A 55,737-nucleotide genomic window follows, 5' to 3' on the forward strand; every position below is an offset into this window, starting at 1 on the left:
CGGCGCCGAAGGAGTGCGCCGCGGCCACCAGGTCGCCGCCGAAGTCGTCGATGTCGATGCCGCCGAGCCACGGCGAGGCGCCGGGCATGCCGGCCTGCAGGAACTGCTGCCCGTTGGTCAGGGCGACGATCGGCAGCCGAGGCTCGACCTGCCGCATGCGCATGAGGGAGCCCCAGTCGAAGGACTGGATGCTGACCTGGCGGAGGAGTCGGGCCTCGCGCACCTCACGGGCGATGACCTGCACGAACTGCTCGCGCGGCGCGGTCTGCTCCGGGGCTCCGGCCTCCACCTTGGTCTCGATGTTCAGCCACACGCGGTGCGCGCGGCGCTCGTTGACCAGGTCGAGCACCTCGGACAGCAGTGGCATCCGCGCGCCCGGGACCGCCTGCTGCTCGGGGAACTGCGGCAGCGTCTGGCTGCCGCAGTCGAGCGTGCGCACCTGGGCCAGGGTGAGGTCCTTGATGTACCGGACGCCGGGTGCGTAGGGGAACTCCGGGTCGCCGGGGAAGGCCGGGGCGGTGTCCCGGCACTTGGCCGGGTTGATGTCCCGGTCGTGGGTGACGACGGCGTGCCCGTCCTCGGTGATCTGCACGTCGAGCTCAAGGGTGCTGACGCCGAGGTCGAGGGCGCGGCCGAAGGCGGCCAGGGTGCTCTCGACGGTGAGGCCGACGCCGCCGCGGTGGGCCTGGACGTCGAAGAAGCGGGTGCTCCCGCCGCCGGGGCGGTCGGCTGCGGTGGCCACCCCGGCGCCGGCCGGCAGCAGCGCGGCGGCGACGGTGGCGATCAGGAGGGTGCGGAGTCGGCGCACGAGGGACGCTCCTCAGGTCGGCGGACGCCGGCGGGCCCGGCTTCCCCACGGTTCGCAGCCCGCGTGGCGGCCGGGTGCCCGGTGCGCGAACGCGGACCGGCGGCTCCCCGACAGCCGGGTGTCCGCGAGGCGACACGCCACCCCCACCCCCCGGCAGGAGACCGCGCGCGGGCATGTATCGTTCTCCCCGGCTCGGACACACCAGACCGGGTCGGCAAGGGGCTGTGGCGCAGCTGGTAGCGCACCACACTGGCAGTGTGGGGGTCAGGGGTTCGAGTCCCCTCAGCTCCACCCCGAGACGCACGAAAGCCCGACAGCCACGGCTGTCGGGCCCTTCGTCGTCCGCGCTACGGATGCCGGAGCAGGCCGTCGCGGAATCCGTGCTCACCGACGTGCGGCAGGGTGATCCGGCTCCCGATGACGCTAATGTCGCTTACGGCGAGCAGCCGTGAGTCTCCGCCAGTCCTCGACCGCGACAGCACCGGCTTTGCCATTGCCCGCCAGCGTGACGACTGCCGGACGCACTCAGCGCGGTCAGCGCACCTATTGCTGTGGCCGGACCCGTGGACACCTGTCCCGAACAGCTGAGCCGATCGACGACCTAGTGGCTGGGCTCGTCGTCGGCCGACTCTCGCGGCCGGACGCGGTCAACCTCCTCGCAGCACCCGGCGGCGTGGACGTCGCCGCGCTCCACGAGGAAGCCAGTGCCCTGGGGACGCGACTCGGCGAGCTCCCCGACCTCTTCGCCGACGGTGCCATCACCGCCGCTCAGCTCTCGCGAGGCACCGAGCGAGCCCGCGCCCGACTAGAAGCCGTCGAGACGCAGATGGCTGACGCCGGCCGCTTCCCCGTGCTCGGCGAGCTGGTCACCGCGGATGACGTGCAGGCCGCCTGGGAAGACCTCAACCTCGACCGGCGGCGTGCCGCGATCGACACGCTCCTGACGGTCACCCTGCTGCCGCCAGGTCGAGGCGCTCGGGTCTTCGACCCCAGACGGTCCGCACGGAGTGGCGGGCGTCCCAGTCGGGCCCCACTGGGGCCTAGCGGATGTGGACGGCCTTCACGAACCAGCCGGGTGAGGCGACGCCGTGGCTGGCGGGGGTCACCGGCTCGATCATCCCTCCGACCGCCTGAGGCTCAGCATCTCGTGGGCCTATCGACTCGATGTGGACGGGGAGGCTCTGCTCTCGCCGGTCGCCACCCAGTGCTGGTGAACCGTTGCCTCGCGAGTGCGGACGGCGTCGGGGACCTGCCGCGCGGGCTGCTCCCGCGGCTGACCGACCGCGAGCGCGAGATCACCGGGCTGGCCGCGCACGGCCTGCGCAACCTGGAGATCGCCGACCGGCTGGTGGTGAGCCCGCTGACCGTGCGAACGCACGTGCACCGGGCCAGACGAAGCTGGGCGCCCGCGACCGGGCCCAGTTGGTCGTCGTCGCTTACCAGGAGGGGGCTGGTGCGGGCGCCCTGACCGGCTACCGCGCCACCGACAGCGCGACGTCCTCGCCGTCCACCGAGGTGCGCCACTGGGGGCGGGGGCCCGCCGCGCGGCGCATCCGCATCGCTCGTGCTCAGGCAGGGCAGGTGCGCCGGGTGCCGCGCTGGAACCGTTGCGCCGACGGGGCGCCGAGCTCACGGGAGAGGCCGCGGGCGGCTCCCATCAGCACGGGCACGAGCAGCCGTGGCTGCATCGTCGCTGCGTGCGCCACCGCACCGAGAGAGGCGACCACCTCGTCGTTGGCGCCGCGCACCGGGACGCCGCAGCCCATCGTCCCCGGCCTCAGCGTCCCCTCGGTGGCGGCGAACCCGGTGCGCCGGACCTCGGCCAGGAGCACCCGTAGCTCGTCCGGGTCGGTGACCGTCCTGTCGGTGTAGCGGCGCAGCGGCCGGCTGAGCACCTCGTCCTGCACGTCGGTCGGGCTGTGCGCCAGCAGCGCGAGGCCGGTGCCGGTGGTGGTGAGGCTGCGCCGCCGGCCCACCTCGCGCAGCACCGGCACCGAGTCCCGCCCGGACAACCGCGCGACGTAGACCATGTCCACCCCGTCGCGCACCGCCAGCAGCACGTTCTCCCGGGTCGCCTCGTAGACGTCCTCCAGGTAGGGCCAGGAGATCTCGCGCAGCCCCGTCCCGTGCGGTGAGGAGGCCGCGATCTCGCACAACCGGATGCCGACGTGGTAGCCGGACCTCCCGCTGCGGACCAGCGCCCCCCAGCTCGCCAGCTCGCCGACGATCCGGTGCGCGGTCGACATCGGCAGGTCGGTCTCGGCCGCGATTTCGGTCAGAGAGAGCTCCCGCCGGGCGGGGGAGAAGCAGGCCAGCACCCGCAGGGCGCGCTGGGTCGGCGAGTCGCGGCGACCGGCGATCGCCCCGACGCCGGCCCGTTCGATCGTCGGTGCGGCATCGGTCCGGCCGTCAGGCGAATGGGACATGCGGACCACGGGGCCTCCTCGGCTCGCCGGACCGGGCGACCCGGAGGAGGTCGAACCGGTTCTGCCGTCCTGTGCCGGACGAGCGTATGAGGTGGGTCACAGCGGGCACTCTGACCCTTTCCGTCGCGCGGAACGCCGGTTCTCCGTCGAGCAGCCGAGACGACGGCCTGGCCCGAATCGTCGTCGCGCAGATCCCGTGCGGTGGAACTCGCGTTCCGCCCGCGGTGTGGCTCATGCCACGTTGGCCGCCGACCGCGTCGTCTGCTCGGCCACCCGTGGCCGTCCGTGAGGAGCCAGTCCATGTCCAGCAAGCCCCCGCTCCGGGCGGCGGCCGCCGCCTGCGCCGTCGCTCTCGTGGTCACCGGCTGCGGGGGCGGAGGTGAGAACGGCTCCGCCGGTGGCACGTCCGCCGGCTGCGATCCGCGTCAGGGCGGGACGCTCACCGTGCAGCAGCCGTTCGAGATCGCCACGACGGCGAACTTCTTCGAGAGCATCGACCCGTCGCTCATGCAGATCATGTCGGGCACCGTCTACAGCAAGCTGCTGGAGGTCGACCCGGAGGCCGAGGGCTTCGCGCTCACCGGTGACCTGGCCACCGAGTGGAACGTGTCGGAGGACGGGCTGACCTACACCTTCCAGCTCCGGGACGACGTCGTCTGGCAGGACGTCGCGCCGGTCAGCGGGCGGCCCTTCACCGCCGACGACGTCGTCGCCACGTTCATGGGCCTCAAGGCCAGCAACGCGGCCCACAAGTGGATGGTCGAGCCGGTGGAGAGCGTGACCGCCGACGGCGACACCACTGTGGTGTTCCAGCTGTCGCGGCCCTACGCGCCGCTCCTGGAGTACCTGGCCCACCACTTCAACGTGGTGCTGCCGCGGGAGGGCGTCGAGGGCGCCTACGACATGGCGGAGACCTACGTCGGCACCGGGCCGTACATGGTCGCCGAGCACAACCCGGACGTGGAGTGGGTCCTCGAGCGGAACCCCGACTACTTCGGGGACGCCTACATCGATGAGATCCGGCTGCCGATCATCAGCGACACCGCGGCGGTCACGGCGGCGTTGCGCAGCGGCCGGCTCGACATCGGCACCGTCCCCTTCGACATCGCGGAGAGCTCCTTCGCCGGCAACGACGACTTCCAGGTCGTCGAGCAGCCGTCCAACCAGGTCAGCTTCTACATCAACACCACCAGGGCGCCGTTCGACGACGTCCGAGTGCGCCGGGCGATCATGATGGCCATCGACTGGCAGGGCATGGGCGAGGGCGTCCGGGGCCGGTTCATCCCGACGTCCCTGCTCCGCGCGGACGTCTCGGAGGCCGCGCTGACCGAGGACGAGCTCGCCGAGGTGCGCCCCTACGACCCAGAGCAGGCCCGCAAGCTGCTCGATGAGGCGGGCCTGCCCGAGGGCTTTGAACTCGAACTGCTGGTCCAGCAGCTCAGCGAGGAGGACGTCCGCGAGGCGGAGTGGATGACCGCCGACCTCGCTGACGTCGGCATCACCGCCCAGATCAGCGTCGTCGACCCGGCGACCGGCATCACCCGCCGGCGCGCCCACGACTTCGACATCACCAAGGCCGTGCGATCGGTGATCTTCCCGGACCAGGCGATCCAGGACTTCCAGTCGCAGTCGATCGACAACTACGCCGCCGTCGACGACCCGCAGGTCGACGCCATGATCGCCGAGAGCCGGACGATCCTGGACGACACCGAGCGGGACGAGGCCTATCGCGAGTTCCAGCGATACCTGGAGACCGAGGTCGTGCCGGGCGGCTTGCCCGTCCAGTACTTCCAGTTCTGGGTGGCCGGCAGCCGGGGGCAGAACTACCAGCAGTCGCCGATCTACCAGGGCAGCCTCTACGCCGACATGTGGGTCTGCGAATGAGCGGGGCACAGGGGGCGCGGCCGGCCGGGAGGGCCGTCGTCCTCACCGGCTCGGGCATCGGCCGGAAGGCCTTGGTCCGGTTCACCTGTGGAGGCGCGTCGACGACGACCCGCACGATGGGGCCGGCGCGGTGACGCGGGTCGCCCCTCTGCTGGAGGTGACCGACCTGCGCGTCCGCTTCCCCACCCGTCAGGGACCCGTGGAGGCGGTGAGCGACGTGTCGTTCGACGTCCACCCCGGCGAGACCGTGGCCGTCGTGGGGGAGTCGGGGTCGGGGAAGAGCGTGACCGCCCTGGCGGTCATGGGCCTGCTGGACTCCGGCCGCGTCGAGGGCGGGTCCATCCGCTACCGGGACGAGGACCTCGCCAGGGTCACGCCCCGGCGGTTGCGGGACATCCGGGGCGACGAGATAGCCATGGTCTTCCAGAACCCGATGACAGCGCTGGACCCGCTCTACACCGTCGGCAACCAGATCGTGGAAGCGATCCGGCTGCACCGCGACCTCAAGCGCAGTGAGGCGCGGCAGCGGGCCGTGGACCTGCTGCGCGAGGTCGGCCTGCCCGACCCGGAGCGGCGCGCACGCTCCTATCCGCACGAGCTCTCCGGCGGGCAGCAGCAGCGGGTCATGATCGCGATCGCGCTGGCCTGCAACCCCGCGCTGCTGATCGCCGACGAGCCCACCACCGCCCTCGACGTCACGGTGGAGGCCCAGATCCTCCGGCTGATGCGGCGGCTGCAGCGCGACCACGGCACCGCGATGCTCTTCATCACGCACGACATGGGCGTGGTGGCGGAGATGGCGGACCGCGTCGTGGTCATGTACGCCGGCAAGGTGGTCGAGCAGGGCCCGGTAGAGGACGTGCTGGCCGACCCGCAGAACCCGTACACGCGGGCACTGCTCGGCTCCATCCCCAGTCCGACGATCAGCCGGGACGTGCTCATGCCGGCGATCCGGGGGGCGGTCCCGAGTCTGCTGGAGACGCCATCGGGATGCCGTTTCCACCCCCGGTGTCCCGAGGTGTTCGACCGGTGCCCGACCGAGGAGCCGTCGCTCCTCCAGATCACGGCCGGGCGCGAGAGCCGCTGCTGGTTGCACGAGCGGACGTCCGCCGGGGCGGGCACGTCAGGAGGGCATCGTGCAGGGTGATCCGGCACTCCAGCAGCGGACCGGCGCCGCGGACGCGACGCCTCTGCTGGAGGCCCGCGACCTGGTCAAGCACTACAAGATCCGCAAGGGCCTGCTCGGCAGGCCCGTGGGCACGGTGCACGCGGTCGACGGGATCTCCTTCGCCATCCCCCGCGGCAGGACCGTGGGCCTGGTCGGCGAGTCCGGCTCCGGCAAGTCCACCGCGGCCCGGTTGGTCTCCCGGCTGATCGAACCGACGTCGGGCGCCGTCCTGTTCGACGGGCAGGAGGTGCTGTCGATGCGCGGCAAGGACGTCAAGGCCTTGCGGCGCCGCATGCAGATGGTGTTCCAGGACCCGTTCGGGTCGCTGAACCCGCGGCTGACCGTGGGGGACATCGTGGGCGAACCGCTGGAGGTGCACCGCATCTCCTCCGGGCGGCAGCGGCTCGACCGGGTGGTGGAGGTGCTGGAGACCGTCGGCCTGTCCGGCCGGGACCTGCACAAGTTCCCCCACCAGTTCTCCGGTGGGCAGGCGCAGCGGATCGGCATCGCGCGGGCGTTGGCGACCAATCCGGACCTGATCATCTGCGACGAGGCCGTGTCGGCGCTCGACGTGTCCGTGCAGGCGCAGGTGCTCAACCTGCTCAAGCGGCTGCAGCGCGAGCTGGGGCTGTCCTACCTGTTCATCGCCCACGACCTCAACGTGGTGCGCTACATGGCCGACGAGCTGTGCGTCATGTACATGGGCGAGATCGTCGAGCGGGGCGACGGCGACGCGGTCTTCGCCGATCCCCAGCACCCCTACACCCGGATGCTCATCGCGGCCATCCCGGGTCACGACCCGGTCAGCGCCCGCGCCACGGAGCGCGGTGCGGCCACCGGGGAGGTGCCCAGCGCGAGCGATCCGCCCAGCGGGTGCCGCTTCCACACCCGGTGCCCCGCAGTCCTCGACCGGTGCCGCACGGAGCACCCGCCGCTCTACGACGCCGGTCAGCCCGGCCGCGTGGCCGCGTGCCACCTCCTCGACGAGCCACGGCAGGTGCAGCGAGCATGATCCGCTACGCCCTCGGCCGCATCGTCTACGGCGTGGTGGTGCTCGCCCTCGTCACCCTCTTCGTCTTCATCGCCATCACGTTCATCCCGAGCGACGCGGTGGACGTCATGCTGGCCGACGCGGGTGCCAGCGAGGAGCAGGCCGCGCAGCTGCGCGCGGAACTGGGGCTGGACCGGCCGGTCTGGGAGCAGCTGGGCACCTTCCTCGCCAACGCCGCGCAGGGCGACTTCGGCCGCTCCTTCTACACCGGCGAGTCGGTGGTCGATCTGTTCCTCGCGCGGATCCCGATCACGCTGCAGCTGGGGGGACTGGCCCTGGTGATCGGCACGTTCATCGGTCTGGCGCTGGGCATCATCGCCGCCGTCCGGCGGGGCACGGCCACCGACGGGGCCGTCCGGGTCACCGCCGTGACGTTCCTGTCGGTGCCGAACTTCGTCCTCGGCCTGCTGCTGCTCACCGCGCTGGGGCTGTGGTTCGCGTGGTCGCCGCCGTTCGTCTACCGCGGCCCCACCGAGGACTTCGCCTCCTGGGCGCAGCACATGATGATCCCCGCGATCGCCTTGGGCACGGCGTCCATGGCGGGCATCACCCGGATGACGCGGTCCTCGCTGCTGGAGAACCTCGGCGCCCAGTTCATCCGGACGGTCCGCGCCAAGGGCGCCGGTGAGCGGCTGGTGCTCTTCAAGCACGCGATGCGGAACTCGGTGATCGCTGTGCTCACCCTCGTGGGGGTCGACCTGGCCACCGTGCTCGGTGGCACCGTGATCCTCGAGTCCATGTTCTCGCTGCCGGGCACCGGTCAGCTCGTCTACCAGGCGGTGCTCGACCGCGACTACCCGGTGGTGGTCGCCTGCACGATCTTCTACGCGGGCCTGTTCATCTCCATGATGATCATCATCGACCTGCTGTACGCCTTCATCGATCCCCGCATCCGAGCGGCCAGGGAGGCCGGCAGATGAGCAGCGACGTGGCGGGCAGCAGCCCGCTCACCCCGGTCGTCCCGGACGAACCCCGGTCCGACGAGAGCACGCCCACGACCCCGACGGCCTCGGAGGCGTCCCCCCGGCGGCGGGGTCCGGCCGCCTTCTGGGCGGGGCTCACGCGGTTCGTCCGCACCGAGAAGCTCGGGGCGATGAGCCTCGCGCTGATCACGCTCTTCGTGGTCCTGGCGGTCTTCGCGCCCCTGCTGGCTCCCTACGACCCGCTGCTGCAGAACCGGCGCAACCTCACGGAGGCGCCGTCCGGCACGTTCTGGCTCGGCACCGACGACCTCGGCCGGGACGTGCTGAGTCGGCTCATCTACGGCGCCCGCGCATCGATGATCGTCAGCGTCGTCACGACGGTCGTGAGCCTCGTGCTCGGCACGGTCATCGGGGTGGTCTCAGGATTCCTCGGCAAGCGCTGGGACCTGATCATCCAGCGGCTCATGGACGCCATCCAGTCCGTGCCGCCGTTGATCCTCCTGCTGTTCCTGGCGGTGGTCCTCACCCCGTCCATGACCAGCACGATCGTCGCGCTCACGATCGTGATCACCCCGTCGTTCAACCGGGTGGCGCGGGGCGAGACCCTGCGGATCCGCGAGGAGACCTACATCGAGGCGGCACGGGCCACCGGCTCCTCCGCGCTGCGGACCATGGTCAAGCACGTGCTGCCCAACATGGCGGCACCCATGATGACGATGGCCTCGCTGCTCTTCGCCGGCGTGATCATCGCTGAGTCGGCGCTGAGCTTCCTCGGCATCGGGACGCCGCCGCCGACCCCCTCGTGGGGCGGCATGCTGTCCAGCGGGGCGCGGTACGTGGAGCTCGCGCCGTGGCTGATCCTCGCGCCCGGCATCGTCCTGTCGATCGCGGTCTTCGCCTTCAACCTGCTCGGGGACGCGTTGCGCGACTTCTTCGACCCCCGCCTCCAGCGCTGACTGCCGGCCGGCCCGGGCTGTCGACCGGTCGATCCCCGACGGCGGTGAACCGCACGGTGCGGGTGGCCGGGTCTGCAGTCACGAGCCGGACGCGGACCCGCCGCCCGGGCCGACCGACCGTCGCAGCGGCCTCCACGGCCAGCTCGGCGAGCACCGCGGTGGACCTCTTTCCTCCGCGTCGAGCACGACGGCGTCGAAGACCTCACCGGCCGGGCCGGCCAGCACGGTGGCCTCGACCAGATCGATGACGGCGTGCTCGACCCCGCGCGTGCGTCGGTCGGAGGCGGCCATCAGCCCGGGCAGCGGCGCGGTCCCGTGCGCGTAGGGAGTGCCGCCGACCTCGTCCGTGCGGGCGCCGGCAACGAGGCCGAGCGGCTGGCGATCCTGCGCGCCACGAGGCCTCCGTGCGGTAGCAGGTGGCCGACCTCCAGGAAGCGCTCGCCGTCATCCACCACCAGGTCGACATCTACCTCGCCCACCTCGCCGCCGACACCGCAGACCCCTCTGGCTCGACGGCCCGACGTGCGAGCCGGTGCCCGACCGCTGGCCCGCCTCAGCTGCTCGTCGGGCACTGCAGGTTGACCGGGTTGCCGTCCGGGTCGAGCACGTGCGCCACGCGCATGCCCCACGCCATGTCCGTCGGGCCTCCGGTGACCGAGCCACCGTGCGAGCGCACGGCGTCCAGGAGCGCGTCGACGTCGTCAACGCCGATCCCCAGCAGGGTCCGGTTGCCGGCGGGCGGCTCGGCCTCCCGGACGAGCCCCAGCACCGAGTCGCCGATGCGCAGGCCGAGGAAGAACGGTGGGTCGCCGGCGTCTGCCGGCGGGGTCCGCTCGACCACCTCCGCGCCCAGGACGCCGACGTAGAAGTCCCGCAGGCGTTCCGGGTCGGGGGTGAGCAGCATGGGCAGGATCGTGGGCACGGGATCTCCTCCGGTTCGGTCGTCTCGCAACACCGACTCCGGACCGACGCGGAAGTCATCGCCCCGGGCTCCGGCCCGCCCGATGGGCGTCGTCACCGCGAGTTGAGCCGGGCCGCCTGGCGGGTGAGGTGGTCGCGCTCGGCCGCGTTGCCGGCCCGGGCCGCCGCCTCGGCGTAGAGCCGCGCCGCCGTCGCCGGGTCGCCGTCCCGCTCGTGCAGGTACGCGGCCACCGCGCGGTGGCGGGGGAGCGCGTCGTCCAGCTCGGCGAGCGCCGCCAGACCGGCGCGGGCGCCGTCGGCCTCGCCGACGGCAACGGCCCGGTTCAGCCGGGCCACGGGGCTGCCGGTCAGCCGGACCAGCTCGTCGTACCACTCGACGATCTGCACCCAGTCGGTCTCCGCGGCGGTCTGCGCGTCGGCGTGCAGCGCGGCGATCGTGGCCTGGGCCTGGTACTCACCCAGCCGGTCCCTGGCCAGCGCCGCCTGCAGCACCTCGACGCCCTCGGTGATCAGCGCGGCGTCCCACCGGCCCCGGTCCTGCTCGGCGAGCGGCACGAGGCTGCCGTCGGCCGCCGTGCGAGCCGCGCGCCGCGCGTGGTGCAGCAGCATCAGCGCGAGCAGCCCGGCCACCTCCGGGTGATCGACCGCGCCCGCGAGCTGCCGGGTCAGCCGGATCGCCTCCGCGGCGAGGTCGACGTCACCGGAGTAGCCCTCGTTGAACACGAGGTACAGCACTCGCAGCACCGTGACGACGTCGCCGGGGGAGTCGAACCGGACGCCGGAGACGGTGCGCTTGGCCCGGCTGATCCGCTGGGCCATCGTCGCCTCGGGCACCAGGTACGCCTGCGCGATCTGCCGGGTGGTGAGCCCGCCGACGGCGCGCAGGGTGAGCGCCACCGCCGACGCCGGCGTCAGCGACGGGTGGGCGCACAGGAAGTACAGCTGCAGCGTGTCGTCCGCCCAGGGCACCGGCCCGGACGGTGGCTCGTCGGCGACCCTCTCCTCCCGGCGCCGACGGGTGGTCTCCGCCCGGGTCGCGTCCAGGAACTTGCGCCAGGCCACGGTGACCAGCCAGCCCGTCGGGTCCCGCGGCGGGGTGGCCGGCCAGCTGCGGACCGCCTCGACCAGCGCCTCCTGGACGGCGTCCTCGGCCGCCGCGAAGTCGGCTCCGCGGCGGACGAGGACGCCGAGCACGCCCGGGACGAGACTCCGGAGCAGGACCTCGTCCACGGCCAGGGTCACTCGGTGACGGTGGGCGGCGCGCCCAGGAACGGCCGCAGCTCCAGCCACTCACGGATCGGCTCCCCGCCCGGTCCAGGGGCGGCCGACAGCTCGCCGGCCAGCTCGACGGCGCGCTCCTGGGTGTCGACGTCGATCACCATCCAGCCGGCGATGAGGTCCTTGGTCTCGGCGAACGGGCCGTCGGTGACCGGCGGGCGGCCCTCGCCGTCGTACCGCACCCACAGGCCCTCGGGAGCCAGGGCCTGCCCGTCGACGAACTCGCCGGTCTCGGTCAGCTTCGTCGCGAAGTCGCTCATGTACTGGACGTGGGCCGAGACCTCGTCCGGCGTCCACTGGTCCATCGGCGCGCAGTCGAGCGACTTCGACGTGCTCCGGTAGTGCTTGAGCAGCAGGTACTTGGCCATCGTGGTCCTCCTCGGTGTGCTGCGGCCCATCGTGGCCGCGGACACCCCGGGGACGGAACCGGCTGCGTGTTCTCGACATCGGGCGATCGCCCGAAGGCGACCGGCCGCCTGTCAAGGCCTCCGACTGATCTGTGGACAGGCTCCTGACCTGCGAATTCGTGTTGTCGGCGGCCGCTCGGACCGGTATTCTTCGTACACACGTTCGAATCGACGGGAGGTGCTCGGTGAGCGAGTTGACGTCGGCGCTGGATGCCCTCGCGGCCGAGGGCCTGCACGGTTTGACCGATGGTGAGGTGTTGGACCGGACGGGGTTGCTGGTGGCCGTGGCGAACCGGGTGGCTGCGGAGCTGACCCGCACGGTGCGGCACGCGGAGGCCACCCAGGCGGCGGAGCGCGACGGGCTGAAGAGCATGCGGTCGTGGTTGATCGGGCACGTGCGGCTGGCGCCGGTCGAGGCGTCGCGGATCGTGCGGTCTGGGCGGGCGCTGGAGCACTTCCCCGTGCTGGCCGAGGGGTTCGCGGCCGGTGTGGTGACTGCGGCGCAGGTGAACGTGCTGGCGGAGAGGGTCGGCCCTGGTGAGGTGGCGAAGGCCCACGAGCAGGGCATCGACCTCGCGGAGTTCGACCGGACCTGGGCGGTGATCGCCGCCGGTGCGCCACATGAGTCGTTGAAGGTTGCGGTGCAGCTGTTCGAGGACGCCCTGGATCCTGACGGGCCGGAGCCGGACCCGACGGAGGGTCGGCGGTTCACCATCGTCAAGCACGCCGACGGCAGCGTCACGGGTCGGTTCGAGCTGGATGCCGTGGGTGGGGAGAAGGTGCAGGCCGCGATCGAGTCCCACGTGCAGGCCGACCGGCCGAAGGGGGACACCCGGAACCGGTCCCAGCAGCAGGCTGATGCGTTCGTGCAGGTGTGTGACAACCAGCTGGCCTCGGGCAACCTGCCGACGCTGCGGACGGTGAAGCCGCACGTGGTGCTGCAACTGAACCTGGACGATGCGGTCGACCCGGCCACCGGTCCCGGCGCCGCGCAGACCGGATTCGGGGCCAGCATCTCCGCCGCCCGGGCGCGGTGGCTGGCGTGCGACGGCAGCATCTCCCGGATCGTGATGGGCCCCGACGGCACTCCACTGGACCTGGGTCGGGACCACCGGGTGGTCACCCCGGGACTGCGCAAGGCGGTGGAGCGGCGGGACAAGGGATGCGTGTTCACCGGGTGCGGTGCGCCGACCTGGTGGTGCGACGTCCACCACCTCATCCACTGGCTGCACGGTGGTGAGACGTCGTTGAACAACTCAGCCCTGCTGTGTGAACGCCACCACACCAAGGTGCACCACGGGTTCCGGGTCCAGCGACAACCCGATGGCCGATGGCGCACCTGGCGCCCCGACGGCACCGAGATCCTCATCGGACCCCTGCTCTGACCTGCTCGTCACCCGCGTCCGGACGCAGCCCCGCTGCGCCCGGACGTCGGTGTGCACGTCGGTCCCCCCTGCTGAGCCGGTCTGCCGCCGGCGGGTGAGTGGACGGTCCCGAGGCGGCCGGTGAGCCCCGGCTGGTCGCCCCGGTCGGACGCCGTCGTCAACCCTCGGCAGTCCCCTCCGACGGCGGGGACCCGTCGGACTCGTCGTACCGGGTGTAGATGGCGGCCATCGAACCGGACGGGTCCAGCCGGGCGAGGACGGCGTCGCCGATTGCGGCGAGCTGGTCGATCTGCTCCACGTCGAGGGCGTCGATGACGTGGTGCCGGACGGTGGCCGCGTGGCCGGGGGCTGCCTCCTGCACCTTCGCCCAGCCCGGGCCGGTGAGCCGGGCGTTGGTCGCCCGCCGGTCCTCCGGGCAGGGGACGCGCTCGACCAGGCGGCGGGTCTCCAGCCGGCTGACCACGTGCGAGAGCCGGGGGAGGGTGGCGTTGGTGTGCCGGGCCAGCTCGGTCATCCGCAGGCTCCGGTCGCGTGCCTCGGAGAGCACTGCCAGCACGTAGTACTCGAAGTGCGTGAGGTCGGAGTCCCGGCGCAGCTGCGCATCCAGCGCACCGGGCAGCAGCTCGAGTACGCCGATGAGGCGTACCCACGCGCGCATCTCACGCCGGTCGAGCCAGGGGGTCTCCATGGCACCATCCTCAACCCGCATGGTTGTAGAAACAAGTTCCCTCGGGCATGCTCTCACTTGTAACGACAACCAATGCTCTTGGCGCGCCTCGCGGCCGGCCTCCGCGCCAGCCCGGGTACCCGGCCGACACCTGCACCCCCAACGCCCTCGCACCGACAGGAACCTCATGACCTTCCCCGCCCCCGCCCGAGACGTCGCCCTCCTGCTGACCCGCGTCGCCGTGGGCGTGGTGTTCTTCGCCCACGGCTGGCAGAAGCTGTTCACCAACGGCATCGACGGCACCGCCGCCTTCTTTGCGGAGATCGGCGTGCCCGCCGCGACCGCCGCTGCATGGCTGGCCGCGATCGTCGAGCTCGTCGGCGGCGCCGCCCTCGTCGTCGGACTGGCCGTGCCGGTCGTCGGGCTGCTGCTCCTGGTCGACATGGTGGGTGCGTTCGCGTTCGCCCACGCCGGGTCCGGCCTTTTCGTCGACGCGGGCGGCTACGAGTTCGTCCTGGTGCTCGGCGCTGTGTCCCTCCTGCTCGCCGTCATCGGCGCGGGGCGCTACAGCATCGACCACCTGATCGCCGACCGCCGGCGGGTGGCGCAGCCCGCGGGCGCCTGACGCAGTGCTCCGGTGGGCCGGGCAGCTCGCGAAGGCTGCCCGGCCCGCTCCGACCGTCCCGGTCGCCTTCGGGCACTTCCGCCTTCGCGTCACGACCACCGAGGAGTCTCATGACCACGCTCAGCACGACCGCGACCGCCGACGCGCGCATCCCGGCCGCGCACCCGTTCGCCGCCCACCTGCGCCGGGTCGCCGCGCTGGAGGTGGAGTCGCCGCACCGGCCCTGGACGCCGGAGGACGGGCCGCTGCCCAGCTTCTACCTGTCCCACGGCGGCGGGCCCATGCCCTTCCAGAGCCCCGCGTGGCTCGACCCGCTGCACGACTGGGCTCGTGCCCTGCCCAAGCCGCGAGCGATCCTGGTGGTGTCCGCTCACTGGGAGTCCGCGCCGCTGTCGGTCAGCGCCGACCGGCCCGACGAGCTGGTCTACGACTTCGGCGGCTTCGACCCGATGTACCACGGGTTCCGCTACGACACTCCCGACGCCGGCGAGCTCGCGCGGCAAGTGGTCGGGCTGACGCCGGACACCACGCAGGTGCACCAGCACACCCGACGCGGGCTGGACCACGGCGCCTGGGTGCCGCTGAAGATCATGTACCCGACCGCCGACGTCCCGGTGCTGCAGCTGTCGCTGCCCACCGAGGACCCTGACGAGCTGCTGTCGCTGGGCGCCCGGCTGCGACCACTGCGCGAGCAGGGCGTGCTGGTCGTCGGCTCGGGCCACATGACCCACGGCCTGCCCTTCCTGACCCGGGAGATGCTCGTGGAGAACCGGGTGCCCGGGTGGTCGGCGGACTTCGACGCGTGGGCCGCCGACGCGCTGGCCCGCGGCGCGGTCGACGAGCTCGCCCGCTTCCGCACCGCGGCACCCGGCATGCCCTACGCCCATCCGACCGTGGAGCACTTCACCCCGCTGTTCGTCACCCTCGGCGCGGCCACCGACCCCACCGCACCGGTGGTCACCCGCCTGGACGGCTACGGCGTCGGCCTCTCCCGGCGGTCCTTCCAGACGGCCTGACGGCAGCGGGAGGCGTCGGCGCGGCGAGGTGGCGGTGCAGGACGTCGACCAGCCAGCGCTGCGCCGGCGTCCGGGACGCCTCGGGTCGGGCGTACAGCGCGATCTCCAGCGGTTCCAGCGGGATCGGCAGCGAGAGCAGCCGCACCGGGTGGTGGTCGGTGAACGCCCGCCCCGCGTGCGACGGCACGATCGCCACCAGGTCCGACTCCGCCACCAGGTAGGGCAGCACGGAGAACTTCGACACCTGCAGCGCGACGTGGTCGAGCAGGTCCAGCGTCTCCAGCGCCAGCTTCGGCCCCACGTGCCCGGTCGCGCTGTCGACCAGCACGTGCCGCTCCGCCCGCAGCTCCTCGACGGTGACGGCGCCGCCGGCCAGCCGCGGGTGCGCCGAGCCCACCATCGCCAGGTAGCCCTCCGCGAACAGCGGGATCCGCCGCAGCTGCGGGGAGGACAGGATCGGCGTCGCCACGAACGCGTCCAGCTGCCCCCGCGCGAGCTCTGCCGGCGACGCCACCAGGTCCAGCGGCCGCACGGTCAGCGACACCCCCGGCGCCTCTGCCTGCAGCGGGCCCACCAGCCGGGGCAGCAGCGACGCCTCGCCCAGGTCCGACAACGCGATGGTGAACCGGGCCCGGGAGGCCGCCGGGTCGAACGCCGACGACGGGTCCACCGCCGCGGAGATCCCCGCCAGCGCCTGCCGCAGCGGCTCGTACAGCCGGTCGGCCACCACCGTCGGCTCCAGCCCACCCCGCCCGCGCCGGAACAGCTCGTCGTCGAACCGTCGGCGCAGCTTCCCGAGGCTGTAGCTCACCGTCGGCTGGGTCACGTGCACCGCCTCGGCCGTGGCCGTCACGCTGCGCGTCTCGTACAGCAGCACGAACACCCGCACGAGGTTCAGGTCGAAGTCAGCCACATCGACAGTCTCTATCTGGGCATCCGCAACGCATCTATTGGATCGCTGTCGGCACCAGCGCCTACCGTGAGCGCGACCACACCGACCAGCGAGGGGGATCAGTGCTGATCCGCACCGTGGCCCACGAGTTCCTGCGCCGGCAGGGCCTGACGACGATCTTCGGCAACCCCGGCTCCAACGAGCTGCCGTTCCTCGCCGAGCTGCCCGACGAGTTCCGCTACGTGCTCGGCCTGCACGAGGGCGCCGTCATCAGCATGGCCGACGGCTACGCCCAGGCCACCGGCCGCCCCGCGCTGGTCAACCTGCACGCCGCCTCCGGCTCCGGCAACGCCATGGGCGCCCTCACCAACGCCGTCTACTCCCGGACGCCGCTGGTGCTCACCGCCGGTCAGCAGGTGCGCTCGGCCATCGGCCTGGAGGCGATGCTCTCCAACGTCGACGCCGCGCAGCTGATGCGGCCGCTGGTCGGCTGGGCCGCCGAGCCCGCCACCGCCGCCGACGTTCCGCGCTCGCTGGCCCAGGCCGTCTTTGAGGCCCAGCTGCGCCGCCGGCCCAGCTACCTCTCCATCCCGTACGACGACTGGACCGTCGAGGCCGACCCGAACGCCGCCGCGGTGCTCGACCGCGACGTCGAGCGCTCCGCGTACCCCGACCCCGCCCAGCTCGACCGGCTGGTCGCCGAGGTGCAGGCTGCCCGCAACCCCGCGCTCGTCCTCGGCGGCGACCTCGACACCGACGGCCTCTTCGACGAGGCCACCGCGCTCGCCGAGCGGATGGGCGCCGACACCTGGGCCGCCCCCAGCACCTTCCGGATGCCCTTCCCGAACCGGCACCCGCTCTTCCGCGGCGTCCTGCCCGCCGGCATCGCGCCCATCTCGGAGGCGTTCGCCGGCCACGACCTCGTGCTCGTGCTCGGCGCTCCGGTGTTCCGCTACCACCAGCACGTCCCCGGCGACCTGCTGCCCGAGGGCACCCGCCTGGTGCAGGTCACCGACGACGCCGAGGCAGCCTCCCGCGCGCCGATGGGCCGCGCCCTGGTCACCGACCCCGGCGCGGTGATCCGCGCGCTGCTCAAGGCGCTGCCCGAGCCGCCCGAGCAGACCCGCGAGTACACGACCCCCGCCACGCCGGCGCAGCCGCAGGCCGACGACGTGCTGCACCCCGAGCAGGTGTTCGCCGCGCTCCGCGACACCCAGCCCGCCGACACCCGCTACGTCGTCGAGTCGACCTCGACCAGCAGCGCCTGGTGGCGGCAGATCGACCTGCGCCGCGGCGCCTCCTGGTTCTGGCCGGCCTCCGGCGGGCTCGGCTTCGGCCTGCCCGCCGCCGTCGGTGTCGCCCTCGCCGACGCCGACCGGCCCGTCGTCGGCGTCATCGGCGACGGCTCGGCCAACTACGGCATCACCGCGCTCTGGACCGCGGCGCAGCACCAGCTTCCGATCACGTTCGTGCTGCTGCGCAACGGCACCTACGGCGCGCTGCAGTGGTTCGCCGACGTGCTCGGCACCCCCGACGCCCCCGGTACCACCATCCCCGGCATGGACTTCACCAAGATCGCCGAGGGCTACGGCGTGGCCGGCGTCCAGGCCGCCGACGGCGAGCACCTGCGTGCCCTGCTCGCCGAGCCGACGCAGACCCCGCGGCTGATCCAGGTCGACACGGAGACCACCCGGCCGCACTGACGAGCGGCCCGGCCGTGGCGCCCGCGAGGGGCGCCGCGGCCGGGCTGGTCACCAGCCGACGGCGCCGTGCCGGTCGGTGAAGGTGCCGGTCGGGCCGTCGGCCCCGATCGTCGCCATCGCGACGATCGCGTCGGTGCCCTCGGTGACGGTCTGCGGGCCGGCGTGGCCGTTGAAGTCGGTGGCCGTGTAGCCCGGGTCCACGGTGTTGATCCGCAGCTCCGGGAGGAACTGGGCGTACACGGCGGTGAGCATGTTGACCGCCGCCTTGCTCGCCGAGTACCCGACCGAGGGCACCGAGTGTTCGATCCTGGACTCGTCGGACCGCGCGGCGAACGAGCCCAGCCCGCTGGACACGTTCACGATCACCGGCGCCGCCGACTCCCGCAGCAGCGGCAGGAACGCGTGCGTCGTCCGGACGGTCCCCACCGTGTTCGTGTCGAGCACCGCCAGCAGATCCGGTCCGGTGTAGTCCTCCACCGCGCCGATCGGCCCCGGGATGCCCGCGTTGTTGACCAGCACGTCCAGCCCGCCGAAGCGCTCCCGCACCGCGGCCGCCGCGGCCGCCACCGACTCGTCGGAGGTCACGTCCAGCTGCACCCAGTCCACGCCGAGCTCCTCGGCCGCTCGGCGCCCGCGTTCCGGGTCGCGGGCGCCGATCACCACCCGGTGCCCGTGCTCCTTCAGCCGCCGGGCCGTCTCGTAGCCCAGGCTCTTGTTGCCGCCAGTGATCACTGTCGTCGTCATGCGACCGACGGTGCCCCCGTCCGGGCCACGCCGGATGGTCACGTTCGACCGGAGGAACGGCAGTACCACCCATCTCGCCGCCGCGGGGTCGATCATGGGTGCATGACCGACCGCGGGGAACTGGCCACGCTGCTGCGCGCGTGGCGGGAGCGCCTGCAACCGGCCGCCGTCGGCTTCCCGGCCGGGCAGCGCCGCACCGCGGGCCTCCGCCGGGAGGAGGTCGCCCTGCTGGCCGGCCTGTCGGTCGACTACCTCGTCCGGCTGGAGCAGGGCCGGGCCGAGCGGCCCTCGGCGCAGGTCGTCGGCTCGCTCGCCCGGGTACTGCAGGTCGGCGACTGCGAGCGCGACCAGCTGTACCTCGCCGCCGGGCTGCCCGCGCCGGCCGCGAGCGCCGTGCCGACGCACATCCCCGGCAGCGTGCAGCGGCTGATCGCCCGCCTGCCGGACGTCGCCGTCAGCGTCTGGACCGCGCACTGGACGCTGCTCACGCTCAACGCCGCCGCGGAGGCGTTGCTCGGTCGCGTCCAGCCGGGGGAGAACCTGATCGCCGCGCAGTTCGCCGGCCGGACCCCGCAAGTCGTGTGGACCCCCGCCGAGGAGGAACGGCACGAGCGCGCCCTCGTCTCCGACCTGCGCACTGCGGCGATCCGGTACCCCGACGACGTGTCGGTGCGGGCGCTGCTGGCCGAGCTGCACGGCAACGACCGGTTCGCGCGGATGTGGGCCGAGGGCACGGTCGTGGAGCACCGGTCGAAGAGCAAGACCTTCGCCCACCCGGCCGTGGGGCCGGTGACGCTCGACTGCGACATCCTCACCGCGAACTGCACGGACCTGCGCATCGTCACCTACACCGCCGAGCCGGGCACCGAGGACGCGTCCCGGTTCGACCTGATCCGCACCCTCGGGGTGGCCGGGCTCAGCAGCGCGCCGGCCTGACCGTCACGCGGCGGCGGTGGGCCCCGCTGGCGCCGGCTCGGCCGGGGTGGGCTCGATGGAGCGCTCCTCCCGGGGCATGAGCGCGACGGCCACCAGCAGCAGCACCGCCACGCCCGCCGTGGCGATGAACACGGAGTGCACCGCGCCGGTGAGCGTCTCCGGGCCGAGGGCCACCGACTCCGGCGACACCGACTCCAGCGACGCCGAGCCCAGCGTCCCGTTCACCACGGCACCGAAGGCGGCGACGCCGAGCGCGCTGCCCATGGAACGGAAGAACATGTTGGTGCCGGTGACCACGCCGCGCTGCTGCCACCCGACCGCCGACTGCGCCGCGATCAGCGTCGGTGCCGCGGTGAGCCCCATGCCCAGCCCGATCACGAAGCACGTCGCGCCCACCTGGATGACGCTGGAGGAGGCGTCCAGGAGCAGCAGCAGCGCGGCACCGGCGACCACCACCACCGAGCCGAGCAGCGCGGTGGTCCGGATGCCGATCCGCAGGTACAGCCGCCCGGACTGCGAGGCGGAGATCGGCCACCCGATGGTCAGCGCGGCCAGCGCGAACCCGGCCACCAGCGGGCCGGTGCCCAGCGCCTCCTGCACGTAGGTGGGCACGTAGGTGGTCAGCCCGAGCAGCACCGCGCCGACGGCGGCGGAGACCAGGCTGGTCGTGACGATCAGCCGGTGCCGGAACAGCGTCAGCGGGACGACGGGGTCGGCGGCCCGCCGCTCGATCAGCACGAACACCGCCAGCAGGACGGCCCCGGCGGTGAGGACCGCGACGCTCTGCGGCGAGGCCCACGCCCACGCCTGGCCGCCCTCCAGCAGCCCGAGCACCAGCAGGGTGAGGCCCACGGTGAGCACACCGGCCCCGGCGTAGTCGATCCGCGGCCGGCTGCGGGTGACCGTCTCGGTGAGCCGGCGGCCGATCATCACCGCGGCGAGCAGGCAGAACGGGACGTTGACGAAGAAGATCCACCGCCAGCTGACGTACTCGGAGAAGACCCCGCCCAGCGTCGGGCCGACCACCGAGCTGATCGCCCACACGCTGGCGATGTAGCCCTGCACCCTCGCCCGCTCGGCCAGCGAGTACAGGTCGCCGACGATCGTCATCGCCATCGGCTGGACCGCCCCGGCCCCCAGCCCCTGCAGGGCGCGGAAGGCGATCAGCGAGCCCATGCTCCAGGCGAACCCGCAGAGCACCGAGCCGAGCAGGAACAGCCCGATGCCGACCAGCATCACCGGCTTGCGGCCGAACAGGTCGGCCAGCTTGCCGTAGACCGGCACGGTGACCGCCTGGGCCAGCAGGTAGATGGAGAACAGCCAGGGGAACTCGGCGAAGCCGCCGACGTCGTCGACGATCGAGGGGACGGCGGTGGCGATGATCGTCGAGTCGATCGCCACCAGCGCCGTCGCGAGCATGACGCCGATCAGCACCGGCCCCCGCTCGGAGCGGAAGCCGACCCCCGCCGTCGCCGTCGTCGTCGTCACGCTGCTCCTCGTCCCCGGGTGGCCCGCCGCGCCTGGCAGGTGGTGAGAGCAACCAACCACACCCGCCGGACATGCCGGGCGTGGATGGGAGCCTGGCCACATGGGTCCGTGGATGCGGGTGGTCGTCGTCGGTGGGGGAGCGCTGGGGGTGTCGGCCGCGGCACAGCTGGCCGACCGGGGTGCCCGGGTCACGCTGCTGACGGACGGCGAGCTGGCCGGCGGTGCGTCGGGGCGGTCGCTGTCCTGGCTGAACTCCGCCGGCGCGTTCCCCGCCGAGTACCACCGGCTGCGGATGGCCGGGCTGGCGCGCTACCGCGCTCTCGACGTCCCGTGGGTGCGCTTCGACGGTGGCATCCGCTGGGGCGACGGCGTCCGGGAGTCCTACGCGCACCACCGGGAGATCGGCTACCCGGCCGAGTGGCTGACGCCGGCCGAGGTCACCGACCGCACCCCGGGTCTGGACGTCGCCGCGCTGCCCGACGACGGCGTCGTGCTCAACCCCGGCGAGGGCTGGGTCGACCTGCCCTCGCTCATCGCCCACCTGGCCCGCGAGCTGGTCGCCGCCGGGGGACGGGTGCGCACCTCCGCCGGCCGCTGCCAGGCCGTCGTCGAGGGCGGCCGCGTCACCGGCGTGCGCACCGGCGCCGGCGACGTCGTCCCGGCCGACGCGGTCCTGCTCGCCACCGGGGCGGAGGTGCCCGCGGCGCTCGCCGAGCTGGGTGTGGTGGTCCCGGACGCGACCTCGAACGCCCTGCTGGTGCGCACCCCGCCGGTCGGCCACGCCCTCCGCGCCGTGCTCAACACCCCGCGGGTGGCCCTCCGCCCCGCGCCCGGCGGGTCGCTGGTGATGGACGCCGCCTGGTCGGAGGAGGAGGTGGTCCGGCGGCACGACGGCAGCTTCGAGGTCCGCGACTCCACCGTCCAGGGCCTGCTCACCGAGGCGTCCCGGCTGCTGGCCGGCCATCCCGCGCTGACCGCGGAGGCGATCGGCGTGGGCCGCAAGCCGATCCCCGGCGACGGCCGTCCCGTGCTGGGTGCGGTGCCCGGGGTGGCCGGGCTGCACGTCGCGTTCACGCACAGCGGCGCGACGCTCGCACTGATCGCGGGCGAGCTGCTCGCCGGCGAGATCACCGATGGGGAGCCGAGCCCGCTGCTGGCCGCGTTCCGGCCCGACCGGTTCGCCTGAGCGGCGCTAGGACTCCTCGACCACCACCCCGGGTGAGCCGGCGACGATCTCGCGCTCGACGGCGGCGAAGCCGTACCGGACCGGCACCATCAGCGGCCGCCCCGTCCGGAGCTCGATCACGGCGAGCGTGTCGGAGAGCCGGCTGCGCCGTATGCGCGCGACGTCCAGCAGGGGGACGGCGCCGGCGCGCAGCGGTGTCGCCCAGTGCAGCTGGGCGCCGGTGACCTCCAGCTCCACGCAGGTCCGGACCAGGAACCACCAGGCGTTCCAGCCCAGGGCGCCCAGCCACAGCAGCAGGAAGAGCAGCGGCGGCCCCTGGCCCTGCGCGGTGGCGATGATCAGCCCCACCGCGACGACGCCGAAGACGGCGAACAGGAGCGGGATCAGCCACCGTGCGCCTCGGAACGGTCGGTAGCTCACGCGGGGGTCCTCTCGTCGATCACCCGCAGAGTGTGCCGCGCCCCCGAGGTGGATCCGGTCAGTTGATGCAGCTCGAGTCGGCTGCCGTCCGCTCGGTGGTGGCGTAGCCGCCGGGCGCGGCCGCCGGTGCGGGGGCGGTGACCGCCTCGCCGATGCCGTTGAAGTCGGTGCCGATGACCAGGCGGAGGGTGCCCGCAGGCAGGCTGTCGTCGACGGTCACCGCCACGCCGGGCAGCTGGGCGGCGACGAGCGCAGCCGCAGCCTCGTCCCCCGCGCGGTGGCTGACCGTCGTCGTCGCCGTGGCATCGGCGTTGCCGCCGTTGTCCGCCCCGAAGCCGGCGCCGACCAGCGCCTCCGCGGTGGTCGCGGCCGCACCGGAGACGCCGGAGCCGTTGAGGACGCTGACGGTCACCGACGACGGCGACACCGACGGGGCGGCGCTCGTCGGCGCCGGCGACGGCGGCTCCTCCGCCGGTGCGGCGTTCAGCGAGGCGAAGAACTCGTTGAGCACCTCCTGGCTCGGCGGCTCGAGCACGTCGGCGCCGTCGATCCGGGCGTCGTCCAGCCCGGGGATGGTCTGGAAGGTGATGTTCCCCGGCTGCACGTTCTGCATCTGGGCGGCCAGGTCGAAGACGTCCAGCCCCTGGTCGAAGGTGACGCTGCTGCCCACCTGCTCCACGATCGCCTTCTGCTTGCCCGGGTTGAACAGCAGGTCGGAGGAGAGGATGTTGCGCAGCATGCCGGCGATGTAGACCTGCTGGCGGACGACCCGGTCGAGGTCGGACCGTGGCAGCCCGTGGCGCTGGCGGACGAACTTCAGCGCGTCCGCCCCGCTGATCGACTGGACGCCGGCCGGGAAGTCCGCGCCGGACAGCGGGTCGCTGGTGGCCTGGCACAGGGCCCTTGCGGGAGTCCATCCCGACCAGCAGCAGGTTCATCTCGGCACCGGCGTGCTCGTCGCCGTTGACGTCGACGTTGCCGGTCGCCGGGATGGCGTCGGTGCGGCTCACGCTCGCCTCCGCGACGCGCACCAGGTACCAGCCCCAGCCGCTGCCGGCCAGCACCAGCGCGCTGAGCACCGCGGCGATCGAGCGGGCCACCACCGTGGCCCGCGCCGAGTTCCACGACCTGCCGCCGGCTGACCCGCCGCCCCGGGACGGCGCCCGACCCGCGCGGGGGTCGAGGTGCCCGGGCAGCCGACGCTGCTCGTCCCGGGTCACTGCCCGTCCTCGCCCCGCCCGGCGATCGGAGCGCACGCCGCCCGCCCCAGTCGCCCGTCGAACGCACTGCCTGTCAGTTCCGCCACCACCGACTCCACCCTGCCACCGCGATGGCGGTGACCGGGGGCCTGCCCCGCCGAACCAGCGGGTGCGACCCGGTGAACCGCCTCACGTGCTCCAGTCGATGCGGTCGGCCAGCCGGCGCGCCCGCGCGCCGAACGCCGGGTCGATCGACGCCGCCCACGCCACCCGGCCCAGCACGTGGTCGCGGAACGTCGCCGGGTCCCGGTCGCGCACCTGCGACCGCCAGCCGCGCACCGCGCAGTTGTGCAGCAGTGCCCGCAGCGCGTCCCGCTCGGGCCGCGGCAGCGTCGGGTGCACGTTCACCACCGCACCCAGCACCGACTGCCGCCCCGCCGCTGCCGTCGACCGGGTCTTGGCCGCGTTCAGCCGGAAGCCCTCCTCGGCCACGACCTCCCCGGCCAGCGCCTCGAACCGGCCTCGGTCCAGGCCGCGGTCGCCGCTGAACGTCAGGTCGTCGACGTACCGGGTGTACTCGGCGCCGAACGACGCGGCCAGCCCCGCCAGCCGCCGGTCCAGCCGGAACGCGACCAGGTTCGCCAGCGCCGGCGAGGTCGGCGCCCCCTGCGGCAGGTGCGGCACCGCCAGCCGCCGGCCGACCCGGAAGTGCCGGTCGACATCGGCCGGCACGGGCACCGTCGCCCACACCGACCGCGGCACGACCGTCGTCACCAGCCCCGTCACCGCGTGCGCCACCGGCTCGGGCAGCCCGCCGACCGTGCGCAGCAGCGCGTGCACCCGCTCCGCCGGGATGCTCGGGAAGAACGCCTCCAGGTCCAGCTGCAGCACCACGGCCGCTCCCGCGTGCGGCGCCACCGCCGTCCGCACCGACCGCCCCGGCACGCACCCGTGTGCCGCCCCGTGCACCCGCAGCGGGCCCACCACGTGCCGCAGCAGCCGGCGCTGGGCCTCCTTCAGCCGCGGCTTCGGCGCGGCCACCAGCCGGGTCCGGTCCGGTGAGGAGAGCGCGGTCCACCGGTAGTGCCGCAGCGGCTCCCGCACCGTGCGCTCCAGCCGGTGCGCATCGGCGAACCAGGCCAGCTCGCCGGCGTCCAGGTCCAGCAGCCGGGCCAGCGCCGCCAGGTCCGGCAGCTCCGTCACCCCGTACCGGCGGAACGCGACGTCGGTGGTCGTCGGCTGCCAGCGCACCACCCGGGGCTGCGGCACCACCGTCCAGCCGCGCCGCCAGCCCTCCGTCGTCCGGACGAACGCCGCGAGCTCCCGCGGCCGGTCCACCGGGGCGTCGCGGTAGGCGGCCAGCACCTCACCGACCAGCGTGCCCACCCACCGCGGCGCCCGGGGCAACCCGAGCGCGACCGCCGTCCGCCGGACCATCTCCCGCCGCCGCCAGCGGCCGCCCAGCAGCGCCACGGCGACGCCGGAGGCGGTGATCGCCGCCCGCCGCCCGGTCGGCGCCGTCACCGGCGAGGTGTGCGACGGGGCGGCCAGCCAGCCCCTGATCGAGGCGCCAGCAGGTGCGCGGAGCGCACGGCCGGGCGGGTGACGAGATGCTCAGCAACGACACGACCCCCGGGGTTGCCCCGGGGTGACCGGACCACGCCGGTCGTCCTGCCCGCCCCGCCGCACACCCGGCCCACCGTAACGGCCCGAGGCTGTGACGGAAGTGCACGCTGAGCCGCAGATCCCGGCCGTCACCCGGCCAGGGCGGCGATCGTGTGGTGGACTCGCCGACGTGACCGCGGCCATCGTCCTGGCGCTGCTGTCGGCGTGTGCCTTCGCCACCTCCACCGTGGTGCAGCACCGGTGCGCGACGTCGGCGGGGGAGTCCCTGCCCGACGGCGCCGTGCTCCGGCTGGTCGGCCGGCTGGTCCGGCACCGCGGCTGGCTGCTCGGCCAGCTCGCCGCCCTGGTCGGCTTCCTGCTGCACGCCGCCGCGCTGACGTTCGGCCCGGTCGTCATCGTCCAGCCGCTGCTGTCCGGCGGGCTCGTGCTCTCCCTGGCCCTCGGTGCGCTGATCGACCGGCGGCACCCCGGCCGCACCCTGCCCGACCGCGGGCAGTGGGTCGCCGCGGCGCTGGTGGTGCTCGCGCTCGCCGTCTTCGTCGTGTCCGCGAGGCCCGACCACGGGTCGCGGTTCGCCGACCCGCCCCCGCTGCTCGCCTGCCTCGGCGCCGGTGCCGCGATCATGGTGCTCGCCGCCCTGTGGGCGCTGCGCCCGTCGTCGCCGCACAAGGCGCTCGCCCTCGGCATCGCCGCCGGTTTCGGCTTCGGCATGACCGGGCTGCTGCTCAAGGACGTCGTCGCGCACCCGCCCGCCGAGCTGCTGACCTCCTGGACCACGTACGCGCTGCTGGCCAGCGGCGCCGCGTCGATCGTCTTCGCCCAGTGGGCGTACCAGTCCGGCGCGCTGATCGAGATGCTCCCGGCCATGGCCGTGCTCGAGCCGCTGGTCGCCGTCGGCCTGGCCACCCTGGTCTACGACGAGCGCCTGCAGCCGGGCCTGCTCGCCACCGCCGGCCAGGTGTTCGGCGTGGTCGCGCTGGTCGTCGGGGTGGCGGTGCTGGCCCGGCGGTCGGCGGCCCAGGAGGAGTCGGAGGTGCCGCTCGTGCTGCCGCCGCCGGCGTCCTTCGCCGTTCCGCACTCCATCGAGCAGCACGAGCACACGCCGGGCCGGGGCGTCAGTCGCTGATCGGCGTCGCGGGGTCGTCCGGGACCAGGTCGGGCACCCGGTTGGGGCCCGCCTCGGAGGGCCGCGGCCGGTCCTGCGGGTGCAGCCGCACGGCCACCAGGGCGACGTCGTCGTCCGGCTTGCCCTCGACCAGCCGCTCGATCAGCTCGTCGCAGAGCTCCTGCAGCGGCCGGTCGGCGAGCTCGCCCAGCGCGGTGCGCAGCCGGTCCAGCCCGGTGTCCAGGTCGGCATCGCGGCGCTCGATCAGCCCGTCGGTGTAGAGCAGCACCGTCGCGCCCCGGTCCAGGGTGACCACCGAGTCGGTGCGCACCGCCCCCGAGTCGACGCCGAGCAGCAGGTCGGCCTTCCAGTCGGCGAGCACCGCCACGCTGCCGTCGGGGTTGAGCGCCAGCGGCGGCAGGTGCCCGGCGTTGGCCCAGATCATCCGGGTCACCCCGCGCTCGCGTTCGTCGGCGGTCTGCTCGAACCGGGCGACGGCGGCGGTGGCGATCGTGTCCAGCTGCAGCACCGCCATCGCCGCGTCCAGCCCGCGCAGCACCTCCGCCGGCGGCGCGTCGCTGTAGGCGGCGATGCCCCGCAGCAGGCTGCGCACCTGGCCCATCGCGGCGGCGGCCGCGGTGTCGTGGCCGACCACGTCGCCGATGACCAGCATCGTCGACCCGTTGGGCTGCAGGAAGGCGTCGTACCAGTCACCGCCCACCCGGGCGGCCTCGGCCGCGGGCAGGTAGCGCACCACGATCTCGGCGTGGTCGGGCTCGGGCGGCTCGGTGAGCAGGCTGCGCTGCAGGCCCTCGGCCATCTGCTGCTGCTGGCTGAACAGTCGTGCGTTGTCCAGCGCCAGCCCGGCCCGGTCGGCGACGTCCTGGGCGACGGAGACGTCCTCGTCGGTGGGCTCGTGCCCGTCGGCGTAGAACAGGGTGAGCAGGCCGAGCGTGCGACCGCGGGCGCGCAGCGGCAGGGCGACCTCGCTGCCCGGGGCGAGCACCGAGATCAGCTCCCGGGCGGGGCCGACGGGCAGCAGCACAGCCACGTCGTCGCCGCGGAAGGACACCGGCTCGTCGGAGTACAGCGCCCGCGCCACCGGCGCGGTCACCGGCATCGCGTCCAGCCGGACGTCGGCGTAGCGCTCCAGCAGGGCGCGACTGGCCGGGTTCACGTGCCAGCTGCCGACGTCGCGGGGCTGCCCGTCGTCGTCGATCACCGTGACGATGCAGAAGTCCGCCAGCGCCGGGACGACGATCCGCGGCAGCCGCGCCGTGGCCGCCTGCACGTCCAGGGTGCCGGCCAGCTCGGCGCTCACCTGGGCGAGCAGGGCCAGCCGCCGGGCGGCGCGCTCGGCGCGCTCCTGGGCCTCCCGGCGCTCGGTGACCTCCAGGAAGAAGACCGACAGACCCTCCGGGGTCGGCCAGGCCCGCAGCTCGTACCAGCCGTTGAGCGGCGCCGGGTAGTGCGCGTCGAACGCGATCGGCTTCCCCGTGGTCACCGCCTCGTGGAACCGGTCCTCGAACAGGCTGTTGACCGCAGCGGGGAAGGCCTCCCACACGACCCGGCCGAGCAGTTCCTCGCGGGAGTGCTGCAGCAGGCGCTCGGCCTCGGCGTTGACGTGGGTGAACCGCCACTCGGGGTCCAGCGAGTAGAAGCCGGCCGGCATCGCCTCCAGCACCCGGGTCACCCGCGCCTCGCCGTCGAGGGCGGCGGTGACGTCGGAGGCCACGCCGATGAGCCGGGCGGCAGCGCCGTCGGCACCGGGCAGCGCCTTGCCCCGGGCGGAGACCCAGCGGGATCCCGCCCCCGGCACGACGATGCGGTAGACCGCGTCGAACTCACCGCACTCGGCGACCGCCGTCTGCAGCGCCTCGGTCACCCGGGGCAGGTCGTCGGGGTGCACCCGGTCGTTGAACGCCTCGATCGTCTGCTCGAAGGTGGCGGCGCCGTACCCGAACAGCTCGATCAGCCGCTCGTCCCAGACCAGGCGCTTGCTGGTCAGGTCCCAGTCGAACGTGCCGATGGCGGCCGCCGCGATCGCCAGCTGGGCGCGCAGCTGCGCGGCCTCCTGGTCGGCGCCCGACGCCCCGCCGACTCCGGTCGGCTCAGTCACAGTCACCATCCACGTCGATGCCCCGGCGCGCGCCGAAGAGTCACGGCTCGCTGTTGAGCACCTGACACCGAGTTATGTCACGCGCGACCGGGCGACGCAACCACCCTGGACGAACATCACGTCCGTGCCGGGAGGAGAGAGGCGGGACGGGCCACCTGGCTGGCCGTGGCGTGACTCGCTGTGCGATAACCGTCGCATGCAACCGATGGCGACCCCGGCGTGAGCACCTCGTCCCCGGCGGGCGGACAGCTGGCGCCGCCGCGGATCGAGGGGCAGGCGGTCGACGGGCAGGCCAAGGACAAGGGCCTCAAGCGCGGCGCGCTGGGCCTGGCGTCCTCCGTCGTGCTGGGCGTCTCCTCGACCGCGCCCGCCTACGCGCTGGCCGCGACGCTGGGCTTCGTCGTCATCGCCGTCGGGGTCAAGGCGCCGGCGATCATGCTGCTGGCGTTCGTGCCGATGTGGCTGATCGCGGTCGCCTACTCCGAGCTCAACAAGCGGGAACCCGACTGCGGCACCACCTTCACCTGGGCGGCGCGGGCCTTCGGTCCGCGCACCGGGTGGATGGGCGGCTGGGGGATCATCGCCGCCGACGTCATCGTGATGGCCAACCTGGCCCAGATCGCCGGCTCCTACGGCTACCGCCTCGTCGGGCTCGACGGGCTGGCCGACAGCACGTTGTGGACGACGGTGGCCGGGGTCGGCTGGATCGCCCTGATGACCTGGATCTGCTACCGCGGGATCGAACCGACCGCGCGGCTGCAGAAGGTGCTGCTGACCATCGAGGTCGTCGTCCTGGTCGCCTTCGCCGGTTACGCGCTGGTCAAGGTCTACGGCGGCGGCGCCCCCGCGGGATCGCTGACGCCCTCGCTGTCGTGGCTGTGGCCCTCGGGGGTGAGCTGGCCGGCGCTGACCGAGGCCGCGCTGCTGGCGATCTTCATCTACTGGGGCTGGGACTCCGCGCTGGCGGTGAACGAGGAGACCGCCGACCCGACCCGCTCCCCGGGACGGGCGGCGATCATCTCCACGGTGCTGCTGGTGGGCATCTACGTCGTGGTCTCGGTGGCCACCGTCGCCTTCGCCGGCGTCGGGTCCGAGGGCATCGGGCTGGGCAACGAGGCCAACGCCGAGGACGTCTTCGCCGCCCTCGGCGCGACGGTCTTCGGCGACGACCCCGCGGGCCGGGCGTTCGAGGCGCTGCTGATCATCTCGGTGCTCAGCTCGGCCGCCGCCTGCACGCAGACGACGATCCTGCCCACCGCGCGCGGGACGCTGTCCATGGCCGCCTACGGCGCGCTGCCCCGGTCCTTCGCCCGGATCCACCCGCGGTACCTGACGCCCACGGTGTCGACGGTCTGGATGGGCGTCGTCTCGATCGCCTTCTACGTCGGGCTCACCCTGGTCAGCGAGAACGTGCTGATCGACTCGATCACCGCGACCGGCATGCTCATCGCCTTCTACTACGGGCTGACCGGCTTCGCCGCCGCCTGGGGGTTCCGCCGCTCGCTGCGGTCGGCGCGCGACGTGCTCATGCGCCTCGTCCTGCCGCTGCTCGGCGGGCTGTTCATGCTGCTGGTCTTCGTGCTCGCCTGCGTCGAGTACGCCCACCCCGACTACGGCTACACGGTGATCGGCGGGGTGGGCGGCGTCTTCGTCGTCGGCGTCGGCTCGCTGGTGCTCGGCCTGGTGCTGATGGCCGTCTGGAACCTCGTCGCCCCGGCGTTCTTCCGCGGTCGGACGATGGCGCGCGGCACCGGCGACCTGCTGCTCGGGCCGGCCGTCCCGACCCTCGCGCTGCCGGACAGCACCGAGGCCACGGTGGTCGCCCCCGACCTGTCCAACCTGCCGCCCGGCCGGGAGCCCTTCGACCCGCGCGCCTGACGAACGGCCCCCTTCCTCCCCACCCCTCGCACACTCGGGGCGGGGCCCTGGAAGGGGGCCGTTCCAGCGCGTCACCTGGGCCGTTCCAGCACGTCACCGAGCGGCGACGAGCAGCTGCTCCGTGTCGGTGGCCCGGTGCTGGGCGGGCAGGAAGGCCAGGACGACGACCGCGCCGACGGCGCTCGCGGCGGCGCACACCCAGGAGCCCGCGGTGACGCCGTCGAGGAAGGCCTGCTGGACGGCGGTCACGGCCGGGCCGGGGAGCCGCTCGGCCACCGCGAGCCCGGCGAAGACCGAGTCGGCCGCGGTTCCGGCCGCCTGGTCCGGGGCGCCCGCCGCGGTGAGCCCGTCGACCACCGCCGGGCCGTACACGGTGCTCATGACCGAACCGACCACCGCGACGCCCAGGGTGCCGCCCACCTCGCGCACCGTGTCGTTGACCGCCGATCCCGCGCCGGCCTGGTCGCCGCGCAGCGCGCCCATCACCGCCTCGGTGGCCGGGCTGGTGACCAGGCCGAGTCCGGCGGCCATGAGCACCATCGAGAGCACGATGCGGCCCCAGTAGTCGGACTCCAGGTTCGTGCCGGCCGCGAGGGTGAAACCGGCCGCCATGGTCAGCAGCCCGGCGGCCACCACCAGCTTGGTGCCGACCGCCCGCATCGCCACGATCGCCAGCGGCGCGGTGACGGCGATGACGGTGGCGAAGGGGAGGGTGGCCACACCGGCGGTCAGGGTGCTGTAGCCGCGCACCGACTGGAAGTACTGGGTGATCACGAAGATGAACCCGAACAGGCTGAAGAAGGCCAGCGCGATCGCCCCGCTGCCGACCGACACCCGCGGGTCGCGGAACAGTCGGACGTCCAGCAGCGGCTCCCGGGCGCGCAGCTCGCGGACGACGAACCCGGCGACCGCCAGTGCCGCGAGCGCGTAGCCGCCGAGGGTGGTCGTCGAGCCCCAGCCGTGCCCGGGTGCCTCGATCGTCGTCCGGACCAGCAGGCCGATGCCGACCACCGAGGCGGCGGCCCCCGCCAGGTCGAAGCGGTGGGCCCGCGACCCGCGGGACTCGGGGACCAGCAGCCGGCCGGCGACCAGGGCGACGGCCGCGACCGGCAGGTTGACCAGGAAGACCGACCCCCAGGAGAAGTGCTCGAGCAGCAGCCCGCCGGTGACCGGGCCGATCGCCACCGACAGGCCGGTGACCGCGGACCAGATGCCCAGGGCGGTGGCCCGCTCGCGCCGGTCGGTGAACGTGGTGACCAGCAGGGCCAGGGTCGCCGGGTAGATCGCGGCGGCGGCCACGCCCATCGCGGCGCGGCCGGCGACCAGCTGGCCGGTGCTGGTCGAGAGCGAGGCCAGCGCCGAGGTGAGGGCGAAGGCGACCAGCCCGGACTGGAGCACGCGTCGCCGGCCGAACCGGTCACCGAGCGCGCCGCCGAGCAGTAGCAGCGCGGCGAAGGGCAGCGTGTAGCCGTCGACCACCCACTGCAGGTCGCGGGTGCTCGCCGACAGCTCCCGGCTGAGGGTCGGCAGCGCGACGTTGACGACCGTGTTGTCGATGCTGACCAGCAGCACGGACAGGCAGAGCACGGCGAGCACCCACCACCGGCGGGTGGCAGGTGCGGGCGGGGGAGTGGTCATCGCGGCCTCCGGTTGTAGGACGGTGTTCCAGAACCGTAGAACGGCGTTCCACACACGGGCAAGCGTGATCGGTGCAGGAGGATGAGGTCGTGACAGATGTCAGGCCCGGTGCGGGGCGAACCCCCAGCCGAGCGGTCGAGCAGGCGCTGGTCGACGCCGCCGAGCGAGTGCTGGTGCGGGAAGGGTTGGGCGCGGTGACCGTGCGGGCCGTCGCCACCGAGGCGGGGGTGGCGCCGATGGGCGTCTACAACCGCTTCGGCAGCAAGGACGGACTGATCGCCGCAGTGCTGGTGCGCGGCTTCGACGGACTGCGCGACGCGGTCACCGAGGACACCGACCCCGACCCCGTCGCCCGGCTGCTGGCCAGCGGGCGCAACTACCGGCGGTTCGCGCTGGCTCAGCCGCAGCACTACGGGGCGATGTTCGGTGGTCGGCCGTTGCCCACCGAGGGAACCGGCGAGCTGGTCGCGCACGCGTCCGCGGCCTTCGAGGCGCTGGTCGAGCACGTCCGGTACGCGATGGCGCGCGGTGCGCTCCGCGACGGGGATCCGGTCGAGGCCGCCCAGCTGATCTGGAGCTCGGTGCACGGGGCGGTGAGCCTGGAGCTCGGCGGAGCGGTGCTCACGCCCGACCCGGCCGCCACCTACGACGCGTTGCTGCGGATGCTGCTCACCGGTCTGGCCTGACCCCTTCGGGGGCTCCGGCCGCCCGATCGGGCGGCCGGAGCTCAAGCTCGGGCCGCGAGTGCCGACCTCTCCTGGGACGGAAGGGGTCGATGACGATGATGGTGTTGGCGTGCAACGCGGTGGGACAGGCGGCGCTGGCTGCGGGGGTGGCGTCGCTGGACGACGCGGTGCCCGAGCAGCTGCTCTACGTGGCCGGGTGGATCAGCACCGCCACCGACCTGACCCAGCAGGCGATGCTGATGTCCGAGGTGGGCTCCACCTTCGACGTGTTCATCTGAAGAAGGGCGCGCCCTTCCTCCCCACCCCTCGCGCGCTCGGGGCGGGCCCCTGGAAGGGGGCCGGTCCAGCACGTCACGTGCTGGGCAGGGCGCTGCGGCCGCCGCCGAGGTCGGCCTCGTCGGCGGCCCGCCGCCCGGCGTCCCAGCCGGCCGGGTCGACCATCGGCCCCTGACGCCGCCGGACACGGGGGAACAGCTCCTCGACCGCGCGGTCGACCGCGTCCTCCCGGTCGGCCAGCAACGGCACGAGCGCGCCGCCGTAGGTGGCCCGCGCCTCGGCGCGCGCCGCGTCGCGCGCCTGGGTGAGCCGTTCGGCGACGCGGGCGGCGTAGGCCAGCCAGAAGCCCCGTCGCCACGCCGTCGAGCGGGTGCGGGCGCCGCCCTCGCGTGACTCGAGGTCGAGCGCGCGGCCCGCCTGCACCAGCAGCGAAGTGACCAGCAGCTCGACCAGGTCCAGGTCGGCGGAGAAGCCGACCAGCGTGGCGATGCCGAACGACGGCATCAGCACCACCCGCACGCCGTTGGCCGCGGCCACGCCCTGCAGCACCGCCGCCTTCGCCTCCACGTGCGGGTCGTCGAGGTGGAACCGGCGAGCGGTGACCCCGCCCGCACCGGGCCCGGGGGTCGCACCGCCCATCGCGGCGTCGATGGCGTAGCGGGCCATCAGCTCCTGGGCCTTGGCGGTCAGCGCCTCGGCCTCCGCGGCGAACTCGGTGGACTCCGCCTTGGCCAGCAGCCCGCGGATGCGGCCGAGCACCCGCTCGTCGGTGACGACGGCCGGGTCGGGAGCGGCCCCTGCCGACCACCGGGACGGCGGCGGCACCAGCTCCTCGACGCGGGGGAGGGCGCGCAGCACGCCGATCACCCGGAGCACCTCACGCCAGGCCGCCGACGCGGCGACGCCCTCGGCGCGCCACCACTCCAGCACGGTGCCCCCGCGGGCGTCCAGCGCGGCCAGCTGGGCCGACCAGGCAGCCGGCGCGGCCCCGCCGCCGGGCGGGGCGGACCCGGCGATCACCGTGGCCACCAGCCGCGCGGCGCGCTGGGTGGCCCTGCGGCGCACCACGTGCACGACGTCCGCCGGCTGCCAGCCTGCCTCCCACAGGTGGGGGAGCAGGTCGCTGAGCACCCGCTGGGCCTGGCCGTCGGTGTCCACCCCGGGGTCCCGGCTGGTCAGCCGGACGACCACCCGGTCCAGGTCGGCGACCCGGACCCCGGGTTCGGCCGCCAGCCGACCGCCAGCCAGCAGCAGTCGCAGCACGTCGTCGGCGGTCGTCGCCTGCACGGGACCTCCTGGTCGATCGGGTGTCCCAGCATGGGGGAGCGGCGTCGTCGGTGGGCGCCGGCCACGTCACCGGTGGACGGGCACACCGCCTGGGGACGACGGTGCGCCCGGCCGGGCTCGGCCGCCTACCCTGCCAGCGGCCTCGCCGGCCACGAGCAGGGCCCTCCGCCCGTCGACGGCCCGACGGCCGAGGGTGGCTCAGTCGTCCTCGCCGCCGCCCTCGCCGTCCTCCTGCTCGCCGCCGTCCTCCTGCTCGCCGCCGTCCTCGACGACGCTGCTCTCGCCGTCCTCGCCCTGCACGCCGCCGCACGCGGCCGTGCTGAACGAGGCGGCCGCGATCGCGACACCGGCCGCGGCGGCGCGCCAGCGGGACCGGTGACCGGGGAGGGTGGCTCGGCTCATCGTCGTCAGCTCCTGTGGTGTGGGTCGCCGGGCTCCCCGGCGGACGTGCCCGCTCTCTGCCCTGTCGGCCGCCGTCGCACACCCGGACGGACCGCTGTGCGGCACGGTCGCCCGGTGACCGCCGCGCCACCCGGGCCCGCGCGCTCCTGGAGCTGCGCACCGCACCGAGGCCCTCCTCCAGTGCGCCGCCCGACGCTTTGTTACTGGCGAGTAGTACCGTCGGTCGGGTCGACGCCGACGACCCGAGAGAGGCCCCGCGTGACCACCGACCTGCTGCTGCCCGCCGACTTCTTCGCCTTCCAGTCGCTGCTCAGCGACGAGGAGCAGAAGGAGCTGCTGGCCCTCCGCGAGTTCCTGGAGTCGGAGATCAAGCCCCGGGTGAACGCGGCCTGGGCCGCCGCCGAGTTCCCGATGGACCTGATCCCGAAGTTCGCCGACGCCGACATCGTCGGGCGTTCCTACGACTGGGAGGGTCGCCCCCGCGCCTCCCGGCTCTTCACCGGCTTCCAGGCGATGGAACTGGCCCGCGTCGACGCCTCGATGGCCACCTTCCTCGGCGTGCACAACGGGCTGGCCATGGGCTCGATCATGATCCTCGGCTCGGCGGAGCAGCGGCGGCGCTGGATCCCGTCGATGATGCGGATGGAGACGATCGGCGCCTTCGCGCTGACCGAGCCCGAAGGCGGGTCCGACGTCGCCCGCGGCATGCGCACCACCGCCCGGCGGGACGGCGACGAGTGGGTGCTCGACGGTGCCAAGCGCTGGATCGGCAACGGCACCTTCGCCGACGTCGTCGTGGTGTTCGCCCGCGACGTCGCCGACGACCAGGTGAAGACCTTCGTCGTGGAGAAGGGCACCCCCGGTTTCACCGCCACGAAGATCGAGGACAAGTTCGCCCTCCGCACGGTGCAGAACGCCGACCTGACCTTCACCGGGTGCCGCATCCCCGCGGCGAACAAGCTCGAGGGCGGCAACTCCTTCCGCGACGTCAACAAGGTGCTGAAGGTGACCCGCGGCGGGGTGGCCTGGAGCGGCGTCGGCTGCCAGGTCGGTGCCTACGAGGCCGCGGTCCGCTACGCGAAGAGCCGGGAGCAGTTCGGGCGGCCGATCGGCGGCTTCCAGCTGATCCAGGACCTGCTGGCCAAGATGCTCGGCAACGTCACCGCCAGCCTCGGCATGACCGTGCGGATCTCCCAGCTGCAGGAGGTCGACGCGCTCGGCGACGACCAGGCGGCGCTGGCCAAGAGCTACGTGACCAGCCGCGGCCGGGAGACCGTCGCGATGGCCCGGGAGCTGTTCGGCGGCAACGGCATCGTCCTCGACCACGACGTCGTCCGGTACTTCAACGACGCCGAGGCGCTCTACTCCTACGAGGGCACCCGGGAGATGAACACCCTCATCGTCGGCCGCTCGATCACCGGCATGGGCGCCTTCGTCTGAGGAGCGCCGCGTCACCCGTTCGGGGCGGGTGACCTCCCGGCCCGCTGGAGATGCCCGCCCCCGATGTCGATGACTGCCCCGGACGCCCCGTGCGTCCGGGGCAGTCGCCGTCTGTGGAGGAGAGGTCGTGTCGGGTCAGTCGGTCCTCGTCGTCGAGGACACCCAGGAGATCCGCGAGCTCGTCGTCACCGTGCTGCGCCGGGCCGGCATGGACGTCCGCGAGGCCACGACGGGCGTCGAGTGCCTGGCCGAGGTGCGCCGCGAGGTCCCCGACGTCGTCGTGCTGGACCTCGGGCTGCCCGACGCCGACGGCACGGAGGTCTGCCGGCAGCTGCGCGCCGAGACCGACTGCTACGTGCTGATGCTGACCGCGCGCGCGGAGGAGGTCGACCTGCTCATCGGGCTGGCCGTCGGAGCGGACGGGTACATGTCCAAGCCGTTCTCCCCACGCGAGCTCGTCGCCCGGGTGCAGACCATGCTCCGGCGGCCGCGGACCGTGGCGGTGCCCGAGCCACGGCCGGCCCTCGAGGACTCCGTGCAGCGGCTGGCCGAGCTGGAGGTGGACCCGGACAGCCGCGAGGTGCGGGTCGACGGCGCCCCCGTGGACCTGACCCGCACCGAGTTCGACCTGCTGGCCGCGCTGGTCTCCCGGCCCGGCCGGGTGCTGCAGCGCGAGACGCTGCTGCGGGAGGTCTGGCAGACCGACTGGGAGGGCAACCTCCGGCTGGTGGAAGCGCACATGTCCAACCTGCGCCGCAAGCTCGCCGCGGCGGGGCTGAACTCGCCGGAGATCAAGACCGTCCGGGGAGTCGGCTACCGCCTCGTCGCCTGACCTGCCGGCGAGCCGTCAGGCGGCCGACCCGGCGCGGCGGGCGGCGAGCCGGCCGGCGGCGGCGTCGGCGGCGAGCGCCAGGCCGGCGCCCTGCAGGCTGACCGCGTCGGCGATCCAGGCCAGCCGGCCGCGGCGGGCGGCGGCCCGGCGGGGGACGTCGGTCAGGTCGGCCAGCTCCGCCAGCCGGCCGTGCGCCATGATCCCCCGCCGGGCGTCCGCGGCGATGGCCCGGCAGACGTCGGCGACCTCGGGGTGGCCCAGCTGACCGGAGGTGCCGGCCAGGGTGTGCGCGGCGGCGGCGACCGCGTGCGGGTCGCCCACGCTGATGCCCGTGCGGATCGCGGACAGCCGGCCGGCCAGCGCGTCGTCGTACATGAGGTGCAGCCGCTCGGTGAGCTCGGCGTCCAGGTCGGCCTCGTGCAGGTCCTCGACGTCGACCATCTCCCGGGCGACCGGTGCGGTGCCGACGGCCGGCGAGGTGCGGCGGCGGACGAGGTCCAGCAGCGGGCGGGCGTCGACCGGGGCGGCCAGGCAGGCGAGGGCACCGGCCGCGACGGCGGCCGCCCGCAGCTCCACGGTGGGCTGCTCGGCGACGACCAGGAACCGGGCGGTGCTGCCGGCGGCGCGCAGCTCGGCGAGCAGCGCCGGCCCGTCCGCGGCGCCGGGCACCTCGGCGGCGGTGACCACCAGGTCGGGGGCGACGGCGCCGGCGAGCCAGCGGGCGTCCTCGGCGTCCCCGGCCTCGTGGACCTGCCAGCCGGTGAGCTCCAGCAGGCCGGTGACCTGCCGGCGGCCGGCGGCGGAGGGGGCGATCACCAGAGCGGTCAGCATCGGAGGGTCCCTGTCCGGGCGGACTCGGCCGTCCAGCCGTAGTCGGTGGTGGTGGTGACGGTGAAGGAGTAGCCGCCCCAGTTCGTCCTGCCCATGTCGGCGGCGAAACCGGTCCGGCCGGCGGGAACGGTCCCGGCGGTGACGTTGACCAGGCCGAAGAGGGTGGTGGCCTGGACGCGGTAGCTCTCGACCCGCGGTGTGGTGCTCTTCTGCCAGCTGAGGCGCACCTCCAGCCGTCCGTCGGGGGTGCAGTAGCTGCCGGCGGTGCTGATGCCGGTCACGGGGGCCACCGTGGCGGTCGTGACCGCGGCGGTGGTGCTCGCGGAGTCGGAGAAGGCGGCCTGGGCGGGGAGGGTCAGCCCCAGCACCGTGGCCAGTGCGATGGCGCCGACGACCAGGCCGTGCCGGATCCGGTTCACTGGCCCTCCTCCTCGTCGTCGGAGTGGGTGGTCGGGGTGTCGGCGGGGCGCCAGATGGTGAGCAGCAGCCAGCCCGCCAGCAGCGCGGGAGCGCCGTAGACCAGGGCCTGGCTCACGACCGGGGTGCGCAGCGCCTCGATCACGTGACCGAGCTCGGGCACCACTGCCTGGACCTGCCAGGCGGTGTCGCCCTGGAGCGTGGCCCGCCACGGGTCGACCGCGTCGTTGGCGTCGCCCTTGGTCTCGACGGTGACCGCGCCGTTCTCGCCGTGCTCCACCGAGAGGACCCGGTGGGTGACGAGACGGTGGTCGTCGATCGGGATGTGGTAGGCGATGATCATCCCGGGCTCGACCTCGTCGACCGGCAGCGGCGTCACGATCGTGACGTCACCCGGGTCGATGACCGGCGACATGCTCCCGGTCAGCATCGTCATCGTGCGGTACCCGAAGGCGTGCGGGCCGATCGCCAGGACCGCGAAGAGCAGGACGGCGAGCGCGACCACCAGCCGCACCGTCCAGCGCGACGCCCGGGCCAGGGCCCGCTTCCCGGCGCCCGACGGGCGGGGGGCCTGGGTCAGCTGCTGCGCCGGACGCGGGTCTGCGTCCGCGGTGGGTGCGGGGGGTGCGAGCAGGGCGATGGTCATGGCGGTTCCTCCGGGAAGGTGTCAGCGGGTGGGGGGAGCGCCGGGTCAGCGCGCGGTGCCGTTGGCCTGCGTGCCGGTGAAGCTCAGCGCCAGGGTGGAGGTCTTGCCCTGGAACTCGTTGCCGGCGGCGCCGGGGAGCGACAGGGTGACCACGAGGTGGTCGGTGCCGCCGACGGCGAGGCTCTTCAGGTTGTTGATCGCGATGGGTGCGCCTGCCACGGCCCGGCCGGAGTAGAGCGACCGCGGGCTGGCGCAGGAGTAGGTCGCGGTGCTGCCGGAGATCGACTCGGTCCACGCGACCGGGCAGGAGCTGACAGTCATCTGCAGCCCGTTGGCCGGGTCGCTGTCCAGGATGCTGCTGGTCGTTGCGGTCGACTGCAGCACCAGGCCCGAGAAGGCCAGGTCGCCGGTGTTGCTCAGGTCGACCGCGCGGCTGATCGAGTCGCCGGGCACGAAGCCGGCGGCGCTCATCGGCAGGGTAGTGGTGCCGGCGCGGTTCAGGTCGATGGAGAGCGTCCCCGTGCTGACCGACGCGTTCAGCGGGGTGGTGCTGTCGGTGAAGGTGCCGAAGGTGCCGAGGCCGGCGACGGCCGCGGCGGCGCCCACGACGCCGAGCGAGCCGAGGATCTTGCGGGCGGTGCGGCCGCGGGTGGCGGAGGCGGTGGCGGTGGCGCTCATGGCGGGTCTCCCTGTCTGGTGCCGGTGTCGGCGGGGGCTCCCGGCGACAGACACGACTCTGGAGGCCCTTCCGCAGGGGTCCCGCGAGCGATCCGCAAGAAAAGCGCAAGGAACCGCAGGTTCCCCGTGGATCCGTCCGGAGGCTCGTCCCGAGCTTGCGAGGGGGAGGGGGACGGGGTCTTCAGCAGCTCAGCGGCAGGGTGAGGGTGAAGGTGGTGCCCCGCCCCTCGGCGCTGACCACGTCGAGCGTGCCGCCGTGCGCGGTGGTGATCGCCTTGGTGATGGTGAGCCCGAGACCGACCCCGGGGACGGCGTTGCGCCGAGCGGTCGAGGCGCGGAAGAAGCTGGTGAACAACCGCCCCTGCTCACCGGTCGGGATGCCGACGCCGGTGTCGCTCACCGACAGCAGGGCGACGGGACGGGCGCCGGCCGCACCCGGGTCGGTCTCCGCGCCGGTGTCGTCCTGCCAGGCCGGGCGCAGGCGCAGGGTGACCGAGCCGCCGGCGGGCGTGAACTTCACCGCGTTGGAGACCAGGTTGTCGCAGGCCTGGCCCAGCCGGAGCGCATCCCCGCGCACGACCAGGCCGTCGGCGGGCACGTCCACGGCCAGGGCGATGCCGCGTGCGGCCGCGGTGACCCGTGCGGTCTCCTCGGCGGCGCGCACCACGGCGGCGAGGTCGACGTCCTCGGGTTGCAGGGTGAACTTCCCGGCGTCCACCTGGGCGGTGAACAGCAGGTCACCGACGAGCCGCAGCAGGCGCTGGGCGTTGCGCTCGACGGTGCCCAGGTACTGGCGCTGCTCGTCGGTCAGCGGCTGGTCGGGGTCGTCGAGGACCAGCTCCAGGTAGCCGAGGATGGAGCTCAGCGGGGTGCGCAGCTCGTGGGAGATCAGGCTGACGAACTGGTCCTTGAGCCGTTCGCTGGCCCGCGCCTCGGTCATGTCCGTGGCGACGAAGTTCCAGCCGGCCTGCTCGCCGTCGTCGTCGGTGCGTGGGGTGATCGCGACGGCGACGGTGAGCCGCCGGCCGTCGGCGGTCAGGTAGGTCCAGTCCCGGACGTCGCTGCCCTGCTCCCGCGCCACCTGGACGAGCGCGGCGAAACGCGCCGCCGGGTCGGCGTCGGCGCCGGGCTGGAGTTCCTCGGGGTCGTGGAACTCGGTGATGCTGCGCTGTCGCACCACGTCTGCGCGCGGGAGGCCGAGCATCCGCTCGGCCCCCGGGTTCCACACCCGGATGACGCCGTCGCGGTCGGTGCCGATGATCGACTGCTCCGTGACGGCGTCGATGACGCTGGTCATGGTCTGTGCCCGGGCCCGCATCATCCGGGTGGCGACCTCGAGCTCCTCGGCGGTCGACTGGCCCAGGGTCACCAGTTCCCGCCGCTGCCCCTCCAGCGCCGCGGACGCGGCGAGCTGCCCGCGCAGGCGCCGGGCGAGCTCGGCCACGGCGAGGGCGGCCGTCAGCCCGGCGGCGCTGAGCAGCACCGGTGAGCCCGGCCGGGTGAGGAGCACGGCCACGGCCACGACGGCGGTGGCCGCCAGGGCCGCGGGGGCGAGCCGGGCGGCCGGGGGAGCGGCCCCGGCCGTGGTGCCGGCCGCGGCCGGCCTTGTCAGGGTGGTCACGCGGGGGTCCCCGGCGAGCAGAGCCGGCGGACCTCGGCGACCAGGCCGGCGACGGTGAACGGCTTGGGCAGGTAGGCGTCGGCGCCGGCAGCGAGCCCGCGGGCGACGTCGTCGGGCGACGCGCCGGCGGACAGCAGCAGCACCTTCGTGCCCGCGGTGGCCGGGTCGGCGCGCAGCTCGGCGCAGACCTCCAGCCCGGTGAGCTCGGGCATCGACACGTCGAGCACGGCGAGATCCGGTCGCTCGGCCCGGGTGGCGGCCAGCGCCTGGGCGCCATCGGCGAGGGAACCGAGCAGGGTGCAGCCGGCCTTGCGCACCGCGAGGGAGACGAGCAGGCGGATGTCCGCCTCGTCGTCGGCCACCAGCACGCGTGCGGCTGCATCCACGGTGTCGCGGTCCACGGCCAGCGCTCCTCTGCGGGCAGGGCCCGTCCCCGGCCGGGACGGAGTCCGTCGCCTCGGGAACGTCAGATCGGCGGCACCGCTGGAGGGGCGCCACCCGGTCTCTCACCCGTGGAGATGAGGTGGACGGGCCGGCTGCGGACGCACGTCGGGCCCCGGTGCGGCTGCACCGGGGCCCGACGGGGTGTTGCGGTCGATCAGGAGGAGGACTTCTCCTGGACCTTCTCGCGGGACTCCTGGGCCTGGCCCTTGACGTCCTGGGCGGCGTGCTGGCCCTCGTCCTTGACGTTCTTGGCGCCCTCCGCGGCGGTCGACAGGACCGACCCGGCAGCGCTCATGGCGGCCGGCTTCAGGTTGTCGCCGATCTCCTGGGCCACGTTCCGGGCCTGCTCCTTGGCCTGCTCCTTGAGCGGCTCGGAGTGGTCCTTGATCGCCGACTCGGCCTGGGAGGCGAGCTGCTTCTCCTTCTCGCTGGTGGGCAGCAGGGAGGAGGCGAGCCAGCCGACGCCGAAGGCGATCAGCCCGGCGGCGAAGGGATTGCCCTGGGCCTGGCGCTGGATGGTCTCCGGCGCGTGCTGCACCGTCTCCATGGCGCTGTGCGCGGCGTCCTGCGCGCTGCCCGCGGCGTTGTGCGCGGCGCCCTGGGCGCTGCCCTGGGCGTGCGAGGCGCGGTTGCTCACCTGGTCGCGGGCGTCGTGAGCGGTGCCGAACACCTTGTCCTTCAGGCCGGACATCGTGCTCTTCGCCCGGCCGACGCGCCGGTCCATCACCCGGGTCGGGCTGACCTTCTCGTTCAGCGCGTCGACGTCGTAGCTCAGGTTGGCGCGGGTGTCCTCGATCTGGCGCCGGATCACGTCCGGGTCACTGCTGGTCATGAGGGGGTCTCCTGTCTAACTAGCCGGGAAGAGGTCAGTGGGGCTTGAGCGCGTCGGGCACCTGCTTGAGCGTGTCCACGGTCTGCTCGGGCTTCGGGTCGACCTTCTTGAGCTGCGAGAAGTCGATCTGCTGCGAGACCTGCTTCGGGTCGACGGCCTTCAGCTTCTTGCGGCCCATGGCAGCGAGGACGGCGGCGACGATCCCCCACACGACCGCCACGATCAGCGCGGCCCAGCCGGTGGGGATGACGCTGGCCAGCGCCCACATCAGCGCGAGGCTGAGGAACAGCGCCACCATGTACCCGGCGAAGCCGGCGCCGCCGAGCATCCCGGCGCCCTTGGCGGCCTTCGTCGCCTCGCCCTTGGCGGCGTCGGTGGCGCGGGTCGCCTGTCCCTTCACCACGCCGGTGGCCTCGTTCGCCTCCTGGCGCAGCTCCGCCTTGGCCAGCTCGAGCTCCTGGCGCATCAGCGTGGACAGGTCCCGGCTGACCTCGCTCAGCAGCTGACCGACCGACGTCTGCTCGACGTCCGGGTGCCCCGCGTCGGTCATCGGCTGGGCGGTGTTGCCCGAGTGCTCGGTCGCGGTGTAGCCGGTGGCCCCACCGGTCGCGTAGCCGGTTCCTGCCTGCCCGTAGCCCTGGGTGCCGGGGGCGGTCACAGCCGGCCCTCACCGGGGGTGCGGGACGGGTCGTCCCAGCCGGCGCCGGCGGTGGGGGCGACGGTGGTGCCCTCCGGCGGCAGGGTGCCGTACGGCGGGGGCGGAACCGATCCGGTGGTGCCGGTGGTCGCGTACCCCGCGGTCTCGGTGGTGGCGTAGCCGGTCGCCGGGGTGCCGGCGACGTAGTTGCCACCCGTGGCGGGACGGTCGGAGCCGCCGCTGGGCTGGCCGGAGCCGTTCTGGTCCTTGTGCGCGGCCACCGCGCCGGTGGTCAGCCGCCCGGCGACGACGCCGGCGAGGGCCGCACCGAGCAGGAAGGCGCCCGGCTTGCGGCGGGCGAAGGACCGGACGTCCTGCAGCAGGTCACCGGGCTCCCGGTCCTGCACCCAGCTCGCCAGCTGCTCGACCTTGTCGCCGGCCTGGCGGACCAGGTCGGCGGCCGGGCCGGTGGGGGTCTCGCCGCTGCCCTCGGCCATGTTGCGCAGCTGCGTCGCGATCTCGCCGAGGCCCTGACCGGCCTTCTGCTGCCCGCTGCGGGCCTGCTCGGTGAGCTGCTGGCGGCCCTGGGCCACGAGGTCCTGCGCCTGACGGCCGGCCTCCTGGGTGACCTCCTTGGCCTGGTCGGCCGCGGTGGAGGCGACCTGGCTACCGGCCTCGGCAGCGCTGTGGCCGACGTTCTTGGCCTCGTCCTTGGTGGCGTCCTTGGTCGACGGGGTGCCCGTGCGGTTGGTCGCCCCGCTCGAAGGCGACTGTGTCGGGGTGTCGATGGAGTGCGTCATCGTTCCTCCTCGTCGTGCGTGGGGCTCGTGGTGGGTGGAGCTGGTCGTTCGGCCGGGTCCGCAGCCGGGCACGCGCCACCGCCGGCCGACGTCGGCCGGGCTGCTCGTGCCTGGTCGCGGAACGGCGCAGGGGCGCCCGGGGGCGCCCAGGTCGGTGTCGCGCGGGTGGGCCCACCGTGGTCTCGGTGGACGCCGTTCCGTTGGACTCGCGGGTACCCGAGATCGTCTACGGCGTAAACCGGTGAGATCGACTTTCCGCGCACCGCCCATCGGGGCGTGAGGGCGCTCGGCGTAGCCTCCCGTCGGTAAGGGGAGCCTGCCCTTGCCTGATCGGAGGAGATGGGATGACCGGAGCGACACAGCAGACGGTGGAGCCCCGGCCGCGGCGGCCGCGGGTGCCCCGGGTCGCGGAGGTGGTCCGCACCTCGCGGCTGACGCCGCACATGATCCGCGTCGTGCTCGGCGGTGACGGGCTGGCCGGCTTCCCCGTCGGGGAGTTCAGCGACCACTACGTGAAGCTGCTGTTCCCGCCGCCCGGTGCGCCCTACGCCGTGCCCTTCGACCCCGAGCAGATCCGCGCGGAGCTGCCCCGCGACCAGTGGCCGGTCACCCGCACGTACACGGTGCGTGCCTGGGACCCCGCGTCCGGCGAGCTCACCGTCGACTTCGTGCACCACGGCGACGAGGGCCTGGCCGGCCCGTGGGCGGCATCGGCCCGGCCCGGCGACCGGATCCAGCTGCTCGGCCCCGGCGGGGCGTACGCGCCCCGGCCGGACGCCGACTGGCACCTGCTCGTGGGTGACGAGAGCGCCCTCCCGGCGATCGCCGCCTCCCTGCCCCGGGTCACCGCCGGCGCCCCGGCGCTGGTGTTCCTGGAGGTCGCCGGCCCCGAGGAGGAGCAGGACGACGTGCCGACGCCGGCCGGCGTGGAGCTGGTCTGGGTGCACCGCGGCTCCGCCGAGCCCGGGCGGGCGCTGGTCGACGCCGTCCGCGCCGTGCAGCTGCCGGCCGGCCGGGGACACGTGTTCGTGCACGGCGAGGCGGGCCTGGTGCGGGAGCTGCGCCGGCACCTGCGCGCCGAGCGCGGCCTGGACCCGGAGTTCACCTCGATCTCCGGCTACTGGCGGGTGGGCCGCACGGAGGACCGCTGGCAGGCCGAGAAGCGCGACTGGAACGCCCAGATCGAGGCCGAGGAGCAGGTCGTCGGCTGACCGGTGCCCCTCCGGGGTGGGCGCCACCCCGGAGGGGGGGCGGCTCACATGTCGCGGTAGCGCTTCGCCGCGGCCGTGGCGGCGCGCAGCTGCTCGGCGTCCAACCGCGGCCCGTACCCGGGGGTGTCGCGCTGGATCCGCCACCCCTCGGCGAGCGGGCCGAGGTCGACGACGTCGAAGCCGAGGTCGGCGATGAGCTGCGCGACCTGCTCCTTGGCGCCGGCGTCGTCCCCGGCCACGGCCAGCGCCCGCCGGTGCGGGGTGCCGGCGGCCTGCCCCTGCTCGACGATGTCCCGGGCGCCGATGTGGTTGAACGCCTTGACCACGCGTGAGGTCGGCAGGTGGGCCTGGAGCAGCTCCGCCGTCGTCGTCGACTCGTCGTCCAGCTCGGCGATCTGCCCGTCGCGCTGCGGGTAGTAGTTGTTGGTGTCGATCACCACCTTCCCGGCCAACGGCTCGATGGGCACCTGGCCGACGTTCTTCAGCGGGATGGTGACCACCGCGAGGTCGGCCGCGGCCGCCGCTTCGGCCGCGGTGCCGGCCCGGACACTGCCGCGCCGGCCCGGCCGCTGTTCCAGCGCGGCCACCAGGTGGGTCAGGGTCTCCGGACCGCGCGAGTTGCTGAGCACGACGTCGTAGCCGGCGTCGAGCGCGGCCTGGGCGAGGGCGGTGCCGATGTTCCCGGCGCCGATGAGTCCGAGGTTCGTCATGGCCGCAGCAACCTCGCGGCCCGGGCGCCGCTTCCCTCCGCCGAGGTCGTCGACGGCGAAGGTGTCGCAACGCGCCGGGTCACCGGTCTCGAACCCGGTGGTGGACCAGCGCCGGCGCTCACCGCCGAGGTGTCCAGACCGCCGCTCTCCCGGTACCGCATCGCCGTCCGGTCTCCTCGTCCTCTGCTGCTGGGATCGCTGCCGTCGGCCCCGGGGAGCGTGCTGGCACCTGCCCCGCCGCACCTCCCGAGCGAGGGTGCGGCTGCCGCCCTAGGGTCGGGGCATGCCGTTGGAAGGTGAGTACGAGCCCAGCCCGGAGAAGTGGGTGCGCGACCAGGTGGAGCTCTACGAGCGCACCGGCGGGCGGGAGGGCAACACCCTGCCCGGCCGCACCGAGCCGGTGGTGGTCTTCACCACCCGCGGGGCGAAGAGCGGCAAGGTCCGGAAGAACCCGCTGATGCGCGTGGAGCACGACGGTGCCTACGCCATGGTCGCCTCCAAGGGCGGGGCCCCGGAGCACCCCACCTGGTACTTCAACCTCAAGGCCCACCCCGACCAGGTGACGGTGCAGGACGGCGACCAGGTGTGGGACGGCGTCGCCCGCGAGCTGACCGGCGAGGAGCGGGCGGTGTGGTGGGAGCGCGCGGTCGCCGCCTTCCCCGACTACGCGGAGTACCAGACCCGGACCGACCGGGAGATCCCGGTCTTCGTGGTCGAGCGGGCGCACTGAGCGCCCCGCCAGCGGACCAGCGACCGGTCGCCGTCGTCACCGGGGCCAGCGACGGGATCGGGGCCGCGGCGGCCCGCCGGCTGCACCGCGCCGGGCGGCGGGTGGTCGTCGGGTGGGAGCCGTCCGCCCGGCGGGTCGGCCGGTCGAGCCCGGCCGGCTGAGCCCGGCCGGCTGAGCTCAGCCGGCCGACCCGGTCTCCGGGTCGCCACCGAGCTCCGTGCGGATCCGTGCGGCGACCTGACCGGCCAGCTCGTGCTCGCCGCGCGCCCGGGCGCCGAGCAGCGCCCAGCCCAGGTCGCCGACCTGGCGGGCCCGGCGGCGCCACACGTCGGCGCCGGGCGCGGCGAACAGCTCGGCGCGCGCCGCCGTCGTCACCTCCTCCTGGGCCAGCAGCGCCTCCTGCAGGGCGTGGTCCGCGCAGGTGCCCGGCGGTGCGGCCGCGGCCGCGACGGCGAGCTGCTGGCTCGCCGTCACCGCGCCCGGCAGCCGGCGGCTGCCGGTGTGCGGGAACAGGAGCAGGCCGGCGGCGAGGGCGACGGTGATCCCGACCAGCGTCTCGGCCACCCGCACGGTGATCAGCTCGGTGCCGCTGCTGGCCGGGTTGCCCAGGTGCACCAGCAGCAGGGCCAGCGGCGTGATGCAGGCGACCGAGAGCACGTACTGGCTGGCGATCAGCAGTTCGACGGCCAGCATGAGCAGCCCCACCACGACCACGGTGGTCGCGACGGGGAGCTCCAGCCAGAACAGCAGCGCGGCCAGCCCGACGCCGGCCAGCGTCCCGGTCACCCGGTGCAGCGCGCGGGCGCGGGTGTGCCGGGCGTCGGTGCCGAGCAGCACGGCGACGGCGGTGCTCACCGCCCAGTAGGCGCTGGGCAGCCCGGCCAGCGCGGCGATCGCTCCGGCGGTGGTGGCCCCCAGCCCGATCCGGGCGGCGGTGGGGGCCCAGGCCGGCGCGGTACGGCGCGGCGGCGGGGGCGTCGGGCCGGCGGGCGGAGGGCCGTCGTCCGGCGGTGGGACGCTCGGCGGCAGGACCCGGAAGAACCGTTCCTCGACCTGCTCCAGCTCCCGGCGCAGCGACGGTCGCCGTCGGCTGCCGCCGGCCACCGCGGCGACGGCGACCCGCACCGCGCGGGCGACCGAGCCCGGCGGGGTCGTCCCCAGCCCGTCCCGCTCGACGGCGCTCACCGCGGTGTCGGCAGCGCGCAGCGACTGGCGCTCGGGTCCGGCCGGGTCCCACAGCCAGGGCAGCATCACGACGACCCACGCCAGCGCGGCGCCCCCGGCGGCCGCGGCGACGTGCTCGGCCACCGCCGTCGGTGAGTCGCCGAGCGTGCTGGCGCTGCCGCCGGCGAGCGCGATCATCAACGGGCCGGGTGGGCCGATCCGCCAGACCGCGGTCGCGGCGGTGGCGGCGGCCACCAGGACGCCCAGCACGACCGCGAGCAGCAGCGGGCGCGGACCGGCCAGGCTGCTGGCGCCCACGGTGGCGGTGAGCGCGACGCCGACCCCCGCGGAGACCGCGGCCCGCCGCCGGTAGGGCAGCGCGTGGCCGTAGACGGCGGTGAAGCCGCCGAGCGCGGCCGCGGAGCCGAGGTCCGGCCGGTCCAGCAGCACGAAGAGGACCAGGGGCGCGGTCACGCAGAAGGCGGCCGACAGCGCCCGGCGCCGGTGGGTGGCCCACAGCGAGGTGACCGCCGGCAGCGGCGGGCCGAGCAGGTGCGGGGCGAGCCGGCGGATCGGGGAGGAGGAGCCGGACACGGTCGCCATCGTCTCCCGCCGTCCGCGCCGCCGTCGGACGGGGCGTCCCCCGGGAAACGCCCGAGTTCGGGCAGGCTAACCTAACTCGCCGCCACCGAGGCGGCGACGACGAGAGGACGGGACGGGTGCGCGGACGGCGAGCGGGCCGAGCAGGAGCCGGGCTGGTGGGGCTGGTGACCGCGCTGGCGATCAGCGGCTGCGGGAACACCGGGAGCGGGGCGGAGGACGCCCCCTCCGGCGCGGCGGAGGAGGTGCGCACGGTCGGCCACGCCCTCGGCGAGGCGGAGATCAGCGGCGTGCCCGAGCGGGTCGTGGTGCTGGACACCGGGGAGCTGGACACCGCGCTGTCCCTGGGCGTCACGCCGGTCGGGGCAGTCCGCACCGACGCGAGCACCGAGCTGCCCGGCTACCTGGCCGAGGCCGGCGCAGACCCCGACGAGATCGCGGAGGTGGGCACGATCGCCGAGCCGAACCTGGAGGCGATCGCCGCGCTGGACCCGGACCTGATCCTGTCCAACACCGCGCGGCACACCGAGCTGCACGAGCAGCTGCAGGCGATCGCCCCCACGGTCATGGGGGAGGGCGTCGGGGAGACGTGGAAGCAGAACCTCCCCGTCTACGCCGAGGCGCTCGGCCGGCAGGAGGAGGGCGAGGAGCTGCTCGCCGAGTACCGGGACCGGGCGACCGAGGTGGGGGCGCTCTTCGGCGACCCGGCGGCGCTCGAGGTGAGCATCGTGCGGTTCGTCGGGACCGGCTCGGCCCGGCTGTACGGCGAGGGCTCGTTCATCGGGACCGTGCTGGCCGACGCCGGCTTCGCCCGCCCGGAGATCCAGCGCACCGACGAGACGTTCGTGGAGGTGGGCCCGGAGGAGATCAGCCAGGCGGACGGCGACCTGCTCTTCTACTCCGCGTACGGCGAGGGCGGGGCGGCGGAGCTGACCGAGCTCACCTCCGGTGGGCTGTGGCAGTCGCTCGGCGCGGTCCAGCGGGGCGACGCGGTGCCGGTCGACGACGACCGCTGGTTCCTGGCCATCGGCCCGCTGGGCGCCGGCCTGGTGCTCGACGACCTGACCGAGGTCGCCCAGCAGCAGGCCTGAACGGGGTGGGCCCGGCCCCCGGGCCCACCCCCGCCGGCTCAGGCGAAACCGACCACCGAGTGCGGGGTGTAGGGCTCCTCCAGCCGGGCGACCTCCTCCTCGGTCAGCCGCAGCCCGACCGCGGCGACGGCGTCGCGGAGGTGGTGCTCCTTGGTGACCCCGACGATCGGCGCGGTGACCACCGGCTTGCTCAGCACCCAGGCCAGCGCGACCTGCGCCCGGGGGACGCCGCGGGCCTCGGCGACCTCCGCGACCCGCTCGACGATCACCCGGTCGGTGTCGTTGTAGAGCTTGCTGCCGAACTCGTCGGTCTCCGACCGGGTGGTCTGCTCGTCCCAGTCGCGGGTGAGCCGGCCGCGGGCCAGCGGGCTCCACGGGATGACCCCGATGCCCTCGTCGGCGCACAGCGGGAGCATCTCCCGCTCCTCCTCGCGGTTGAGCAGGTTGTAGTGGTCCTGCATGGAGACGAACCGGTGCCAGCCGTGCTCGCCGGCCCGGTGCAGCGCCTTGCTGAACTGCCAGGCCCACATGCTGGAGGCGCCCAGGTAGCGCACCTTGCCCGAGCGGACACACGCGTCCAGCGCCTCGAGGGTCTCCTCGACCGGCGTCGCGGGGTCCCAGCGGTGGATCTGGTACAGGTCGATGTGGTCGGTGCCCAGCCGGCGCAGCGAGGCATCGAGCTCGCGGAGGATCGCCGTGCGGGACAGCCCGGCGCCGTTGGGGCCCGGCCGCATCCGGCCGTGCACCTTGGTGGCCAGGACGACGTCGTCCCGGTCGGCGAAGTCGCGGATCGCCCGGCCGGTGATCTCCTCGCTGGAGCCGGCCGAGTAGACGTTGGCGGTGTCGAAGAAGGTGATGCCGGCCTCGACCGCCTGCTTGATGAGCTCCCGGCTCTGCTCCTCGGGCAGGCTCCACGGATGACCGCCGCGGGTGGGGTCGCCGAAGCTCATCATCCCCAGGCAGATCCGCGAGACCTGCAGGCCGGTGGTGCCCAGACGCGTGTACTCCATGGCCCCGAGCCAACTCCTGGACCGCCCGGTCCGCGCGCCGAGCGCTCAGGGCCGAGCGATCAGGGCAGTGCGATCAGGGCAGTGCGGCGTGGCGCACCTCGGCGGCGGCGACCACCTCCGCGGGCAGCTCGCCGAACGGCTCCAGCTCCAGCGGCCGGTCCTTCGTCCGGCCGGTGCGCCACACGGCGACCACCTGCCCGCCGTGCACGACGGTGGGCCGGAACACCCCGTTGCTGCCCGGCACGATGCGCTGCGCGTGCTCGGCCGGCACGGTGCAGCTGCGGTCGGCGTAGCCCAGCACCAGCTCGTCGAAGCCCGGCAGCAGCAGCACCCCGTCGGCCTCGGCCCGGGCCGCCGCGAGCCGCTCGGGCGTGTGCGGGTCCATCAGGTGCTCGACGCCGTCGACGGTCAGCGACGCCAGCTGCGGCCGCGCGGTCGCCAGGCCGGCCTTGACGTCGGCCACCGTGCAGCCGGCCCAGCGCACCAGGTCCTTGACGGTGGCCGGCCCGTGGCCGCGGAAGTACCGCAGCGCCAGCTCGCCGAGCGCCGGATCGCGCTCCAGCCGCCGTGGTGCGGGCACCCACTCGTCGAGCAGCACGAACCGCTGGTCGCCGTCGGCGGCGGTCGGGCCGAGCACGAGCGTGCCGGTCTGGGACAGGTACCAGAGCAGGTGGTACCCGCGCTGTCCGGTCGTGGGGACGCCGCCGGCCGCGATCCCGGCGAGCAGATCGGCTCGGGAGGACCTGCGGCCCCCGCGGAGCGCGGCGACGGCGAGGTCGCGCGCTCGCTCGGTCTCGGCGTCGGTGATGCCCAGGGCGGCGCGGCGGGAGGCCGCGCCGGCGAGCACCCGGGGGCCGAGCAGGTCGAGCAGCCAGGGGAGGTCCTCGGCCGCGGTGAGGTGCAGGGTGCCGCGCATCGGCCACGAACGGACGACGCTGCCGGCGTCGAGTGCGGCGGTGACCGCGGCCTGCGTGCCGGGAGCCGAGCGCAGCGCCACCGACCGCAGGGCACCGGGCAGGTCCTGGCCCTGCACGCAGGTCAGCTCCCGGACGGCGTCCGTCGGGGTCTGCGCGGGCGGGCCGATCAGCCGCTGGGCGGCCAGCCGCAGCAGCGCGAGCTCGGTGGTCACGGGCGCACCTCGGCAGAAGGCCCTGACTGACGGGGGTCAGCGCCGCAGGTGCAGGTAGAGCATGTCCTCGGCGTCCGGCTCGTCGCTGAGCGGCGCGAAGCCGGCGGCCCTGGCCACCGCGAGGCTGGCGGTGTGGTCCGGCTCGATGCCCAGCACGAACTGCTCGACGTCGGCCAGGTCCGCCGCGGCGGTGTAGGCCCGCAGCACCGCCCGGCCGTATCCGCGCCCCCAGCGGCCGGGGTCGACGACGTACGCCGCGCTCGCCGCCCGTCCCGGGTGCTCCTCGGTCACCCGCTCGGCCTCGGGGTCCCACGTCGTCCACCGGTCGTAGACGTCGCCGCCGACCTGGGCGACCGGGCTCCCGTCCTCGTCCACCGCCACACAGCTGTGCGCCCGGAGCACCCGCCGTCCGCGGAACTCCTCGTCCCGCGCCGCGGTGCGCAGGGCGAACTCCCGCTCCGGCCAGGTGCGGCCGCCCAGCCGGCGCTGCACCTCGGGGTGGTCGAACCACGGCAGCACCGCGGCCAGCAGCTCGGGCTCGAGGGGGACCAGGCGGATCGCGGGTGCGACGGGCACCCACCCACCCTGACGCACCGTCACGCCGACGTCATCCGGAGGCAACGGACCGGCCCTAGCGTCGCCGTCGACCCGAGCTGGAGAGGACGTGCGATGACGGTCGTGCCGCTGGTCGACCTGGCCCCTTGGTACCGCGGGGACGCCCCCGCCCGCCGGCAGGTGGCCACCGACGTCGACCGGGCGCTGTGCGAGGTCGGCTTCGTGCTGCTCACCGGCCACCCGGTCAGCTCCGCCCTCACCCACTGCCTGCGCGAGGAGGGGCGGTCGTTCTTCGCCCGGCCGCCGGCCGTCAAGGCCGCGCTCGCCTGCTTCCCGGGCGGGCGCGGCTGGGTGCCGCCCGGCCCACCCGCCGGTCCCGCTGCGCCGCCGCCGGACCTCAAGGAGCAGTTCTGCTTCGGGCCGGAGCCCCCGCCGCGGGCCCAGCCCGGTGCCTGGCCGACGGACACCCCGGGCCTGCGTCCGGCGGCGACCGCCTTCGCCGACCGTTGCGCCGCGGTCGCCGCGGAGCTGCTGCGGGTGCTGGCCCTGGCACTCGACCTGGACGAGGACTTCTTCGTGGCCCGCTGCCCGGCGGACGCCTGGTCCGCCGACCTCACCTGGCACCCGGCCCGGGACGCGGTCGGGTCGGTGGCGCCGGGGCAGCTGCGGGTGGGTGCGCACACCGACGACGGCGTCCTGGCCCTGACCGACCGCCAGGCCGGGCTGGGTGGCCTGCAGGTCCGCACCACGGAGGGCGAGTGGATCGACGCCCCCGCCGTGCCGGGGGCGCTCACCGTCAACGCCGGTGACCTGCTGGCCCGCTGGACCGGCGATCGCTGGCGTTCGGCACCGCACCGGGTGCTGCCGCCCCCGGTCGAGGCCCCGGCCGAGGAGCTGCTCTCCCTCGCGCTGCGCCAGGACGCCGATCCGCTCGCCGTGGTCGAGCGGGTGCCGACCGCGGCGGCGGGGCCCACCCGCTACCCACCCGTGACCGCGGGGGAGTTCCTCCGCGACCGGAGGGGCTCCGTCCCCGGCGGCTGACGACGTACCGTGCCCTCATGATGGGGATGGGCAACCTCGACCCCGACGGGCGCCGTCGGCAGCGGCTGATCGCCGGGATCATCGTGGCGGCGATGCTGCTGGCTGCCGGTGCGGTGCTGTTCAGCGGCGTCTTCTGACGAGCGGAGCCGAGCCCTCAGCCCTCCGGGCTCAGCCGCGCCCCCGGGACGCGGCACCGACCCGGTCGGCCACCGCGCGGCGGAGCAGGTCGACCACCTCCTCGTCGGTCACCTGCCCGAAGCGCTGGTAGGCGCCGCCCACCGCCCGGAACGCGTCCGGCGTCTCCACGCTGACCAGCTCGTCGACCGCCGTCCGCAGCCGGTCGGCCGCTCCCGGCGCGCAGACCGGGACGGCCAGCACCACCCGGGCCGCGCCGCACCCCCGCACGGCCGCGCACGCCGCCCGGGCGGTCGCGCCGGTGGCGATCCCGTCGTCGACCACCACCGCGGTGCGCCCCGCGAGGGGCAGCCGGGGGCGCAGCCCCCGGACGCGCTGCACCCGCCGGGTCAGCTCCGCCTGCGCGCGGTCCAGCGCGGCGCGGAACTGCTCGGCGGACACCCCGGCCCACTCGACGACCCGCTCGTCCCGGACCACCGCGCCGCCCTCGGCGACCGCGCCCATCGCGACCTCGGCGGCGCCCGGCACCGGGATGCGGCGGACGACGACGACGTCCAGCGGGGCGCGCAGCGCGGCAGCGACCTCGGCGGCCACGACCAGCCCGCCGCGCGGCAGGCCCAGGACGACGACGTCCTCCGCGGCCAGGTGGGTGAGCTGGGGAGCCAGCCGGCGGCCGGCCTCGCGGCGGTCCCGGAAGGGCATGGTCCACCTCCGCAGGCGGGGAACCCGACACCGCGATCGTCCTCCGCGGCGGCGCCGCTGCCTACCCCTCCGCGCGCGGGACGTTGGGCCCTGGCGTGTCGGCGGTCGACCGGTCCACTGTGGAGCGGTACGCGCGTCGCCCGCCCCGTGGCGGCGCAACCGACCACCCGCGGAGGACCGCCGGTGTCCGCTCCCACCCCGCCCACCACCCTGCCCGCTGACGACGCCGTCGGCCAGGCCGTCGACCGGCTGGTCCGTGAGTTCGCCGGCCGCCCGCCGGCGACGGTGACGGCCATCGTGCGCGGCGCCCGCACGGAGCTCAGCGGCGCGCCGGTCGGCGCGCTGCCCGAGCTGGTCGAACGGCTGGCCCGGCAGCGGCTGCAGGCCACCGGCTGAACCGGCTTGCCCGGCCGGGCACGATGGCCGGCGTGGGCTACGTCGACGTCACCGGGATCCGGCACACCCTCCCCGACGGGCGGGTGCTGCTCGACGACGTCTCCTTCCGGGTCGGCGAGGGTGCCTGCGCGGCGCTGGTCGGGGAGAACGGCGCCGGCAAGACCACGCTGCTGCGGATCATCAGCGGCGACCTGACCCCGGAGGCCGGCTCGGTCGCGCTGGTGGGCGGGCTCGGCATCATGCGCCAGTTCATCGGCTCGGTCCGCGACGACACCACCGTGCAGCGGTTCCTCGTCGACCTCGCGCCGCCCGCCGTCCGGCAGGCGTGGGACGCGGTCGAGGCCACCGAGCTGGCGATGATGGAGCGCGACGACGAGCCCACCCAGATGGCGTACGCGAACGCGCTGGCGCAGTGGGGCGACGTCGGCGGCTACGACGTCGAGGTCACCTGGGACACCGTGACCGTCGCGGCGCTCGGCGTCCCGTACGAGGGGTGCAAGTACCGCGAGCTGACCAGCCTCTCCGGCGGTGAGCAGAAGCGGTTGGCGCTGGAGTGCCTGCTCCGCGGACCGGACCAGGTGCTGCTGCTCGACGAGCCGGACAACTACCTGGACGTGCCCGGCAAGCGGTGGCTGGAGGAGCGGCTGCGCGAGACGCGCAAGACGGTGCTGTTCGTCAGCCACGACCGCGAGCTGCTCTCCCGGGTCGCCGACCGGGTGGTCACCGTCGAGGGCGGGACGGCGTGGGTGCACGGCGGCGACTGGGCCGGCTACCCCGCGGCCCGCAGCGCCCGGCACGACCGGATGGCGGAGCTGCGCAAGCGCTGGGACGAGGAGCACGAGCGGCTGGTCGAGCTGGTGCGCACCCTGCAGCAGCAGGCGAAGAACTCCCCGGACATGGCCGCCCGGTACCACGCCATGCAGACCCGGCTGGCCAAGTACGAGGCCGCCGGCCCGCCGCCGGAGCGCCCGCCGGACCAGTCGGT

General features: G+C 74.4%; 57 protein-coding genes, 1 tRNA gene and 1 pseudogene (2 of these 59 running past the window's edge). 25 read left to right on the forward strand and 34 right to left on the reverse strand.

Going from position 1 to position 55,737, the window contains the following annotated elements; all coding sequences use genetic code 11:
* Positions 1-808, reverse strand: the 5' portion of a protein-coding gene (locus ACI783_RS06550; RefSeq protein WP_457139698.1) for a glycerophosphodiester phosphodiesterase family protein. 263 nt of this gene lie to the left of the window's left edge; the window shows 808 of its 1,071 coding nt (coding positions 1-808); its start codon is at positions 806-808; the stop codon falls past the left edge of the window.
* 218 nt (positions 809-1,026) lie between these two features.
* On the opposite strand from ACI783_RS06550, the gene ACI783_RS06555 reads away from it, so the two are divergent.
* Both ACI783_RS06555 and ACI783_RS06560 read left to right on the forward strand, forming a co-directional pair.
* Positions 1,027-1,099: transfer RNA gene (locus ACI783_RS06555), tRNA-Ala, on the forward strand.
* Between the two features lie 919 nt (positions 1,100-2,018).
* Entirely contained in the window at positions 2,019-2,276 is a 258-nt protein-coding gene (locus tag ACI783_RS06560; RefSeq protein WP_457139699.1) for a helix-turn-helix domain-containing protein, read from the forward strand.
* 100 nt (positions 2,277-2,376) lie between these two features.
* Here the strand turns inward: ACI783_RS06560 and ACI783_RS06565 are convergent, their stop codons facing one another.
* The gene (locus tag ACI783_RS06565) at positions 2,377-3,234 is read right to left on the reverse strand and encodes an IclR family transcriptional regulator (RefSeq protein ID WP_457139700.1); all 858 of its coding nucleotides are present in this window, start codon (positions 3,232-3,234) and stop codon (positions 2,377-2,379) included.
* Positions 3,235-3,534: 300 nt separating this feature from the next.
* Between ACI783_RS06565 and ACI783_RS06570 the strand changes: the two genes are divergently transcribed.
* The 5 genes from ACI783_RS06570 to ACI783_RS06590 all read left to right on the forward strand — a co-directional run bounded on the left by ACI783_RS06570 (position 3,535) and on the right by ACI783_RS06590 (position 9,216).
* On the forward strand, positions 3,535-5,118 hold the full coding sequence (locus ACI783_RS06570) for an ABC transporter substrate-binding protein (protein WP_457139701.1): 1,584 nt from the start codon (positions 3,535-3,537) through the stop codon (positions 5,116-5,118).
* Positions 5,119-5,326: 208 nt separating this feature from the next.
* A complete protein-coding gene (locus ACI783_RS06575) occupies positions 5,327-6,265 on the forward strand; it encodes an ABC transporter ATP-binding protein (RefSeq protein WP_457139702.1) in 939 nt (312 codons plus the stop codon).
* The gene (locus tag ACI783_RS06580; protein WP_457139703.1) at positions 6,255-7,298 is read left to right on the forward strand and encodes an ABC transporter ATP-binding protein; all 1,044 of its coding nucleotides are present in this window, start codon (positions 6,255-6,257) and stop codon (positions 7,296-7,298) included. The genes ACI783_RS06575 and ACI783_RS06580 overlap by 11 nt, the downstream gene beginning before the upstream one ends.
* Entirely contained in the window at positions 7,295-8,257 is a 963-nt protein-coding gene (locus tag ACI783_RS06585; RefSeq protein WP_457139704.1) for an ABC transporter permease, read from the forward strand. The genes ACI783_RS06580 and ACI783_RS06585 overlap by 4 nt, the downstream gene beginning before the upstream one ends.
* The gene (locus ACI783_RS06590) at positions 8,254-9,216 is read left to right on the forward strand and encodes an ABC transporter permease (RefSeq protein WP_457139705.1); all 963 of its coding nucleotides are present in this window, start codon (positions 8,254-8,256) and stop codon (positions 9,214-9,216) included. Before ACI783_RS06585 ends, ACI783_RS06590 begins: the two co-directional genes overlap by 4 nt.
* Here the strand turns inward: ACI783_RS06590 and ACI783_RS06595 are convergent.
* From ACI783_RS06595 to ACI783_RS06615, 5 genes are all read right to left on the reverse strand, one after another.
* Positions 9,161-9,370, reverse strand: a complete 210-nt coding sequence (locus tag ACI783_RS06595) for a hypothetical protein (RefSeq protein ID WP_457139706.1) — start codon at positions 9,368-9,370, stop codon at positions 9,161-9,163. The two genes, ACI783_RS06590 and ACI783_RS06595, sit on opposite strands and share 56 nt — an antisense overlap.
* The gene (locus ACI783_RS06600) at positions 9,295-9,507 is read right to left on the reverse strand and encodes a hypothetical protein (RefSeq protein ID WP_457139749.1); all 213 of its coding nucleotides are present in this window, start codon (positions 9,505-9,507) and stop codon (positions 9,295-9,297) included. The genes ACI783_RS06595 and ACI783_RS06600 overlap by 76 nt, the downstream gene beginning before the upstream one ends.
* A gap of 262 nt (positions 9,508-9,769) precedes the next feature.
* Positions 9,770-10,138 (reverse strand): VOC family protein, encoded by a 369-nt coding sequence (locus tag ACI783_RS06605; RefSeq protein WP_457139707.1) that lies wholly within the window; start codon positions 10,136-10,138, stop codon positions 9,770-9,772.
* A 92-nt stretch (positions 10,139-10,230) separates the two neighbouring features.
* Positions 10,231-11,379 (reverse strand): RNA polymerase sigma factor, encoded by a 1,149-nt coding sequence (locus tag ACI783_RS06610; protein ID WP_457139708.1) that lies wholly within the window; start codon positions 11,377-11,379, stop codon positions 10,231-10,233.
* Entirely contained in the window at positions 11,376-11,783 is a 408-nt protein-coding gene (locus tag ACI783_RS06615; RefSeq protein ID WP_457082004.1) for a YciI family protein, read from the reverse strand. Before ACI783_RS06615 ends, ACI783_RS06610 begins: the two co-directional genes overlap by 4 nt.
* A gap of 224 nt (positions 11,784-12,007) precedes the next feature.
* Here ACI783_RS06615 and ACI783_RS06620 point away from each other — a divergent pair, with 224 nt between their 5' ends.
* Complete coding sequence (locus ACI783_RS06620; RefSeq protein ID WP_457139709.1) at positions 12,008-13,207, forward strand: DUF222 domain-containing protein; 1,200 nt, start codon at positions 12,008-12,010, stop codon at positions 13,205-13,207.
* A 157-nt stretch (positions 13,208-13,364) separates the two neighbouring features.
* Here ACI783_RS06620 and ACI783_RS06625 read toward each other — a convergent pair whose 3' ends face one another.
* Positions 13,365-13,895: a MarR family winged helix-turn-helix transcriptional regulator gene (locus ACI783_RS06625; RefSeq protein WP_457139710.1), complete on the reverse strand. Its 531-nt coding sequence runs from the start codon at positions 13,893-13,895 to the stop codon at positions 13,365-13,367.
* A gap of 166 nt (positions 13,896-14,061) precedes the next feature.
* Here ACI783_RS06625 and ACI783_RS06630 point away from each other — a divergent pair, with 166 nt between their 5' ends.
* Entirely contained in the window at positions 14,062-14,499 is a 438-nt protein-coding gene (locus ACI783_RS06630) for a DoxX family protein (RefSeq protein WP_457082010.1), read from the forward strand.
* 110 nt (positions 14,500-14,609) lie between these two features.
* Positions 14,610-15,515, forward strand: coding sequence for a dioxygenase family protein (locus tag ACI783_RS06635; protein ID WP_457082013.1), 906 nt, complete (start codon positions 14,610-14,612; stop codon positions 15,513-15,515).
* On the opposite strand, the gene ACI783_RS06640 is transcribed toward ACI783_RS06635, so the two are convergent.
* The gene (locus ACI783_RS06640) at positions 15,457-16,428 is read right to left on the reverse strand and encodes a LysR family transcriptional regulator (protein WP_457139711.1); all 972 of its coding nucleotides are present in this window, start codon (positions 16,426-16,428) and stop codon (positions 15,457-15,459) included. The two genes, ACI783_RS06635 and ACI783_RS06640, sit on opposite strands and share 59 nt — an antisense overlap.
* Before the next feature lie 101 nt (positions 16,429-16,529).
* Here ACI783_RS06640 and mdlC point away from each other — a divergent pair, with 101 nt between their 5' ends.
* On the forward strand, positions 16,530-18,110 hold the full coding sequence (gene mdlC / locus ACI783_RS06645) for a benzoylformate decarboxylase (protein ID WP_457139712.1): 1,581 nt from the start codon (positions 16,530-16,532) through the stop codon (positions 18,108-18,110).
* A gap of 48 nt (positions 18,111-18,158) precedes the next feature.
* Here the strand turns inward: mdlC and ACI783_RS06650 are convergent, their stop codons facing one another.
* Positions 18,159-18,854 carry an SDR family NAD(P)-dependent oxidoreductase gene (locus ACI783_RS06650; protein ID WP_457082020.1) on the reverse strand — a complete coding sequence of 232 codons (696 nt, stop codon included), beginning with the start codon at positions 18,852-18,854 and terminating at the stop codon, positions 18,159-18,161.
* Positions 18,855-18,956: 102 nt separating this feature from the next.
* On the opposite strand from ACI783_RS06650, the gene ACI783_RS06655 reads away from it, so the two are divergent.
* The gene (locus ACI783_RS06655) at positions 18,957-19,790 is read left to right on the forward strand and encodes a helix-turn-helix transcriptional regulator (protein WP_457139713.1); all 834 of its coding nucleotides are present in this window, start codon (positions 18,957-18,959) and stop codon (positions 19,788-19,790) included.
* 3 nt (positions 19,791-19,793) lie between these two features.
* On the opposite strand, the gene ACI783_RS06660 is transcribed toward ACI783_RS06655, so the two are convergent.
* Positions 19,794-21,278, reverse strand: a complete 1,485-nt coding sequence (locus ACI783_RS06660; RefSeq protein WP_457139714.1) for an MDR family MFS transporter — start codon at positions 21,276-21,278, stop codon at positions 19,794-19,796.
* Between the two features lie 100 nt (positions 21,279-21,378).
* Between ACI783_RS06660 and ACI783_RS06665 the strand changes: the two genes are divergently transcribed.
* On the forward strand, positions 21,379-22,464 hold the full coding sequence (locus ACI783_RS06665) for an NAD(P)/FAD-dependent oxidoreductase (protein WP_457139715.1): 1,086 nt from the start codon (positions 21,379-21,381) through the stop codon (positions 22,462-22,464).
* 6 nt (positions 22,465-22,470) lie between these two features.
* Here ACI783_RS06665 and ACI783_RS06670 read toward each other — a convergent pair whose 3' ends face one another.
* The 4 genes and pseudogenes from ACI783_RS06670 to ACI783_RS06685 all read right to left on the reverse strand — a co-directional run bounded on the left by ACI783_RS06670 (position 22,471) and on the right by ACI783_RS06685 (position 25,607).
* Positions 22,471-22,884, reverse strand: a complete 414-nt coding sequence (locus ACI783_RS06670; protein WP_457139716.1) for a hypothetical protein — start codon at positions 22,882-22,884, stop codon at positions 22,471-22,473.
* Positions 22,885-22,942: 58 nt separating this feature from the next.
* Positions 22,943-23,623 (reverse strand): LCP family protein, encoded by a 681-nt coding sequence (locus tag ACI783_RS06675; protein ID WP_457139717.1) that lies wholly within the window; start codon positions 23,621-23,623, stop codon positions 22,943-22,945.
* Between the two features lie 45 nt (positions 23,624-23,668).
* Positions 23,669-23,782: pseudogene (locus ACI783_RS06680) on the reverse strand (hypothetical protein); the annotation flags it as partial.
* Positions 23,783-24,272: 490 nt separating this feature from the next.
* On the reverse strand, positions 24,273-25,607 hold the full coding sequence (locus ACI783_RS06685; RefSeq protein WP_457139718.1) for a reverse transcriptase family protein: 1,335 nt from the start codon (positions 25,605-25,607) through the stop codon (positions 24,273-24,275).
* A 271-nt stretch (positions 25,608-25,878) separates the two neighbouring features.
* On the opposite strand from ACI783_RS06685, the gene ACI783_RS06690 reads away from it, so the two are divergent.
* Entirely contained in the window at positions 25,879-26,835 is a 957-nt protein-coding gene (locus tag ACI783_RS06690; RefSeq protein ID WP_457139719.1) for a DMT family transporter, read from the forward strand.
* On the opposite strand, the gene ACI783_RS06695 is transcribed toward ACI783_RS06690, so the two are convergent.
* On the reverse strand, positions 26,825-28,933 hold the full coding sequence (locus ACI783_RS06695; RefSeq protein WP_457139720.1) for a SpoIIE family protein phosphatase: 2,109 nt from the start codon (positions 28,931-28,933) through the stop codon (positions 26,825-26,827). The genes ACI783_RS06690 and ACI783_RS06695 overlap by 11 nt on opposite strands.
* A 219-nt stretch (positions 28,934-29,152) precedes the next feature.
* On the opposite strand from ACI783_RS06695, the gene ACI783_RS06700 reads away from it, so the two are divergent.
* Positions 29,153-30,811: an APC family permease gene (locus tag ACI783_RS06700; RefSeq protein ID WP_457139721.1), complete on the forward strand. Its 1,659-nt coding sequence runs from the start codon at positions 29,153-29,155 to the stop codon at positions 30,809-30,811.
* A gap of 93 nt (positions 30,812-30,904) precedes the next feature.
* Here ACI783_RS06700 and ACI783_RS06705 read toward each other — a convergent pair whose 3' ends face one another.
* Positions 30,905-32,449 carry a DHA2 family efflux MFS transporter permease subunit gene (locus ACI783_RS06705; RefSeq protein WP_457139722.1) on the reverse strand — a complete coding sequence of 515 codons (1,545 nt, stop codon included), beginning with the start codon at positions 32,447-32,449 and terminating at the stop codon, positions 30,905-30,907.
* Between the two features lie 89 nt (positions 32,450-32,538).
* On the opposite strand from ACI783_RS06705, the gene ACI783_RS06710 reads away from it, so the two are divergent.
* Positions 32,539-33,135, forward strand: coding sequence for a TetR/AcrR family transcriptional regulator (locus ACI783_RS06710; RefSeq protein ID WP_457139723.1), 597 nt, complete (start codon positions 32,539-32,541; stop codon positions 33,133-33,135).
* A gap of 89 nt (positions 33,136-33,224) precedes the next feature.
* Positions 33,225-33,413: a hypothetical protein gene (locus ACI783_RS06715; protein WP_457082046.1), complete on the forward strand. Its 189-nt coding sequence runs from the start codon at positions 33,225-33,227 to the stop codon at positions 33,411-33,413.
* A 73-nt stretch (positions 33,414-33,486) separates the two neighbouring features.
* Here the strand turns inward: ACI783_RS06715 and ACI783_RS06720 are convergent, their stop codons facing one another.
* On the reverse strand, positions 33,487-34,698 hold the full coding sequence (locus ACI783_RS06720; protein ID WP_457139724.1) for a DUF2786 domain-containing protein: 1,212 nt from the start codon (positions 34,696-34,698) through the stop codon (positions 33,487-33,489).
* Between the two features lie 198 nt (positions 34,699-34,896).
* Positions 34,897-35,100 carry a hypothetical protein gene (locus tag ACI783_RS06725; RefSeq protein WP_457139725.1) on the reverse strand — a complete coding sequence of 68 codons (204 nt, stop codon included), beginning with the start codon at positions 35,098-35,100 and terminating at the stop codon, positions 34,897-34,899.
* A gap of 258 nt (positions 35,101-35,358) precedes the next feature.
* On the opposite strand from ACI783_RS06725, the gene ACI783_RS06730 reads away from it, so the two are divergent.
* The gene (locus tag ACI783_RS06730) at positions 35,359-36,540 is read left to right on the forward strand and encodes an acyl-CoA dehydrogenase family protein (protein WP_457139726.1); all 1,182 of its coding nucleotides are present in this window, start codon (positions 35,359-35,361) and stop codon (positions 36,538-36,540) included.
* Between the two features lie 127 nt (positions 36,541-36,667).
* Entirely contained in the window at positions 36,668-37,372 is a 705-nt protein-coding gene (locus ACI783_RS06735; protein WP_457139727.1) for a response regulator, read from the forward strand.
* Between the two features lie 15 nt (positions 37,373-37,387).
* On the opposite strand, the gene ACI783_RS06740 is transcribed toward ACI783_RS06735, so the two are convergent.
* From ACI783_RS06740 to ACI783_RS06780, 9 genes are all read right to left on the reverse strand, one after another.
* Positions 37,388-38,203: a response regulator gene (locus ACI783_RS06740; RefSeq protein ID WP_457139728.1), complete on the reverse strand. Its 816-nt coding sequence runs from the start codon at positions 38,201-38,203 to the stop codon at positions 37,388-37,390.
* A complete protein-coding gene (locus ACI783_RS06745; protein WP_457139729.1) occupies positions 38,197-38,622 on the reverse strand; it encodes a hypothetical protein in 426 nt (141 codons plus the stop codon). Before ACI783_RS06745 ends, ACI783_RS06740 begins: the two co-directional genes overlap by 7 nt.
* Complete coding sequence (locus ACI783_RS06750) at positions 38,619-39,266, reverse strand: signal peptidase I (protein WP_457139730.1); 648 nt, start codon at positions 39,264-39,266, stop codon at positions 38,619-38,621. The genes ACI783_RS06745 and ACI783_RS06750 overlap by 4 nt, the downstream gene beginning before the upstream one ends.
* Positions 39,267-39,311: 45 nt before the next feature.
* On the reverse strand, positions 39,312-39,944 hold the full coding sequence (locus ACI783_RS06755; RefSeq protein WP_457139731.1) for a TasA family protein: 633 nt from the start codon (positions 39,942-39,944) through the stop codon (positions 39,312-39,314).
* Between the two features lie 181 nt (positions 39,945-40,125).
* Entirely contained in the window at positions 40,126-41,565 is a 1,440-nt protein-coding gene (locus tag ACI783_RS06760) for a sensor histidine kinase (protein ID WP_457139732.1), read from the reverse strand.
* Positions 41,562-41,966 (reverse strand): response regulator, encoded by a 405-nt coding sequence (locus ACI783_RS06765; RefSeq protein ID WP_457139733.1) that lies wholly within the window; start codon positions 41,964-41,966, stop codon positions 41,562-41,564. The genes ACI783_RS06760 and ACI783_RS06765 overlap by 4 nt, the downstream gene beginning before the upstream one ends.
* A 197-nt stretch (positions 41,967-42,163) precedes the next feature.
* Entirely contained in the window at positions 42,164-42,841 is a 678-nt protein-coding gene (locus tag ACI783_RS06770; RefSeq protein WP_457139734.1) for a DUF3618 domain-containing protein, read from the reverse strand.
* A 34-nt stretch (positions 42,842-42,875) separates the two neighbouring features.
* The gene (locus tag ACI783_RS06775; RefSeq protein WP_457082077.1) at positions 42,876-43,499 is read right to left on the reverse strand and encodes a phage holin family protein; all 624 of its coding nucleotides are present in this window, start codon (positions 43,497-43,499) and stop codon (positions 42,876-42,878) included.
* Complete coding sequence (locus tag ACI783_RS06780; RefSeq protein ID WP_457139735.1) at positions 43,496-44,278, reverse strand: hypothetical protein; 783 nt, start codon at positions 44,276-44,278, stop codon at positions 43,496-43,498. Before ACI783_RS06780 ends, ACI783_RS06775 begins: the two co-directional genes overlap by 4 nt.
* A 344-nt stretch (positions 44,279-44,622) precedes the next feature.
* Here ACI783_RS06780 and ACI783_RS06785 point away from each other — a divergent pair, with 344 nt between their 5' ends.
* A complete protein-coding gene (locus ACI783_RS06785) occupies positions 44,623-45,489 on the forward strand; it encodes a siderophore-interacting protein (protein ID WP_457139736.1) in 867 nt (288 codons plus the stop codon).
* 44 nt (positions 45,490-45,533) lie between these two features.
* Here ACI783_RS06785 and ACI783_RS06790 read toward each other — a convergent pair whose 3' ends face one another.
* A complete protein-coding gene (locus ACI783_RS06790; protein WP_457139737.1) occupies positions 45,534-46,199 on the reverse strand; it encodes an NADPH-dependent F420 reductase in 666 nt (221 codons plus the stop codon).
* Positions 46,200-46,482: 283 nt separating this feature from the next.
* Here ACI783_RS06790 and ACI783_RS06795 point away from each other — a divergent pair, with 283 nt between their 5' ends.
* Positions 46,483-46,929, forward strand: coding sequence for a nitroreductase family deazaflavin-dependent oxidoreductase (locus ACI783_RS06795; protein WP_457082088.1), 447 nt, complete (start codon positions 46,483-46,485; stop codon positions 46,927-46,929).
* A gap of 177 nt (positions 46,930-47,106) precedes the next feature.
* On the opposite strand, the gene ACI783_RS06800 is transcribed toward ACI783_RS06795, so the two are convergent.
* A complete protein-coding gene (locus ACI783_RS06800) occupies positions 47,107-48,687 on the reverse strand; it encodes an FUSC family protein (RefSeq protein ID WP_457139738.1) in 1,581 nt (526 codons plus the stop codon).
* A gap of 164 nt (positions 48,688-48,851) precedes the next feature.
* Between ACI783_RS06800 and ACI783_RS06805 the strand changes: the two genes are divergently transcribed.
* Entirely contained in the window at positions 48,852-49,784 is a 933-nt protein-coding gene (locus ACI783_RS06805; RefSeq protein ID WP_457139739.1) for an ABC transporter substrate-binding protein, read from the forward strand.
* 38 nt (positions 49,785-49,822) lie between these two features.
* Here the strand turns inward: ACI783_RS06805 and ACI783_RS06810 are convergent, their stop codons facing one another.
* The 3 genes from ACI783_RS06810 to ACI783_RS06820 all read right to left on the reverse strand — a co-directional run bounded on the left by ACI783_RS06810 (position 49,823) and on the right by ACI783_RS06820 (position 52,499).
* On the reverse strand, positions 49,823-50,794 hold the full coding sequence (locus ACI783_RS06810; protein WP_457139740.1) for an aldo/keto reductase: 972 nt from the start codon (positions 50,792-50,794) through the stop codon (positions 49,823-49,825).
* Between the two features lie 73 nt (positions 50,795-50,867).
* Positions 50,868-51,923 (reverse strand): winged helix DNA-binding domain-containing protein, encoded by a 1,056-nt coding sequence (locus ACI783_RS06815; RefSeq protein ID WP_457139741.1) that lies wholly within the window; start codon positions 51,921-51,923, stop codon positions 50,868-50,870.
* Between the two features lie 36 nt (positions 51,924-51,959).
* Entirely contained in the window at positions 51,960-52,499 is a 540-nt protein-coding gene (locus tag ACI783_RS06820) for a GNAT family N-acetyltransferase (protein ID WP_457082100.1), read from the reverse strand.
* Between the two features lie 93 nt (positions 52,500-52,592).
* Between ACI783_RS06820 and ACI783_RS06825 the strand changes: the two genes are divergently transcribed.
* Positions 52,593-53,519 (forward strand): isopenicillin N synthase family dioxygenase, encoded by a 927-nt coding sequence (locus tag ACI783_RS06825; protein WP_457139742.1) that lies wholly within the window; start codon positions 52,593-52,595, stop codon positions 53,517-53,519.
* Positions 53,520-53,687: 168 nt separating this feature from the next.
* Here the strand turns inward: ACI783_RS06825 and ACI783_RS06830 are convergent, their stop codons facing one another.
* Positions 53,688-54,356 carry a phosphoribosyltransferase gene (locus tag ACI783_RS06830; protein WP_457139743.1) on the reverse strand — a complete coding sequence of 223 codons (669 nt, stop codon included), beginning with the start codon at positions 54,354-54,356 and terminating at the stop codon, positions 53,688-53,690.
* A gap of 183 nt (positions 54,357-54,539) precedes the next feature.
* Between ACI783_RS06830 and ACI783_RS06835 the strand changes: the two genes are divergently transcribed.
* Both ACI783_RS06835 and ACI783_RS06840 read left to right on the forward strand, forming a co-directional pair.
* Positions 54,540-54,752, forward strand: a complete 213-nt coding sequence (locus ACI783_RS06835; protein WP_457139744.1) for a three-helix bundle dimerization domain-containing protein — start codon at positions 54,540-54,542, stop codon at positions 54,750-54,752.
* Positions 54,753-54,775: 23 nt separating this feature from the next.
* A protein-coding gene (locus ACI783_RS06840) for an ABC-F family ATP-binding cassette domain-containing protein (RefSeq protein WP_457082109.1) crosses the window boundary here: on the forward strand, positions 54,776-55,737 show its 5' portion. It continues 667 nt past the right edge of the window; the window shows 962 of its 1,629 coding nt (coding positions 1-962); it begins with the start codon at positions 54,776-54,778; its stop codon lies off the right edge, out of view.

The organism is Modestobacter sp. SYSU DS0511 (assembly GCF_054050755.1).

Bases quoted from the DNA above. Each gene is read 5' to 3' on its own strand.
- ACI783_RS06830 (WP_457139743.1), bottom strand. From the start codon at position 54,356: ATGCCCTTCCGGGACCGCCGCGAGGCCGGCCGCCGGCTGGCTCCCCAG.
- ACI783_RS06770 (WP_457139734.1), bottom strand. From the start codon at position 42,841: ATGACCAGCAGTGACCCGGACGTGATCCGGCGCCAGATCGAGGACACC.
- ACI783_RS06810 (WP_457139740.1), bottom strand. From the start codon at position 50,794: ATGGAGTACACGCGTCTGGGCACCACCGGCCTGCAGGTCTCGCGGATC.
- ACI783_RS06665 (WP_457139715.1), top strand. From the start codon at position 21,379: ATGGGTCCGTGGATGCGGGTGGTCGTCGTCGGTGGGGGAGCGCTGGGG.
- ACI783_RS06630 (WP_457082010.1), top strand. From the start codon at position 14,062: ATGACCTTCCCCGCCCCCGCCCGAGACGTCGCCCTCCTGCTGACCCGC.
- ACI783_RS06740 (WP_457139728.1), bottom strand. From the start codon at position 38,203: ATGCTGACCGCTCTGGTGATCGCCCCCTCCGCCGCCGGCCGCCGGCAG.
- ACI783_RS06705 (WP_457139722.1), bottom strand. From the start codon at position 32,449: ATGACCACTCCCCCGCCCGCACCTGCCACCCGCCGGTGGTGGGTGCTC.
- ACI783_RS06650 (WP_457082020.1), bottom strand. From the start codon at position 18,854: ATGACGACGACAGTGATCACTGGCGGCAACAAGAGCCTGGGCTACGAG.
- ACI783_RS06565 (WP_457139700.1), bottom strand. From the start codon at position 3,234: ATGTCCCATTCGCCTGACGGCCGGACCGATGCCGCACCGACGATCGAA.
- ACI783_RS06715 (WP_457082046.1), top strand. From the start codon at position 33,225: ATGACGATGATGGTGTTGGCGTGCAACGCGGTGGGACAGGCGGCGCTG.
- ACI783_RS06655 (WP_457139713.1), top strand. From the start codon at position 18,957: ATGACCGACCGCGGGGAACTGGCCACGCTGCTGCGCGCGTGGCGGGAG.
- ACI783_RS06750 (WP_457139730.1), bottom strand. From the start codon at position 39,266: ATGACCATCGCCCTGCTCGCACCCCCCGCACCCACCGCGGACGCAGAC.
- ACI783_RS06585 (WP_457139704.1), top strand. From the start codon at position 7,295: ATGATCCGCTACGCCCTCGGCCGCATCGTCTACGGCGTGGTGGTGCTC.
- ACI783_RS06755 (WP_457139731.1), bottom strand. From the start codon at position 39,944: ATGAGCGCCACCGCCACCGCCTCCGCCACCCGCGGCCGCACCGCCCGC.
- ACI783_RS06725 (WP_457139725.1), bottom strand. From the start codon at position 35,100: ATGAGCCGAGCCACCCTCCCCGGTCACCGGTCCCGCTGGCGCGCCGCC.
- ACI783_RS06785 (WP_457139736.1), top strand. From the start codon at position 44,623: ATGACCGGAGCGACACAGCAGACGGTGGAGCCCCGGCCGCGGCGGCCG.
- ACI783_RS06780 (WP_457139735.1), bottom strand. From the start codon at position 44,278: ATGACGCACTCCATCGACACCCCGACACAGTCGCCTTCGAGCGGGGCG.
- ACI783_RS06625 (WP_457139710.1), bottom strand. From the start codon at position 13,895: ATGGAGACCCCCTGGCTCGACCGGCGTGAGATGCGCGCGTGGGTACGC.
- ACI783_RS06795 (WP_457082088.1), top strand. From the start codon at position 46,483: ATGCCGTTGGAAGGTGAGTACGAGCCCAGCCCGGAGAAGTGGGTGCGC.
- ACI783_RS06825 (WP_457139742.1), top strand. From the start codon at position 52,593: ATGACGGTCGTGCCGCTGGTCGACCTGGCCCCTTGGTACCGCGGGGAC.
- ACI783_RS06675 (WP_457139717.1), bottom strand. From the start codon at position 23,623: ATGCTGCGCAACATCCTCTCCTCCGACCTGCTGTTCAACCCGGGCAAG.
- ACI783_RS06635 (WP_457082013.1), top strand. From the start codon at position 14,610: ATGACCACGCTCAGCACGACCGCGACCGCCGACGCGCGCATCCCGGCC.
- ACI783_RS06615 (WP_457082004.1), bottom strand. From the start codon at position 11,783: ATGGCCAAGTACCTGCTGCTCAAGCACTACCGGAGCACGTCGAAGTCG.
- ACI783_RS06600 (WP_457139749.1), bottom strand. From the start codon at position 9,507: ATGGCCGCCTCCGACCGACGCACGCGCGGGGTCGAGCACGCCGTCATC.
- ACI783_RS06790 (WP_457139737.1), bottom strand. From the start codon at position 46,199: ATGACGAACCTCGGACTCATCGGCGCCGGGAACATCGGCACCGCCCTC.
- ACI783_RS06590 (WP_457139705.1), top strand. From the start codon at position 8,254: ATGAGCAGCGACGTGGCGGGCAGCAGCCCGCTCACCCCGGTCGTCCCG.
- ACI783_RS06570 (WP_457139701.1), top strand. From the start codon at position 3,535: ATGTCCAGCAAGCCCCCGCTCCGGGCGGCGGCCGCCGCCTGCGCCGTC.